Source organism: Gracilibacillus suaedae, assembly GCF_017599345.1.
Lineage (GTDB): Bacteria > Bacillota > Bacilli > Bacillales > Amphibacillaceae > Gracilibacillus > Gracilibacillus suaedae.
Genome location: NZ_JAGFVL010000021.1, coordinates 57,672 through 104,643 on the forward strand (window position 1 = coordinate 57,672; position 46,972 = coordinate 104,643).

A 46,972-nucleotide genomic window follows, 5' to 3' on the forward strand; every position below is an offset into this window, starting at 1 on the left:
GGCGAACCGTTCGTTAGCATGACTAATTGGTAATCGCTCGCCAGTTTTTCTAAGACAGAAAACGTTTCTTCATAGACGAATGGATTTTTCTTACGGTTTTCAGGAAATTGTTCTGCTAAGTAAGCACCGAACTCTTCATCATCTATTCCTAGTTGCTTTAAACCATTTGTCCAGGCATCTTTACGATAATTCGGAACAATCTCTGCCATTTTTTTAAAATATGTATGATCATCTAAGAAATTTCCCCATAGGCCTTCAAAAGGATTAATCCCGATCATTTGGGTAAACTCATAGGTTTCATATCCTTGATACAATTTACGAGCTTGAGCGCGTACAGCTTCTTCTAATTGTTCAGGATCGATTCCATATTTTTGCTTCGCTAATTGACAAGTTTCTTCGAATGCGGTTTTGACACTTTTTTTGTCCCACAAGAGTGTATCATCAAGGTCAAAAATAATCGTCTTTATCATCTGGTGCTCCTCCTCTAATCATTCTATATACATTATAAGGGATTAAGGCAACTAAATCATTAGAAAGACGATTTAATTTGTCGAAGATATATTGTTCGTATATAATTAATATAGTAAAAGTGTACGATGAAAAAGCACAGCGCTTTCTTGCTGTGCTTTTTCAATCAATTAGAGTAGTAAAGGTGGTTTCTCATGGATCAGCAACCAGTAAGGAAAGACTTTTTTATATATGTAGGTAGCTTTTTACTTCTTTTGTTAATCACAATACTTATCCCATTTATACAAATGGTTACACTCGTTTTGCTGCCCATTCCAGTTATATTGCTAATGAAAAATTATCCTATTAAGTGGACGATAATTGGCATGCTTCTGTTGCTATCTTTTTCTTTCTTCGTTGTGCCGGTGTTCTCATTTCCACTAACAATGCTAGCTTTAATAAGTGGGGCTATGATTGGATGGTCAATAAAGCAAGAACAGCATCCATATGAAACATGGGCGAAAGGAACGGCCGGTTTTGTTCTAGGACTGACGCTTATTTACGCTTATATTGAAGTAGTGCTTCAGTTTTCGATTATGAATGCTTTTGAAAATACGGTGGATGATTCCATCCAGATGACAGAGGACATGTTTCAGGCAATAGGTATGGCGCATCAGGATTTTGGCGTCATACGACAAGAAATGATGAATATGCTGCAGTTACTGCCGGTGATATTAGTAGTTGTTTCCATGGGTTTTGCCATATTAACACAATGGATATGCTATAAAGTAATCAATAAAGTACAAGAAGAGCGTTATCATTTTCCGCCTTTTCGTAGTTTTAATCTGCCAAAGGTAATGTTATGGATATATTTCGTGATGTTACTTATTTCCTTTTTTGTTGAAGCGGACTTTTCTACGATGCCATCTGTTATAATATGGAATGTGTATCATTTAGCAGGAATATTAATGGCTTTACAAGGATTGTCATTTATCTTCTTTTTTACTCATACGAAGAAGCAGTCTGTTGCATTACCAGTTATTAGTATCCTTCTCATTATATTTTTTCCGTTTATGGGTCTTTATTTGATGAGAATCTTAGGTATAATTGATTTAGGGTTTGAGTTAAGAAAAAGAATGGCAAAGTAAAGGGACTTTAGTTAGGAGCTGACAACAATGCCAAAAATTAAAGATAAACCAGTTGCAATGGGGAGGCATATCATAGGCATATATGTACTGTCCTTTGTGCTATTAATATTTCTCTTTTATTTTCATTGGATTATTGGTACTGTGATGACCGTTCTGTTTTCCATATCATTGTACCATAGTATAAAGCGGGAAAAGCAACTGGTGGACCAAACAGAGGCATATATATCAACACTTTCTTATCGTGTCAAAAAAGTCGGTGAAGAAGCCCTGTTAGAGATGCCGATAGGGATTATATTATACGGAGACGACCATCAGGTAGAGTGGGCAAATCCTTATATGAATCAGTTTACCGAAACGGACTCATTAATCGGTGATCATCTTGACACCTTATCGGAAGATATTTCTTCTTATTTAAAAGATGATAAGGAAACATTTTGGCTAACGATTGATCAATATGATTTACAAGTATATAACAAAAAAGAAGAAAAATTATTATATCTGTTTGACCGAACGAAACAAACAGAACTTCACAAGCTATACCAGAATGAAAAAACGGTTTTAGGTACTATCTTTTTGGATAACTATGAAGAAATTACGCAAAATATGGATGATACTGCCAAAAGTCAAATTAATTCACAGGTTACATCTATTTTAAACAATTGGTCGAATGAGCATGGGATCTATTTAAAACGAACATCACAAGAGCGATTTATGGCGGTCATGAATCAGAAGATTTTGGCTGATTTAGAGAAATCAAAATTTGAAATTTTGGATGAAGTTCGTGAATTAATTACCGATAAAAATGTACCATTAACCTTAAGTATTGGGATCGGATTAGGAAGTGAAGAATTACCAGGTTTGGGTGAGCTAACACAATCCAGCCTTGACTTGGCGCTTGGTCGAGGTGGAGATCAAGTTGTTATTAAAGATGATACTACTGGAAAAGTACGTTTTTATGGTGGTAAAACAAACCCGATGGAAAAGCGAACGAGGGTAAGAGCGAGGGTTATTTCTCATGCTTTAAAAGAATTAGTCAAAGAAAGCGACCAAATTATAGTAATGGGGCATAAAGCTCCTGACATGGACTCCGTTGGTGCTTCCATCGGTGTGTTAAAAATAGCACAGGCGAATGATGTAGAAGGTTTTATTGTCTTAGATGAGAATGATATTAATACAGGGGTACAGCGATTAGTAGATGAAATGAAAGACAGTGAGGAATTGTGGTCCCATTTTATTGACCCTGATTCGGCATTAGATATCGTAACGAAGGACACCCTTTTAGTGGTGGTCGATACCCATAAACCTTCCTTGGTGCAAGAGGAAAAGTTAGTCCATAAGACGGAACATGTGGTAGTGATTGACCACCATCGTCGAGGTGAAGAGTTTGTTGATCACCCTACACTCGTTTATATGGAACCATATGCCTCCTCGACATCAGAGCTAGTAACAGAATTGTTGGAATATCAGCCTAGTAAGCTTTCTTTAAATATGTTAGAATCAACAGCATTATTAGCAGGTATTATTGTAGATACGAACAGCTTTACCTTACGAACAGGATCAAGAACATTTGATGCTGCTTCCTATTTACGATCCAAAGGTGCAGATACCGTTTTAGTCCAGAAGTTTTTAAAAGAAGATTTGGATATTTATGTAAAACGAAGCAGATTAATTGAGAATACGAATATTTACCGTGGTAATATTGCAATATCTGTAGGGAATTCAAGAGAGAGATATGGCCCTGTCATTATTGCTCAAGCTGCAGATACCTTGTTAATGATGACTGGCATTGAAGCGTCCTTTGTGATTTCAGAACGAGAAGATGGGCGTATCGGTATCAGTGCTAGGTCACTGGGAGATGTCAATGTCCAGGTTATTATGGAAAAAATGAATGGTGGCGGTCATTTGACGAATGCTGCTACACAATTAGATGATATGGCAGTAATCGATGCCTATGAATGGTTGAAAGAAATAATAGATGAATATTATGAGGGAGGAGAAACAGAATGAAAGTAATTTTTACCCAGGACGTAAAAGGCAAAGGAAAAAAAGGGGAAGTAAAAAATGTTTCCGATGGATATGCTCGCAATTACTTGCTGAAAAATAATTTAGCAATTGAAGCAAACCAAGCAAATATGAAGGCACTAAAGGCAAAGAAGAATAAAGAGAAGCAATTAGAACAGCAAGAAGTAGAAGAAGCACAGCAATTAAAAGAAAGATTAGCTAATTTAGAAGTGAAAGTGACAGCAAAATCTGGTGAAGGCGGACGTTTATTTGGTTCCATTACAAGTAAACAAATTGCTGAAACACTAAAGAAAGATCATCAAATTAAAATGGACAAGCGTAAAATTGAATTAGATCAACCAATTCGTTCATTAGGTTATACAAACGTACCGGTCAAAATCCACCCAGAAGTAACAGGTACGATAAGAGTTCATGTTGTAGAAGCTTAACACAATGGGAAGTTTACGTTACTTCCCATTTTCTTAAGTAGAGAACTCGGATCAAATGTGATATATGGCGGACATTTAGTACGTTATTTCCTAGATTAATGTTCCATTTTAGGTGTTGGCGGACAAAAAATCCCTTATTAAACGAAATCAGCTGGAAATCAGCTTTATTTTGAATGAATAACGGAATAAATGTCCTCAAACATCCTAAAAACGTTCATTTTGTCACAAATAGCGGAATGGATGTCCACTTTTTGTTTGAAAGGGGGCAATGAGATGGCGGAAATGATCCAAGGGCGAACACCGCCTCACAATATAGAAGCAGAACAAGCGGTACTTGGTGCCATTTTTCTAGAGCCGGATGCTATTTCCAGTGCTTCGGAAATATTAATCCCGGAAGATTTTTACCGAGCAAGTCATCAGCTTATTTATCGAGTGATGTTAGAACTGTCAGATAAAGGAGAACCGATAGATATTGTCACAGCTACAACAGTTTTGGCGAATAATCAACAGTTAGATGACGTTGGCGGTGTCTCTTATTTAAGTGATTTAGCTAATGCTGTACCTACAGCAGCGAATATTACTTATTATTGCAAAATTGTCGAAGAGAAATCGATCCTCAGAAGACTGATTCGAACAGCTACTGATATTGTAACAGACAGCTATTCTAAAGAAGACGAAGTAGAAGAAGTGCTGAATGAGTCTGAGAAACGAATATTAGAAGTATCGAATCGAAAGAATGCTTCTTCTTTTAAAAATATCAAAGATGTATTAATGGAAGTCTATGATAATATCGATCTATTACACAAAAACCAAGGTGAAGTTACCGGAATTGCCACTGGCTTTCGTGACTTAGATCGTATTACCTCGGGTTTCCAGCGTAATGATCTTATCATTGTTGCTGCAAGACCGTCTGTTGGTAAAACAGCTTTTGCCTTAAATATTGCCCAAAATGTTGCGATTAAAACAGACGAAAATGTCGCGATTTTCAGTCTGGAGATGGGGGCAGATCAGCTGGTGTCACGTATGCTTTGTGCAGAAGGTAATATTGATGCGCAGCGTTTAAGAACGGGTACTTTAGAAGAGGAGGACTGGGGAAGATTATCGATGGCAATGGGGAGTTTATCCAATGCCGGTATTTTCATCGATGATACACCTGGTATTAGAGTAAGTGAGATTCGTTCCAAATGCCGTCGTTTAAAACAAGAACATGGCCTCGGAATGATTTTAATCGATTATTTGCAATTAATTCAAGGTAGTGCCGGTTCACAAGAAAACCGTCAACAAGAAGTATCGGAAATTTCCAGATCATTAAAGGGATTAGCAAGGGAATTAAATGTGCCATTAATTGCATTATCACAGTTATCTCGTGGAGTTGAATCCCGTCAGGATAAGCGACCGATGATGTCCGATTTACGTGAATCAGGAAGTATTGAGCAGGATGCCGATATCGTTGGGTTCTTATACCGTGATGATTACTATGATAAGGAATCTGAAAAACAAAATATTATCGAAATCATTATAGCTAAACAACGTAACGGTCCAGTTGGAAACGTCGAACTAGCCTTTGTAAAAGAATATAATAAATTCGTAGATTTAGATCATCGCTATCAGGATAGCGATATACCACCAGGATAAGGATATAGTACCCTTATCCTTTTTTACTGCAAGCAAAAATATGCAGACAGATTGGTATAGTCTAAATATTAGATGTTCATAATAGACTATGGAATCTCAACAGGTGTTTTTTTACGAACAATTATAATAAAATCATTAGAAATGTTCGTAATTAAATTGACATTGCCCGCTAAGATTGGTAGAATTAGTTCGAAATCAATAAATTGATAAGGCGGAGGTGCCGTTTATGTCTTCAGTAGTCGTTGTAGGTACACAATGGGGAGACGAAGGAAAAGGCAAAATAACAGACTTTCTTTCACAAAACGCAGAAGTAGTAGCACGTTATCAAGGCGGAAATAACGCAGGTCATACCATAAAATTTGATGGTATTACATATAAACTACACTTAATACCTTCAGGAATATTTTTTAAAGACAAAACTTGTGTATTAGGTAATGGTATGGTTATCGATCCAAAAGCAATGGTTGAGGAATTAAAATATTTACATGACAAAGATGTCAGCACAGATAATTTACGTATTAGCAATCGTGCCCATGTCATCTTACCATATCATTTAAAACTAGATATTTTGCAGGAAGAAGATAAAGGCGTCAACAAGATCGGTACAACACGCAAAGGAATTGGACCAGCTTATATGGATAAAGCGGCCCGTGTTGGCATTCGCATCGCCGACTTATTAGATAAAGATGCTTTCCGTGAAAAATTAGAAAGCAACTTGAAAGAGAAAAATCGTCTTTTTGAAAAAGTATATGAAACAGACTTGATAGAAGTAGAAGATATATTAGATGAGTATTATGAATATGGTCAGCAATTGAAAAAGTATGTGGCAGATACATCTGTTGTATTAAATGATGCATTAGATGAAGGACGTCGTGTGCTTTTTGAAGGGGCTCAAGGGGTTATGCTTGATATTGACCAAGGTACGTATCCTTTTGTTACTTCTTCCAACCCAATCGCTGGCGGTGTTACGATCGGTTCTGGTGTTGGTCCTTCTAAAATTGATCATGTAGTAGGTGTGTCAAAAGCCTATACAACTCGTGTTGGAGATGGACCATTCCCAACAGAATTACATGATGAGATTGGTGATCAAATCCGTGAAGTTGGTAATGAATATGGTACAACAACTGGACGTCCCCGCCGTGTCGGCTGGTTTGATAGTGTTGTTGTACGCCATGCTCGCCGTGTAAGTGGTATTACAGACTTATCTTTGAACTCAATTGATGTTTTAACAGGTATTGAAACATTAAAAATTTGTACAGCTTACAAGTACAAAGGCGAAATCATGGAAGAGTTTCCAGCTAGTTTAAAAGTGCTAGCAGAATGTGAGCCTGTTTATGAGGAGTTACCAGGATGGACAGAAGATATCACTGGTGTCAAAAGCTTACATGAATTACCAGAAAATGCGCGTCATTATTTAGAGCGGGTTTCCCAGTTAACAGGTATTCCATTATCCGTTTTCTCTGTAGGACCAGACCGTTCACAAACAAATGTTGTTAGAAGCGTTTATAGTAATTAATCCAGAAAAGCAATGATATATAAGCTAGAAGGTATAAACTCCTTTCACTGATGTGAAGAGGGGTTTATACCTTTTTTATAGGAAGCATAGGGCCACTGGTATCATAACTTTTATAACCAACAAATCAAAAAAGGAGGATACAAGATTTGTTGAATAAATGAAGATAACCAACAAATCAAACAAGGGAGCTACAGGATTTGTTGAATAAATGAAGATAATCAACAAATCAAACAAGGGAGCCACAGGATTTGTTGAATAAATAAAGATAATCAACAAATCAAACGAAGGAGCCACAAGATTTGTTGAATAAGTGAAGATAACTAACAAAAATCAAGTAAGAAAGCCACGAGATCTTCAGTTGCTTGGTCTCCACTATTAGAAGATGGGATATTATTTGTAAGAAGTAGTATAATGCCTTTTTTACTATAAATCCGTGTTATTTCTTGCTAGCGTTAAAGGGCATGATAATAGTATGGGCAGCCGAAGTGGTGGTCCTTACTGTCCATATATTTCATAAGTACATCCAAAGCAACTATCGATTTTTCTTATAGAAAAGAAGAAAGCATTCCTAGGCAAATATTCCTATTGTTACAAGTCGTGTAATATTTTGGTTTTTATTATACAGTTTTGTTACATTCTCTTTAAAATTGTTCAATGCTGTTTCATTTTATGGTAGATTGGGTAAGGAAGATTTGAATTAGAGATAAATAGACTTAATAGAGTAGTTGGGGTTATAGGAGGAAGTTAGAATGCGATTAAATATGAAAGAGTTCGTGAAGCATCTGACGGTTGCTGGTGTTGTGGCATTAGGTCTTACGTCACAAGTTGTTTTAGCGGATGACGAAGGACTAAGCAAAGTCTATCATGTCTATGTAGAAGGTAAGCATGTGGGAATTGTAGAAAATAAAGACATCGTAGAGGATTACATTGCGGAAACAATCTCTGATCATCAAGATGAGAATGACTTTACATATACCGTAAGCGAAGAGATTAACTATGTTACAGAGACAGTTTTTTCGTCGGAAGCGGATAATCAGGAAGTGTTGGATCATTTAGATGAAGAATTAACGGTAGCTGTAGAAGCACAAGCCTTAACGATTGGTGATGAGGTAGTTGGATATTTTGCAGAAAAAGATCTAGCAGAACAAGTCATCCAAGAATATAAAGAAGAATTTGTTAGTGAAGACGTATTAGAAAAAATAGATAATGATTCAGAACGAGAATCTGAACCACTATCTGTAGGGGAGTCTCATATAATAGACGTTTCACTAACCGAAGAGGTTTCAATAGAAGACAAAAAAATTTCAGAAGATGAAATATTAACTGTCGAGGAAGGCGTTACGCTGTTAGAAAAAGGTACATTGGAAAATAAAAAACATGTAGTGGATGATGGAGATGTTCTAGGAAGTATTGCAAGTGAGTATGATCTTTCACTAGATGAATTACTAGAACTCAATCCAGACCTAACAGAAGATTCTTTAATCAAAATCGGAGATGAATTAAATGTAACAGCATATGAACCTTTTGTAGAAGTTGTTGTTACGGAAGAAAAACTCGATGAAGAAGAAATCGCCTATGAAACAGAAGTAGAAGAATCAGAAGATATGTATAAAGGCGAAGAAGAAGTGAAACAAGAAGGCGAAAACGGGACCGTGGAAAAACATTATCAAATTGAAAAAGTTAATGGTAAAACAGTAGACACGGAAGTTTTAGAGGAAAATGTAACGAAAGAGCCGACAAATAAAGTGATTGTCAAAGGTACGAAGGTAGTTTCATCACGTGGTAGTGGAGATTTCCACTGGCCGGCTGTCGGAGGTTATATATCTAGCCATGTTGGAGAACGTTGGGGTTCTTACCATAAAGGGATCGACATTGCTGGTGTAAGTGACCGCTCGATTTTAGCTGCTGATAACGGAACAGTTACTTCTGCTGGATGGAACGATGGCGGTTATGGTAACAAAGTTGTAATTGACCATAACAATGGTTATCGTACGATTTACGCTCACTTATCATCGGTCGACGTTTCTTCAGGTCAAACAGTAGAAAGAGGCCAAAAGATTGGTGTGATGGGGGATACAGGCTTTTCAACAGGTATCCATTTACACTTTGAAATATATAAAGACGGTTCATTAGAAAACCCAGCAGACTATTATTAAACACTTATATAAAGTGAGTGTGAGGGTCTTACAGCCGTATAGCACTGTGATAATATATATCCAAAATTAGATAGTATCAAACCCTTGTTACCGTATCGTAACAAGGGTTTTTTGCGAATAGAGCAGACTCGTTTTAATTAGATATAGTAGCGATAAGACATTTTTGTTAATTTCGGTTAGAATAGAACATAAGGAAAAATTTAATGGAAAAAGGACGTGCTTTTTATGAGTCAAAAAATATTAGTAGTAGATGACGAAAAGCCAATTGCAGATATATTAAAGTTCAACTTAGAAAAAGAAGGCTACGAAGTATTGTGTACCTATGATGGAGAAGAAGCGATTGAACTCGCGATCAATGAGGATCCTGATTTAATTCTACTAGACATTATGTTACCGAAAAAAGATGGTAATGAAGTTTGTCGAGAAGTAAGAAAAACCCATAGTATGCCGATTATTATGCTTACTGCAAAGGATGCAGAGATTGATAAAGTACTTGGCCTTGAACTTGGAGCAGATGATTATGTAACGAAACCTTTCAGTAACAGAGAGTTAATTGCCAGAGTGAAAGCTAATTTAAGACGCCTGGAAGTAGAACCTGCCAACCCAAAAAACGAAACAAAAGATATTGCGATCGGTTCCTTGGTAATTCATCCAGATGCATATACCGTTACAAGGGATGGTGAATATATTGAGCTTACACATCGTGAATTTGAATTACTTCATTATCTTGCTCGTCATATTGGTCAAGTGATGACGAGAGAACATTTGTTAGAGACGGTCTGGGGTTATGACTATTATGGCGATGTTCGAACGGTTGATGTAACGGTCAGAAGGCTGAGAGAGAAAATTGAGGATAATCCGAGTAATCCATTGTGGATCGTAACAAGAAGAGGTGTCGGATATTATTTGCGAAATCCTGAACAGGGGTAATGTTACATGAATAAAGTGAGTTTTTTTCAATCGATTCGATTAAAAATTATTGTCATACTTAGTTTGTTTATCCTATTGGCAATTCAGGTGATCGGTACGTATTTTGGTCAGAAATTAGAGGAAAATTTGGTAAAGACTCACCAAAGTAATGTGGAAGACCGACTCCAAGTATTAGTAAATAATTTAGACGATGCTTTTAAAAAAGAACGATCTGAAGATGAAGAGGAACAAACATTACAAGAAGAGGTTCGAGATATTACAGAGACATACTCCAGTGATATCTTTTCTGAATTGCAAGTGATTGATTCGCAATTTCGAGTCTTAGGTTCGAATAGTTTTGATATGGTTGGAAAGAAAATCTCTGGAAACAGTAGTATTCGTCTTGCATTGGTACATGGGCAAGAAGACGATGATGTCAGAAGAAATGGACGAGATCGTGTCTATGTGCGGACCTTACCAATTACCGATGAGGGTGTGGCTGTCGGTGCGATTTACTCTGAAGCTTCTTTAGAGGGAGTATATGACCAATTACAAGACATTAATGAAATTTTCGTAAATGGAACGATTCTCGCGGTTGTCATATCGATTATTATAGGTATTCTGGTAGCGCGTACGATAACGAAGCCTATTACCGAAATGCGGAAACAAGCGATGGGAATGGCTCGAGGGGATTTCTCCAAGAAAGTAAATGTATATGGTCAAGATGAAATCGGCCAGTTAGCAACGACTTTTAATGATATGAATGATCGCTTAAAGCTAGCGAATCAAACAACAGAAGAAGAACGCAGAAAGTTAAGCTCCGTACTTTCCAATATGTCGGATGGGGTTATCGCTACTGACGAAAAAGGAAATATAACCTTAATGAATGACCCAGCAGCACACTTAATTGGTGTGACTTTATATGAAGTGAAAGGTCAACCTATCAAAGATATATTACAAATTGAAAATAAAGTCGTAGATGTAAAAGAGTTAGAAGAAGTAGGTACGTTAACGATAGACTTTAGTGATGATGAACAACTCTTTTTAATTAAAGCGAACTTTTCAATTGTTCAGGACGAAGAAGGGAACTTCATGGGATTAATCACGGTGATTAGTGATGTAACCGAACAAGAGAAGGTAGACAGAGAGCGTAAGGAATTTGTCTCCAATGTATCACATGAATTACGTACACCGTTAACAACGATGAGAAGCTATCTAGAAGCATTAACAGATGGTGGTGCATGGGAAGACAAAGAACTAGCGCCACAATTTTTACAAGTTACCCAAAATGAAACCGAGCGAATGATCCGTTTAGTTAATGATTTATTACAATTGTCTAAGATGGATCATAAAGAAAGTGCTATGTACAAGAAGAGAATCGATATTATTCCGGTTTTTAACCATATATTGGACAGGTTTGAAATGAACAAAACGGAATTAATACATGTAGAACGTAAAATACCGGATGAGCGTATATTTGTTTGGGTAGACCAAGATAAAATAACGCAAGTAATAGATAATATTATGTCTAATGCTATCAAATATTCTCCAGAAGGCGGAAAAATTACATTCCAGGTTGTGAAAGAGCCTCATCGTCTGCGAATAAGCATTAGTGATCAAGGATTAGGTATTGCTAGAGAGAAAGTGGATAAAATTTTTGAACGATTTTACCGAGTGGATAAAGCACGTTCAAGAGAATTAGGAGGAACCGGACTAGGTTTGGCTATTTCCAGGGAAATAATCGAAGCACACCATGGGCACATTTGGGCTTCCAGTAAAGAAGGTAAAGGAACTACTATTTATTTCACGCTACCGCTCAGGAAAAGAAAGCGAGGTAGTAGAAAATGAGGATAGATTTTGAGCTCGTTAAAACGGTATTACTTGTTTTCTTAGTGTTACTAAGCTTTTTACTAACATTTGGAATTTGGAGTTATCAAGGGAATTATGAACCATCTACCGGTAATTCCGTAACAGATGCCGAGCTGAATGGATCAGAGGAGACAAAGAAAAATCTAGTGCAGCCATCGCAAATTGTTATGCATGATGAGGGTTCGTTACTAGGATTCGATGATAGTGAGGATGAATTAGAAGTATTTCAAGAAATTTCACAGTGGGCGTTGTATGATTTTAAAATCTATTCTGAAAGTGAAGATTTTGAAATAAATGGATCTTCTAATGTGATAGAGCTTGTTTTCCCCACTTCGATTCCTTCTTCAATTATCGGTGAAATGTTTACAACAGATGATAGTATGACGATTGATAGTACATTTGAGCGTGTTTATATATTTGCTGATGAAGACCAATCCGATCCACGGATCATATTTAAAAATCATGATCAAGATGGCATCAATATTGAGGCAAGTGTGCAAAACGTGACAGAAGTTGTGGAATATTTCAATCAACTAATACTCGATTATGACGTTATTAATTATGAGAAAATGGAACTTGCGAATGAACGCACCGTCTATTTTCCAAGTGAGGTCAATATTACAGGGAAACAATATCGCTTTGAAACCATTAGTACTGAAAATACTAATTTCCGGTCGATCTTTTTCCGTAAGCCGTCAACTGTTGTCAATACAGAAGATGTAGAGGGAAATGAAGTATTAAAAGATAATCAACGGGAAGTTGTGATTAAAGGCTATGCGATGGAGTATACTAACTTTTCTCCATCAGAAAATAATCAAGAACAAAATGGTTCTTTTGAAGAAACAACAAATATTGGTGATTTCTTGCTCTCTAGCTCAATAGATTTTATCAATTCTCATAAAGGCTGGCTTACTGGTCAAGGACTACAATATCGATTGTATGACTTGAGCGAAATTTCCAATAGGGTTGAATATCGAATGGTTCTTGAAAATTATCCGGTTTTTTCAAAGGATAATGAAGGTTTATCATTGATGTCTGTTACCTATAAGAACATGAATGAATATAACTATGTTCGTCCATTAATGCAATTAACAACACCGTATGATCGTGGTTCGACTGATCTAATGTCTGGTGATGAATTACGTGATTATCTCTACCGGACAGATCGTATTGCCTTTAACCAGATTACAGATATTCGATTAGGCTATCGAATGGAGCAACAAGGTCAAATATTCGATTTTATACCAACGTGGTGTATTAAGACTTATGCGGGTTGGGAATATGTAACAGATGATGCTAATGCTGTTACACAAGGAGGAGAGCTAAATGCAATGGGGGCAAATTAAGACACTGTTCATTCTTTGTTTTCTTATCCTTGATATTTTCCTGTTACATCACTTTATTACTTATTCCACTACTAATTATGAACCTACTGACAATGTGCCTATGGAAGATAATGTTCGGAATAATGTGAATGGATTAAGTAATGTACCTGAAGAATCTCCATCTGAAGAAGCCATGTTATCTGCAGAACGTAAGGAATTTACTGAAACAGAGGAATCGGAAATTGCCAACCTTCCGAATCAAGGGAGTATCATTATTGACCATCACTTAATCATATCTGAATTTGATCAGCCTTTAGCGATTAATGTGGAGGAAGATACGGAAGCATTAGCAGAAAACATCTGGAATTTTGACCAATATCAATATTTCGGAAAGAATGAAGCTGCTAATACTTATATATTCTTTCAGGTGATTGACCGTCCCATTTATTTTAATTCTAGTGGAACTCTCTTGATACAAGTGAATGAAGAGGGAGAAGTAACACACTATGTTCAAACCATACTAGAAAAGACAGATGATCAGACAGAACCAGAAGAAATTAATTCACCTATGAATGCTTTAACGGGTTTATATCTTAGTGATGGTTTCATCCATTCTGGAGATGAAATAACAGCTGAAGTGCAATTGGGCTACCATAACTTATTACCTTTAGCAAATGGTGCTCAATTACTAGCACCAACATGGCAATTCGAGGTGAATGAGGAGTCCCATTATTATGTCAATGCAATTGAGGGTCATTCAACATCTAGTGACAGTGAAACCTTTATCCGAGAAATGAAAACACAAATCATGGACTATTTTGCAGAAGACAGTACAGCGGATATAGAGATAACAGATGAAGAATGGGAAGAAGAAGATATAGAATTATTATTAGCACAACTTTTAGAAATTAAAGTAGAAACAAATGGAGTGGAGTAAGATGACGTTACATTTTAGTGTATTAGCATCTGGCAGTACGGGGAATGCTTTTTATATCGGAACAGAAAAAGAGAAAATATTAGTGGATGCAGGCTTAAGTGGAAAAGAAATGACTCGCTTATTCTCAGAGATCAATGTGGATCCCAACAGTCTTTCCAAAATATTAGTGACACACGAACATAGTGATCATATTAAAGGGTTAGGAATCTTTGCCAGAAAGTATGATTTACCGATTTACGCCAATGAAAAGACATGGAAAGCGATGGACAGTGCGATTGGCAAAATAGAGCTCGATCAGAAATTTATATTCAAAATGGAAGAGACCAAAACCTTTGGTGACATAGATGTAGAATCTTTCGCTGTGTCCCACGATGCAGCAGAACCGATGTTTTACACCTTCCATCATAATGGCAAAAAAGTAGCACTTGTAACGGATCTTGGCTATGTTTCAGAACGAATAAAGAAAACTGTGCAGGGAGCGGATGCGCTGATTTTTGAAGCGAATCATGATGTCGAAATGCTAAGAATGGGTCGTTATCCATGGAGTGTCAAAAGACGGATATTAGGAGACAGTGGTCATGTTTCCAATGATGATTGTGCCGTTGCTTTAAAAGATATTATAGATAATGAAACAAAACGTATTTATTTAGCACATTTAAGCAAAGATAATAATATGAAGGATTTAGCTAGAATGTCAGTGGAGAATGGTTTAAATGAATATGGTTTTACGGTGGGGGATCACGTTACTCTTCATGATACAGATCCGAAGTCACCGACACCTATATATGAAGTAGTTTAAATCAGGAAAGAAGGTGAAGTAATGGGCTATTACGATGACCATTACCTATCAAAGAAACCACCAAAGAAAAGAAATTGGTTAACACCTTTTGTCGTTGGCTTGGTTTTAGGTGCCTTTCTGTTTGCTGTGTTACTGCCATCGTTAGTCCAAAATAACCTTTTACCATATCAAATCATGATCAGCGATAATATGGCAACCAATCAACATCAAACAGACAATAATGCAGGAGACAATATCGAGCCTTCAGACATTCGCAATGTGCAGGTTGACATCTCCACCAAAATCTCAGAAATAGTAGGAGAGGTATCACCAGCTGTTGTAGGTGTTGTGAATGTGCAAGATCAGACAGATTTTTGGCAACAGGAAGAGGAGTCTGGTGAAGCAGGAACAGGCTCCGGAGTGATTTATAAAATTGAAAATGACTCCGCATTTATTGTAACCAATCATCATGTTATTCAAGGGTCCAATCAAGTAGAAATTGTCTTGTCAGATGAAACACAGGTAGAAGCTAGCCTTGTTGGAAGTGATTTGTATACGGATTTAGCTGTGATTGAAGTGGACGCTAACTATGCAGAAAAAGCTATTGAAATAGGGCGATCAGAAGATGTCCATGTAGGAGAACCAGCGATTGCCATTGGTAATCCATTAGGCCTGCATTTGTCTGGTTCTGTCACACAAGGGATCATTAGTGGGAAACAACGTGCGATTCCACAGGATTTTGATATGGATGGAAGGGCAGATTGGCAAGCGGAAGTTATTCAAACAGATGCTGCCATTAACCCTGGTAATAGCGGTGGAGCCTTATTAAATATGGAAGGGCAGTTAATTGGTATTAACTCAATGAAAATTGCAGAATCCGCGGTCGAAGGGATCGGCTTTGCGATTCCGGTAGATGATGTAATTCCAGTCATTGAAGAGTTAGAACAAAATGGAGAAATTATGAGAGCTTACTTAGGCGTGGAAGCATACTCGTTAAATGATATCGCAAGAGTAGAATGGGAACGCAGCTTGAACCTGCCTGATGATGTCGAAGGCGGTATCTATATTCGTAGTGTGGAACCAATGTCTCCAGCTGACCATGGTGGCTTAGAGTCTTACGATGTGATTACCGAGCTTGATGGCGAGCCGATTCAGGATATTGTAGATTTACGCAAACATCTCTATTCGGAAAAAACAGTCGGAGATCAATTAACGATTACCTACTATCGTGATGGTGAAGAACAGCAAACAACGGTAGAATTAACCTCATTATCGTATTAATTCGATGTGGATAAGAACTTTCAACAGTTTTTATCCACATTTTTTGTTAGTTATTCACACACTGTGGATATAATTCTGGATAAATGTCCATATATGGTGTAGAACATAAATTCTTATACGATATATATAAGAAAAATGTGAGTATGTTAATAATTTTGTGGATAAGATGTTTGTATGGCTGTTTAGATGTGAATAAGTGACAAATTTCGTGCATTGTGAACAAAATTGTGGATAAATAGCAGGCTATAGATTGATTTTACATGGATAAGATAGTATCTTTTAGGAAGTACAAACTTATAGCAATGATAAGGGGAGAGTCTATTTATGTATCAAGAACCAATTTTCCTTCAACCGATTTTTCAGGAACGGATATGGGGCGGTCAAAAGCTACATACAGAGTTTCATTACACGATTCCTTACGAACGAACAGGTGAGGCATGGGCAATATCTGCTCATGAGAATGGACCAAGTAAAATTAGCAATGGCCCATTAAAAGGTCAAACCCTGTTAGATGCATGGAATCAGCATGGTGAATTATTTAACAAGCCTGTGGATAACCAGGAAGCTTATCCACTGTTAATCAAAATTTTGGATGCGAACGACAATCTTTCTGTTCAAGTTCACCCTGATGATCAATATGCAAGAGAAGTAGCGAATGAAGCATATGGTAAAACAGAATGCTGGTACGTATTAAGTGCAGAAGAAGATGCCGAATTAATTATCGGCCACCATGCCCAAACAAGAGAAGAATTAGAAAAGATGATCGATGAGGGCAAGTGGGACGATCTTTTACGCCGTGTTAAAGTAAAAGCAGGCGATTTCGTCTATGTACCAAGTGGAACAATCCATGCAATCGGTAAAGGAATCGTTATTTTAGAAACACAGCAAAGCTCTGATATTACCTATCGCGTTTATGACTATGATCGGACAGATGCAGCCGGTAATACAAGAGAATTACATTTAAAAGAAGCGAAAGAAGTAACGAGTGTTCCACATGAAACACCGCAATTAACCCAAGAAGTTGTGGATAAACAAGGATTAACGGAGAAAAAGCTAGTAGAAGAAAAGTATTTTACGGTTTACCATTGGGATTTAAATGGACAAGCAGAGCTGGAAAGAACGGCAGACTTTGTGCAAGTCAGTATTGTAGAGGGAGAAGCTACTATTACGACAGGTAGCCAAACATACGATATTAAAAAAGGTGACCACTTTATTATTCCGGCTACGATTCAGCATTACAAATTAGATGGTAATGCAACCTTTATTGTTTCGCATACGTCTTGATCATTATCTTCTATAGAGCAAAATAAATCGACAAGCCCTCATCGGAGAATAACTCTGATGAGGGCTGTTATGTTTATATGCTAATTTGCTGCTCGTTCTACTTGATCCTGTAATCGATTAATATTTACACTAATATGTCTGCCATATATTAATAACTCTAGAATCGTTTTGGCATGATGGTCTGCTAATTGGCTGTTAATATCTTGGAAAACTAAGTCCAGTTCTCTTATAAGTGCGATTGCTGAATTATTATATAAGTGAACATCAAAAAAACGTTCATTATTAAACAAAGCATTTTCTAAATAGGGACGAAACCTGTTTATAATAGTAGGAATATTGCTATTCAATCTTCTAACGCCATCCCGTATTCCATTAATCCTTGATGCAAGGGTATCGATAGGCTCTAGAGTATGCTTGACGGTATTTCTCACTTTATCATCGAAGTCGGTAAACGTACTTACTATCATTCCTGGCAAACTTTGGCGAAGAAATATATTGGTTCCTTGTTTAATGGCAAAAGATAAGCTTTCGATTGTAACTTCTAAACTTAAGAGAATGACGTTTATACCTTCGAGTACAGGAGTGAGAAGATTGTTCATTTTCGTTGAGAAATAGGTAAAGGATAAGTCCAATTGTATTTCTTTAATATCCAGTTTAGATTCTAAGTACGGGGATGGTTCTAAGTTGTCAGTGTTAGCTTTTACGGAGATGAATACCTCTTTAATGTAGGCAATTTTATTTTGGATAGCATTTGCTAATTGTAAATCAGTTTTTTCAAAAGTATCTGCGGTGTCTTCGATTTGTTGTTGAAAAGCTTGTATTTGCGTAAGCAATATATCGTTATTATTCATCAAAATGTTAAAATGTTCCTGTAATTCGTTCACTACAGCGTCATGCCATTTTTCCATTCCCACATGAAAAAGCTTAGGAACTACGCTTGTTAAAATGAGGTGAGAGTTATCCATTAATTCATCAACATTACTACTTAATTGGTTCAAAAAATTTCTCGCTTCTTCCACCAATGAAGATACATCAACTTGACGGTTCATGATAAATTCCATCAATTCAGCTGGTGGGGAATTTAATAAGTAGTTAAGTGATTGTCCTTTGTCTTCAATTAGATCCAATAGTCGATGCATATACTCCATATTCTCTTGAATAGAATCTCCCATCATTTCTATATCTTCACCAATTTGGGATTCAATAATCTGTTGGAGGCTGCGTCGGAGAATGTTAATCCTTGTGTGCCTTCTTTCTGCTTCATGATCAATAATTTCTTTTGAATTGCCAAGATATTCGGTAGCTCTTTCTAACCTAGTAAAAACAGAATCATGTAGCCCATTGGCTAATGTATGTAATGCTTCTGGTGTAATTTGAATTTTAGTTGATCCTTCCCCATAAATTGGTTGCCCTGTCCATGCGCTAGTTACAATGTGCTCATCAGCTTTTACATGAATTTGACCAGATCCTGGACCACCATCTGGACGGATTTCATAATACTGCGTTCCATCGTCATTTCTTAAATAACCTGTATGGTTACTTCCAATCGTTCCAAATTTGCTCTCAGCAGTACTTGGTATACCATTATAAATTTCATGCTTTTTCCCTGGTACACGATCACCGAGCCCTAAGCTATCTAATGTCATATTTAATACATCATACTGACCGATATAGTTCGTAATGTTGTCATAATCCTTATCCGCGTCTACTAAATGACCAGGTAACAAGGCCGGATTGTACGTTACAGATCTAACATTTGGATACTCAACCGCTATGGAATTGGCTAATGCCCCACCTAAGGAATTGCCTGTAACGGAATCAATGCCATACTGTCCATCCATATCTGTATAATATTCTTCAGCTGCTGTTAATTGTGGTACATCCGTGCTGCTAAGTAAATAAGCATCGGTGAGCAAGTCTTCGAGTTGGTCTTTGTCGGTGCCGACGTAGACGATGGTGTGTTCTTGAGTGGATAGGTTTTTTACAGTTATGGCGTCGAGGCCTGTAGAATGATTGTAATTAGTATCAATTACTATATATGCTGTGTCATTTATTTCAATTCTATTTCTTCTTTCCTGTTCAATATATGCATGATAACCTGCTAACTGTACTAAATCACTGTCGTTAGTATATTTATCAACCATTTTTATCACCTTATTCTTTTATAATATCTTCTGGAACAGGTAATTCTAGACTGTTATCTTTACTTCCAGATGCAACTTTCATATCAATATAATTATCATGAAGGCTTATTCCATATCGACCCTTGGGTATATTATCAGCTTCTTCAATTTTTTCGATTAAATGATCAAAAGCTTCCTGGCTAGGTTCAACATTTTTCTTTGCCATATAAAGATTTATCGCGACACTAATTTCATCTGGTTTTATTTTATTTACTGGAATCATTTCTTCCCATTCCTTACTTGAGCGATTGGATTTTTTTAAGTACTCCTGATATACCATTTCGAAGTTTTTCTCATCCCAAATTGTTACAAAATAATACTCGTTACTAAATTGATTTGCACCAATAGGCACAGCTTCTTTAGTTAGTCCTGTTAAGTCATACTCCTGGTTAACTTCTTCGATCAAGTCTGTTAAATGTTGAAACTCATCTTCCATCACCATGCCATATATTCCAGCCATAATGGCATTTTCTATTTGTCCTTCTTGTGACCACACTTGATCAACTAGAATTTCTTTTTCTTGTTTATTAATTGGAATAATGGCATAGGTATAAAAGTGTGGTTCTCCTACTGATTCCACAAATACGGTAGCACCATCCACATTGCCAACTATGTTATGTACGATGACTTCTGTGTTATATTCTTCATCAAAAAAACTTTTTGCTGCTTTTTTAATGATTTCACGGTTTTCATTTGCTATTTTATCTGTTTCTTTTCCGTTTCTTAACGTGTACTCTTCACCTGTGTATTCTTGCACAGGCATTAATACTTCTGGATTTTTTCCGTTTACTCCATTATCTATATCTGTTGTTTCGTTTTCTGATGCATCATTAAATTTATCTAGCACTTCACCACATCCTCCTAAAATAAATAAACTGACAATCATGATGACTACTAAACTACTTTTTCTCACTTTTAACATTTTCCGCCTCCTTATCGAAGCTTACGCATTTTCATTATAAGAATAATGATATGTAAAACCAACTATTTATAATGAAATTTTTGGAAATGATCCGTTTTATCTATGCTAACAGATGGATTATATGGTAATTTATAACTATATATAGCATTTCGGGGGAGACTTTTTGATAACTACAACATCCGTTAATGCTTCGCCTAAAAAATTTCCAATAGTGAATCAATTCCATACTGCAGATTTATAAAAAATAATCCAATTCTGTATGAAAACGTGGGGATATGTTTACTGAAGATCCTTTATATTCCTATATGGTTACTTCCGATCGTTCCAAATTTGCTCTCAGCAGTACCTGGTATACCATTATAAATTTCATGTTTTTTCCCCGGTACACGGTCACCGAGCCCTAAGCTATCTAATGTCATATTTAATACATCATACTGACCGATATAGTTCATAATGTTGTCATAATCCTTATCCGCGTCTACTAAATGACCAGGTAACAAGGCCGGATTGTACGTTACAGATCTAACATTTGGATACTCAACCGCTATTGAATTGGCTAATGCCCCACCTAAGGAATTGCCTGTAACGGAATCAATGCCATACTGTCCATCCATATCTGTATAATAATCATCAGCTGCTGTTAATTGTGGTACAGCCGTGCTGCTAAGTAAATAAGCATCGGTGAGCAAGTCTTCGAGTTGGTCTTTGTCGGTACCGACGTAGACGATTATTGTATAATTTGTTTTAATATTCTGAACAGTTAATGCATCTAAGCCTGTATGTTGATCATAATATACATTTTTAACTTCATATCTATTTCCATCGATTCTAATTATTTCATCTACATCATAACCTAAATAAGCATGATAACCAGCTAGTTCTACTAAATCCGTATCACTGTTATTGGTAACCGACATATTGTTTCTCCTTAATTTTAATTTTTTATTAAATTATCAATTCTTACTGAATTCTTTTTACTACCTACTGCTTTCCTTTTATTTATGTTATTATCATGAATGGATAATCCATACATTCCTTTTGGCAGGTTATCAGTTTCTTCTATAGAAGTTTTAAGCATTTCTATTGTTTTTTCATTTGGTTTAGCATTTGCAACTTCCATGTAAAGATTAACTGATATTCTAATAGATTCTGGATTAACATCATTAATATTAATCATTTCACTCCACTCTTCTTCAGATCTATTGGGATCTTCTAAATAACTTTCAATAATTGGTATAAAGGGGCTCTCATCTCGTATAGAGACGAAATAAAACTCATTACTAAATCGATTTGCACCTATTGGGATTGCTTCAGAATTTATTCCAACTAAATTATGTTTTTCAGTGACTTCCGAAATAAGGTTAGTTAAATTATTAAATTTTTCTTCAAGTATAAGACCATAGATTCCAGCAATAATCGCATCTTCTATTTGCCATTCTTGAGACCAAACGTTGTCTTCTAGAATTTCTTCGTTTTTAACATCAATCGGAATAATTGCGTAGGTATAAAAATGTGGTTTCCCTATTGATTCTACAAACACCGTTGCACCATCTACATTCCCAACGATGTGATGTACTGTAACCTCTGTTTTATATTCTTCTTTAAAGAATCTTTTTACTGCTTTTTCTACTACTTCTCTATTTTCATTAGCAATACGTCCTGTCTCTTCGCCATTGTCTAACTTATATCCTTCTCCAGTATATTCTTGGACTGGTACATAAACATCTTCCACATTATTCTCTTCTGACTGGCCCGCAGTTTCTTTAGAATCGTCCATATCGCTAGAACACCCTCCTAAAATAAATACAAACAAAATAGATGTAACTAAAATAATTTTTTTAATCATTTTCAACAGATACTGCCTCCTTATCGAAGCTTACGCATATTTATTATAAAAATAATGATACGTAAAACCAATTGTTTATAATGAAATTTTTGGAAATGATTCAATTTATCTATGCTTGCAGAAAAATGGAATGGTAATTTATAACTATATATAGAATTTGGGGTGTAGACTTTAGATAACTACAACATTCGTTAATGCTTTGCCTAAGGAATTTCTAATACTGAATCAATTCCATGCTGCAGATTTATAAAAAAAATAATCCAATTCTGTATGAAAACGTGGAGTATGTTTATTGAAGATCCTTCATATTCCTATTCTCAGTATTGGATATTTGTGTTAATAATTAATTAAAAGGTTGCAAAGAGGCTAGTTAGACCCAAAAGGGATTTAACGAGATATAAGCTTGTTGGGATGGGGGTGGTTGGGCAAGAGAAAGATCACTGGAAGGATGTTGCAATCAATTTGAGTACGATGGAATCTGGAAGGCAATTAAAACTGAAGGATATCAACCATCTTTCGAAAACATTCTTTTTAGAAGATGATAAAGAAATGGGGAGTGGTTTTAATGAAACGAGTAGATGTAGTCTATGCACTTATTTATGATGGCATACAGGAAAAAGTTCTAATGGTTCACAACACTAAATATGATGATTGGTCTTTACCAGGTGGATCTGTTGAACCAGGAGAAACGCTATCCCAAGCAGCTATACGTGAAGCAAAAGAAGAAACGGGTTTAACTATTGAGGTTGATCACATTATCTCCGTCAATGAAGCGTTTATGAAACCTGCTGACCATCACGCCCTTTTCATAACGTTCAAAGCAAGGATAATAGATGGTGAGCTTTCTATTCAGGATACAGAGACCATCTCAGACGTAAGGTGGGTCGATGTGAAAACCGCTGATGAAAGAATGCCATATCATGAAAATGGTGTTAAATATTTGCTAAATCAATCCGTTCCTTATGTGTTTCAAGGATAGGGTCGAATCAGTAACAACGTAAAATAAGGAGTGATCGTAATGTTGTTTGAATCATCAAAGGTAAGATTAAGAAAAATGACGAAGGAAGATACAGAACTTTATCACAAATGGAGAAATGATATAGCAGTAATGCAATTCACAAATCCCTCTTTGGATGTATATCCGATAGAGGCAACGAAAGAATTTGTAGATACTGTTATTTTAAATTCTCCTCATTCTAAAAGCTACATCATAATGGAAAAAGACAATGAAATCCCAATTGGCATTGTATCCTTGATCCACATGGATTATAAGAATCGAAACGCTGAATGTATTATAGACATTGGTGAAAAAGAATATTGGGGTCAAGGGTATGGTTCAGAGGGATTAAAATTACTACTTGATTTTGCCTTTTACGAAATGAATCTTCATCGTGTTTCACTCAAAGTATTTTCATTTAATGATAGAGCTATTCGATTATACAATCGGATTGGCTTTCAAGAAGAGAGAAAAAGTAGACAAAGCCTATTTAGAAATGGTGATTGGCATGACATCATTCATATGGGTCTTCTGCAAAAGGAATACTTTGAGACACAAATAACTAGTACATAAAGTATGGAGTGCATACTTAACTAGAAAAACTCGAGTGCTAGCACTCGAGTTTACTCTTAATTTAAAATAGCATTAATTGCATCCAGTTCTTCTTGTGTAAAAGAAGTATTATTTAATGCTTTTACGTTTTCTTCAATTTGACTAACACGGCTTGCACCAATTAATGCAGAAACAACGGATTTTTCCTGTAGGACCCAGACGAGCGCCATTTGTGCTAGTGTCTGCCCACGGTCTCGTGCAATCGTATTTAATGCTGTTATCTTCTGTAGTTTGTCAGAAGAAACATCACGTTCATTTAAAAATGGAATAAATTCTTTTGCTGCACGGGAATCTTTTGGAATACCACTTAAGTATTTGTCTGTTAGTAGCCCTTGAGCTAATGGTACATATGCAATACAGCCAATCCCGTGCTCATCTAGCACATCTGTTAAGCCATTTTCTATCGTACGATCAAGCATAGAATAAGCGGCTTGATGAATGATAAAAGGTGTACCTTGTGCCTCTAAGATGTCAATTGCTTGTTTTGTTTGTTCTGCGTTATAGTTGGAGATGCCGACATATAGTGCTTTTCCTTGTCGGACGATTTGATCGAGAGCGGCCATTGTTTCTTCAAGAGGTGTCTCTGGATCTGGACGGTGGTGATAAAAGATATCCACATAGTCGAGGTTCATGCGCTGTAAGCTTTGATCAAGGCTCGAGATTAAATACTTTCGAGAGCCCCAGTCGCCATATGGACCATCCCACATCCTGAATCCGGCTTTTGTTGAAATAATCATCTCATCCCGATAGCTGGAGAAGTCTTCTTTTAAAATACGCCCAAAGTTTTTCTCCGCTGCTCCGGGTGGTGGTCCATAGTTATTGGCAAGGTCAAAGTGAGTAATCCCTAAATCAAAAGCTTTCATTAGCATTCGGCGCTGATTCTCTAACGTATCCTCGCCTCCAAAGTTGTTCCAAAGGCCAAAAGAAATGGCCGGGAGCTTGATACCTGAGTTGCCACAACGGTTATACGGTGTTTCATGGTAACGTTTGGGACTCGCAATAAACGTCATACACATTCCTCCCTATTATTTTTAATAGCCTACTTCTACAGCTGCATTGACAATATACATCAGATCGTTCTTGTCTTCTTTTTCTTCGAGAACAATACCAGATGTCGTTGCCATGCCACCATCCATTACTTCAACTGTCACAGTTCCATATGGTATTTCTTGTTTGACTAGCTCAATATCTACTTTTTCTTTGTCGATGGGAACGGCTAACCTTACATTGACTTTCATGTTGTGAAGGTTGTTTTCTGGTAGGTATTCGGCAATACCTGGCATGGAATTGTAGTGAATGGCATTTTCCACAGCACGAAGACAGGCTTTGGTCACATTCTGTCCATGTACATCTATTCCAGTTCCTGTTTCAATAAATATGATTTTTTCCACGAAATCGCCTCCAATTAATAATGATAGAGACAAAATATGTAATCATCCCTACATTTAATGGTAAGGTAAAACGGTGCGTAAATCAATTATGAACAACTCGTATCCGTTTCATGGATTTGGTAAAATAGTAATAATGATAGTTTTCGGAAGGATGACACATATGAAGATTTCGATTGTAGCGGTAGGAAAGTTAAAAGAGAAATATTTAAAACAGGGTATACAAGAGTATATGAAAAGATTGGGCGCTTATGCCAATATGGAAATAATTGAAGTGCCAGATGAGAAAGCACCGGAAAATATGAGTGAAGCAGAACAAGAGGAAGTAAAACGAAAAGAGGGCGAACGAATCCTGTCGAAAATTTCCCAAGATGCATACGTTATTTCCCTGGAAATAATGGGACAAATGCCAACCTCTGAGAAATTTGCCGAAAAAATAGAGCAATTAATGATTCATGGCAAGAGTAAGATTGTTTTTGTTATTGGTGGTTCGTTAGGATTGAGTAAGGAAGTTAGCGATCGGAGTGATTATGCGCTGTCGTTTTCTAAGATGACGTTTCCTCATCAGTTAATGCGGTTGGTTTTGTTGGAGCAGGTTTATCGGGGGTTTAGGATTATGAAGGGGGAGGCGTACATCTTTTAAGGGTAAAATGTTAAGCGAATCCATCATTTCGCTCAACATTTTATCATCCTTTTTTTCGAGCATCCAACTCTCCACGGGCTCAATATAATCCATACCAACTGCATCCAATAACTCCAACGACTGTTTCTCTAATCCTTCCAATGTAAAATCAAAGTGTAGATTTATCTTCTCAATGTGTCTTCCAACTCGACGTGGTGCCTCTTTATTAATCTCTATATCTTTAATGATTAAGCGGAGTAATGCCTTTTGTCTTGCAGGCTCTGCCTCTTTCATGACTTTTTCAAAATTTGTTAAGAGATGACGTAATGCTTGCGCATCTATAGGTGCTGTATCACATTCACCTAATTCAGTATTTAATGCTTCAAGTCTGTTTTGAAGGTCTTCCTGTTCTTCAGTAAGACTTGTTAATTTTGGTTTGAAGATAGCTACTAATGAAGGATCATCCATTAACTGATCCGTTATGTTGTTGATTCGGATATCTATCTTGTTAAGCTTTGATTTTAGCACCTTAATCTCATCATTAATTGGAGTCTTTGCTTTTCTACGGTTCTCATTCACATTTTCAATAATTTGATTTAGTACATATGGTTCAGAGACAATTCGTTTTAATTCTTCCATCACTTCCTGTTCCGCACGATCTGAGCGAATGGAATGGGCACTACAAACTTTACTGCCTTTGTTGTGGAATAGTCCACATACATAGTAGCGATACTTTTTACCTTTTGAACCTTTTGATGATGCCGAGACCATACCATATCCACATTTAGGGCATCTAAGAAGACTGTTTAATATGTATGGTTTGTTGGATTGTGCTGGCTTAATAGATCGCTTTGTACGGATTTGTTGTACTCTTTCCCATTGCTCCTTAGAAATAATGGCTTCGTGTTTGCCATCCGATAAGATATAATCTTTGTTGATCCCCTTTCGATGCTTTTCCGCCCAATCCTGATATTTATTGTATCTTATTAGGCCAATGTAAATGGGGTTGTCTAAGATTGTTTTGATGGTGTTTATAGAAAAATCACATCCACGTTTTGTTTTATAGCCCATATCATTCATTCGACTTACAATCGCCTTATAACCTAGGTCTCGTTCAGCATAATCAAAAATTAAGCGGATTATATGTGCTTCTTCTTCATTGATTACCAATTCTTTATTGACGCTATCATACCCTAACACTCTACCCCCATTATGATAGCCTTCTTTAGCACGTTGAATCATTCCCATCTTAGAGCGTTCAACTGTAATTGAACGTTCCATTTCTGCCATAGAACTCAAAAGAGTATAATACATTTTCCCCTCAGGAGAAATAGTATCGATGCTTTCAGAGTAACTGATAAGCTGAACATTGTGAAACCCTAGTTTTTCCACGATATCAAGTGAGTCTCTAGTTTTCCGTGCTAGACGATCCAGTCTATATATAATAACAGCATTAAAATTTTCATCCTTAGCGTCCATTAGCAGACGTTTCATTTCAGGTCTGCCTTCAATGTTTTTTCCACTTTTACCCTCATCAATATACTCATTAATGATTTCTATATTATTCTTATGAGCGTAGTCATATAAAAGCTCTATTTGAGCACTTATACTATATCCTTCTGAAGCTTGTTCTTCTGTACTAACACGGGCATATAATGCAGCTTTAATCGTATTTTTCATGTTCTTTTTCTCCTTTCTTATTTTCAGCAAGAGTGTCATGAATCAATTCTGAAATTGCTCTTATGAATTGGTGTTTATCGTTTGTAGTTTCTCGAATCCATTTAGATATATTTTCATTTGAATTAGACATAGATTATTTGCCATCCTCTTGTGTAAGCATTTCGTTAATGAAGGTTTGAATGACATCTTTAGATACATATGGATTTGATCCTTCAGAGATTCGATATAAGCTTGTTGCATACTCGAATGGGCTTTTCTTTTTAAACAGCTCTTCTAATTGAAGAGAGGTTTTTGTCTGATGTAGATCAATCTCATAAATGAACCTTGATAGTAATTGAATGATGTCCACATCATTTCTAATATTACTCATTTCTTCGTTGAGTAATAATCGAACATTGCTTTCCCCCTTTCTTTCATATAGAACTATACCGAGTGCCTTCTCAGGATCATTATTTATTTCTATATCCTCCATCCCATCTAAATCAACTGTTTTTTCAACCTTTGTAGGATGACCAATGTTAAATAACTCTTCTTCAGAGTCATAAAATTCATCAGTAACAGCTTCTAATTGTACGCCATATTCTTTAGTTAATTGATTAATAAGATAAAAGGATGGCTTTTTTGATTCCCCTCTTTCGACAGCAGTTATACTTTGTGGGGAAACCCCAATGCGTTTAGCAATTGCGGGTGTGGAATAATCTACTTTTGGTTGGAGTGCCTTTAATTCATTACGGAAATATTTAAGTCGCTCACCAATTGATTTACGTTTCAGGAGTTGGAACTCAATAGAATCAATATTGCGATTAGACATAGCATCTACACCTCTTTTTATTTTTCTTTACTTCATTATACTACTTTGATAACATAAAAACAAATAAAACAAAAGAACTATTATATTTGTTTTTTGTTGATGTACTCTATGGCTATTCGAACTGATGGACATGTAATTTAGTTTGAGTACAGTCATATGGCTATTCGAACTGATGGACATGTAATTTAGTTTGAGTACAGTCATATCAATGAATTTAGCAATAAAAATACAATGAGGTGAAACCATGCAAACGAGGTTTAATCAAACGATACTAAATAAGCAACTAATGTCACATCCTACATTGAGTAAAATCATCCTTAAATCTAATATTGGAGCACGTTCTCCTTATGATGGAATTACACTATACTCGAATGATATAGTTTCAAGAGAGTTTTGGGATTTAGTTAGTCCAGCAAAATATATAAATTACTCGTTGAATGCGAACAATAATGGATATTATAGATACTTATTGCATCATCAACTCTTTGTCATTAAATGGGGAAGTAGGTATAGACAACAATCCAACACGGTTATCAAAATAAATCCTCACAAAAATCTTATGACGCCAATTGAATTGTTGGATATAGTGTCACTTATTCTGGGCGATTATAAAAATGCTATGGTAGGTACTTGGGATGAACAAATTGATATAACAGAGTATAATTCACATGAGGTGGCAAATAGACTATGGGTTTCATATCTAAGAGAAGATCCTTATAATCCACCGCAGTCAAATAGCACATATTATTACAATCAGCGTTCTGGAAGTCAGACGAAGGTATATAATAAAGCAAAAGAACTGGGTATACATCAACAATTAACAAGAATTGAAAAGAAGCATAAAGTCCCGAAAAAATACAGGACAACATTAGTAGATTTTTTACTTGATGAACGTGTGGATGTACTTAAGAACGTAAGAATGGTTGATATTGATCTGTTGGATGGACGTAAGAAAGTAAAAAGGTTAATCAACTCAGAGAAAACATTGATGCATGCATACAGAAATTTATCGAGTGCGGAAAAGAAACAATTGATAAGACATCCAGCATATATTAATCAATGTATAGATATACACAGCATCTTGAAATCGAACATTGAACAGTGGATGTTAACATCAAGGTTGTTACGCTTGAAAATCATTGTTGATCAAGTGTCGGATACCTGGAAGCATTCAGAAAGAGAGGCGTTAATACCACAAATGGTAAATCCAATTTCAGTAAAGAAAAATGTTCAGTTAATAGGTTGGACTATTAATAAAAGAGAGGCATTATACCAGAGCACTATGTCTGTACCATATGAGTTCACTTAAGAGAAGAAAGGAAGGAATTATATGCAAATACAAATTGTAAGTGTAGGTAAAGTAAAAGAAAAGTATATAAAGCTTGGGATTGCTGAGTTTGAAAAAAGATTACGCCCATATTGTAAGCTAACATTGGATGAAGTAAGTGATGAGCAAGCTCCTGAGCAATTGAGCGATAAAGAATTGTATCAAGTAAAGCAAAAGGAAGGAGATCGTATTTTAAACAAGATAAAGCCTACTCAGTATGTGATTGCACTAGATTTGAAGGGAGATAACTGGTCTTCAGAACAGTTGGCTAGTGAAATGGACAAGCTGAGTATCCATGGAAAGAGTCAAATATCGTTTGTTATAGGTGGATCAAATGGATTAAGTGATGATGTCCTAAAACGTTCTGATAAAAAATTGTCATTCTCAAAAATGACATTTCCTCACCAGCTTATGAAGCTTATATTAATGGAACAAATCTATCGAGCGTTCAAGATACAGAAAAATGAGCCATATCATAAATGATTATTAGGAGTAGGTAGGGTATCTTTTTTGATAAAATGTAAAAAACTTTGAATTCAATGTTACAATTAGCACTTTTTATGGATATATACATAGTGGTTGAGGGAATCAGATATTAGTAAAACTTGCATGTCAATTAAGGTAATAATAAGAATGGTGTTGTATCAGGGGTTACAGGGCATTTATACAGGTGTTCAACAAAAAAGAGTTGAATTTATTAAACTTTAGCCCGTAAAATTATTTTAATGAAAAGTCAGTGATTGTGTCATTTTCCACACAGTCACTGACCATTATCCTATTTTATAAATAACCTTTTTCTTTCAAACTAATATATTTTTCATGACCGACAATGAGATGATCAAGGATTTCAATGCCCGTGACTTTACCAACTTCAGATAATCTTTTGGTAACATGGATATCTTCCTGACTTGGTGATGTATCGCCGCTTGGATGGTTATGAGCTACTATCGCACTTGCACAGCTACGGCGGATCAAGGATTTAAAAACCTCCCGTGGATGCACGATAGATGAGTTGAGTGAACCAATAAATATAGTCTCACGAAATACAATTTGATTCTTTGTATTCAATCCAAGTACAACAAAATGCTCTTGATTGAGATATTGCATATCACGTAAATACTCATATGCATCCTCAGGTGAACGGATGGTAAAACGATCTTCAACTGGAGATGGATTCATTCGAGCAAGTTGCAATGCTGCAATGATCTGTGATGCTTTCACTTTACCGATACCTTTTATCTGCAAGAGTTCTTCTTCTGTAACGTCCAATAATTCCTGAATAGATGGATAGCGTGTAAATAGCTCATTTACCACATAGCTGTCTTCTTTCTCTCGAGTAGTTGTTGCTAGTAAGTTTTTGAACGTCACTTTATCAATTGAGTTTTGCATTATTAATTCCTCCAATAATTATAATTTTGAAATAAAAAGAGAGAGACGACGGTCGCCATCGCCTCTCTGATTTGAGTCATCCATCTGGATGGGATATACTGTTGTTAAAATGAAGTTGATGATGAGTTCATGTTGTTGAGCTCATCTTTTTTTGTGCAATAAAAAAACATCGTATTGTTTGGATTTACGATGTTTGCATTAATCTAGCTTATTTGTTGTTTGATTGTCTTTTTCAGCATCAAAAACATCTTGTAAACTAATTAGGTCTTTAATAAAGTTCGATGCTTGCTGTTTGTTTAATTTAGTGCTGTGATCTACGTTATATCTCATCTGTAGCATTTCCTTAGCAACATCACTGCGTATCTTCATCTCTTTAGCAAGCTGATGAATCTTTTGTAGTTGACTTTTGGTGATCGGTGGCTTATCTGGTTTCTGTTGTTGTGGGAAATCTTCAATGTCTTGTGTGAAGATACCACTGGATCTTGTTGCAGATAACACAGCATCAATCAATGCACGCTTTTTCGCCATCTTCAAAACAGTGTTGACGATTGTATATGGATCCTGCTGATGGAATGTTGCTTCCTTACAATTACAAGAGCCAAGGCCTTCTGCTTCGACGATGTTATTATCCTTGCGTGTGAGTGTTACTTTGACTTCATAAGCAAAGATACCAGCATCCCATTTCTCGATACGACTAATGATGTCTGCTTTTTTCGAGAAGCCAAAGACATCACATAATTTTTCAGCACCTGGTTTCAGTAAAGTTGGCTTGGAAAATCCGTCGACTAAACCATAATCGACACCTTTTATCATCACGTCGTCAACAAACTTTTGTAGTTCATCAATCCGTCGTTGTGACTCCGTTGACGATACGACGACGTTAGGTAGTGAAGATACTCCTTCCTGTCTGCTATTTGCAGATAAGCGAACGATATTGTTGTTCGTTGTCATGTTTTTCACCTCCTTTCAAGTGTTAGCATTTTTGATGAATGAGATCGGCAAGTTTAGTTAATCCATTCGCCGTTTTATGCATCAATGTCTTGGTTGTCTTCAGACTAAACTGATTTCCTTTTGTTATCGTCTTAGATGTTTTGTCAACGGAGCTTATCAGAAGTCGGCGTAAGAATTGGTTAGCTGCTTCTACATTATTTGTCATCTTTTCGATGATCTTGTCTGCATCAATTTCAGCTTCGTTGCATGACGAATCAGCATGGGCAAGGCTTTTAATTTCATTCATTGCATTTTCAAGATGCTGACGTTCTTCGATTAAATGCAGTAATTGAACATAATCATTGCGTTGCACTGCATCGTTGGTTCTAGAAACAACATCTTCATATTGTTGTTGCAGATAATGATAAATGATCTGCATATCGTCCATTGTTAGATTGGTTGTTTGATCGCTGTTCATGTGAATTCCTCCTTGAATTTTGATAGATTGCTTACAAGTTTTTAAAGCGGTGATAACCTTTCAATGTTAACTTCAGTAGGATGCCAGCATCTTCATGGTGAGTTGTCAAAATCAATCCTTCATCTTCCAACTGCAATAAGTTGATCCGTTCGATATCGTGTTTCTTCAAATACCGAACTGGCACCCATTTATCAAGCTTTTTCGCTTTGACAAGAACTCTTGCTAAAGCTAAATCCATCACTTTCACCTCCTTTCATAGTTGCGTTCCTCTCACCACGCTTGTCGTCTCTGTAAATAGAAAAAGACCATCATTAATCCGTGATGGATCAACAATGGTCTACTTGTATAAAGGGGTGGGGCATGAAACGGCAGGGTACCCCTTTTGTATATATAGGCTGTGGTGCCGACAGAAAATGTGTATAATTTTGTCGAATCTATTGTGATTCTCTAGCACTATCTCTAAAATAAGAATAGAGTATGAAAAATGTAGAAAATTAGGAGTTGCTGCATAATGAAAGTAAAATTATTTCAAAAGACACAAAGAGATTTGGCAGCGTCTATTAATGAGGTTATTGATAAATACTGGGAAGATGAGATCGATGAAGATCAGATGATTAAAACGATTCAACAGTTGTATGCTATAAACCAAGCGAAGATGGTAAAAGGTGATAAATATACGACGGTTATTCGACAGCAGTGTGGGAAACGAAGGTTAGATATTGTAAGCAAAGTATTAGAAAATGGACTAATAAAATAGTTTGAATACTTAGCAATGGGGGGCAGGATTTGCAGAAAGTCTTGGTTAATAAAAAGATGGGGTCAATCGGTGAGACTATCAAATGAAAAAATAAGAGCAAATGCAAAATTATAGATTATGTCAGCATATTTCACTATACATACATTTAATTCATTAAAAAAAGAACTATCAAAGGTTGATCATATTAAATTCCTGTTTACTGAACCAATTGGGAGTTTTTGATACATAATGGAAAATACGATCTTGCAATAAATAATTTAATGAAATTTTGGAAGGAAATAAGGAGGGAGTCGGCTGATGTCTCAAGTTTCAAATGGCTTATATCATTTTCATGGTGATCAAAATGTTGTAGAAGGAATACCCCTAAAAGAACAAAGGAAAGAAATAGGTTTCTTTATTAGGAGACAATTATTAACTAATAACTTAAATTTTCTTATGGGATCTGGATGTTCTTTTTCGGCAATACCATCAATGGGAGATACATTTAAAGAGGTCAAGCCAAAATTGAATACAACTGCTATGGGCAGGTATATAGACGAAGATAATGATGATATAGAAGACTATTTAAATTGGTTGAATACGGCTTTGAAATTTCTAGAGGAAGCAAGTGAATCAAAGGAAAAAATTGAAGATTTTAAAATGAATTTTATGATGACTAAGGAAGCTCTTATTGATAGTATTAAAGTTGACTATGAAGCAAATATGCCAGTCATGGATTTATACAGAGACTTTTATAATGAAGTATTCTCTGCTAGGGGAAACAAAGATTATTCACCAGTAAATATATTTACCACCAACTATGACTTATTCAATGAAATGGCATTAGAAAAATCAAATATTAGATATAGCAATGGATTTAGAGGAACTATAAATAGAGTATTTGATCCTTCTGAATTTCAATTTAGGTTGGTAGATGATTTAAATCGTTATAAGGACAAGTGGAGCATTGTTAGGAAATTTGTAAAATTATATAAAATTCACGGATCTATAGATTGGTATTATGATCTGAAATCTCAAAATGTAATGCAAAAATCTCTCACTGATAATGATACAGAAAATGTTTTAATATACCCCACGATCAATAAACATCTTGAGACACAACAAACTCCCTATTCTGAATTGTTTAGGGAATTTACTACGAATCTTCAAAAATCAAATAGTACTTTAATAGTTCTAGGTTATGGTTTTCCAGATCAACATATCAACCAACTTATGTCACAGGCACTAAGCAATGAAGATTTTACTTTGATTATTTTTGGTGATCTTTCAGAGGAGAAAATAAAGTTTTTTTTCGATAAACATAAAAATATAAAGAATATTCACCTTATTGGTGGTTGTTTTTCCGAGGACGTTCCTTTCAATGATGGACATCATTTTGATAACATAGTTAGGTATATGAGAGGTGATGATATCAATGACTAAACATGCATTCGGGATCATTACTAAGGTGTTTTTTAATAAAATTGTAATAGAAGTTCCAGACACCCAATTAATTCAGCATAATTATCTTGGAGATTTGTACACATTAAATGGATTAAATGACTTTATAACAATACATAAAAGTGGAACTAATAAGTATATTTATCAAATTATAGGATTATATGAACAAGAAAAGCCTCTAAATGAGGAAGAACAGTCAAAATTCAGGCAAAAAGCTTTTTTTGAAGCAGCACCAGTAGGGGAAATATCGCATGATAGGTTTGAATATGGGTTGTCTACATTTCCTGTTATTGGTGATGAAGCGTTTTTAACAAATGTTAATGATATCAATACCATGCTACTTTTATCAAATAATAGTATGTCGATAATGCTTGGAAAACTATCTACCCAAGATATAATTCCTAAGATTAGTGTAGATAGTATCTTGACTAATCATATGAGCATATTAGGAAACACTGGTTCTGGTAAATCTACTACAGTCAGAAAATTTTTAAATGAGGTAACGAAATTTAAAGAGGATCCAATCATTGATATATCAAAAGCGAATTTTATTATCTTCGATGTTCATAATGAATATTCAGAATTGACACCAGAATTAACAACATCAAAGAGACTTAATGATATGTCAATAAATCTAGAGGAATTAACGATTGAAGATTGGACGAATTTACTTCAACCTTCACATGCTGCACAAAAACCCATTTTACTTAATGCTTTAAAATTAGCTAATCATCTCGATTCAAATAATAATGATGTTTTGTGGATAAAAGCCTTTTGTGCGTTAGAATTGTTTAATAACCAGTCAACAGATGCCGTTCCTAAAAGAGCTAAAATAAAAGGCTTATTAGAGGGGATAGATTCCGAAATAATTCATGAATGTCTAAATTATTATAATGCCCAGTTTGGGAGCTTTAATCCACCAGGTTTTGATGAAACATTTAGAGGTGAAATTAAAGCATATGTAAAAGATAAAACAGGTTACGAATATGAGGATGCTCACTCATATTTGATTAGTTGTTTAGAAGTCACCGAATGTAAAACTAAAACTATTAAAGATCTAAAATTAGCGGTTGATTTAGTATTACTTTTGGAGGAGGCAAAAGGCAATAGTCAGATTAGAACTTTTTGTTCTACTTTAATGACACGAATAGACAACTTAGATGCAACATATTCTGATAACCTTTTCTCTGAGGATTTTACCAGACAAGCAGAATTGGAAGACATGTTATCAACTAATCAGACTTTTACCGTATTCGATTGTTCTTTTATTGATGATGAAGTTCTATTATTTTTTACAAGTTATGTTTTAAGAAAAATTTTTAATAAGCAACTTGAAAATAAAAGAGAGACTGGAAGTATAAGTAAAAGCTATAATTTAATATTTGATGAGGCTCATAAATATATCTCAGAAAGATATGAAGAAAATATAATAGATTACTCTAAAATGTTTCGTACGGTTGCAAAAGAGGGACGGAAATTTGGTGTTTTTTTAACCTTGTCTAGTCAAAGACCGGGAGAGCTTTCTAAAACAGTGTTATCACAATGTAATAACTTCATTTTACATCGAATTCGAAATAATATAGATTTAGACCAAATGAGAAAAAGTATTCCATATTTGAATGATGGACAGTTAAATAGGTTGTCTTTCTTAAGGACAGGTGTTGCGTTAATTGTCGGTGACTCTTTTGCTATTCCGATGGAAATTAAAATTGATGGAGAAGAATTTGGTGAACCATCCAAAACAGTATTACCGTCCGAATTATGGCGTAAAGACGAACAAAATGAAGCTTTAGATACTATAGAAGCCGAAGAATTGGTATCAGGTGATAAGTTGTTTTAGGTAGTATATTTACTCTTAATTTTGAGACCTTGAGATACAGGATTACTCTCTTCCAATTGTAACTGGATAGGTTCACTTTGTACAAGCCAACTCGGAGAAATGCGTATGAGTTAGGAAAGTATTATATGATATGGTGGAAATCAACATAACTAATAATATCTCTAACCAAAGATACTTATCCAAAAATTCAACGATATTAAACGTACTAATTGTAAATCTAAATAAATTTATACTGGAGGCGTACTATGTATCAACCGGAGCCACAATCAATAACATTCTCAACACTAATCCATGATATTGACAAAGGTATCATTAAAATCCCACAGTTTCAACGTGATTTTGTATGGTCAAAGGAGCAGTCCGCAAAGCTTTTAGATAGTATCATTAAAGGATATCCTATTGGAACTTTTATATTATGGGAGACAGATGAGAGGCTGCGTTCGATTAGAAATATTGGTGGGGCACTATTGCCAGAAACACCAGATGGTGCTAAAGTTCAATATGTTCTAGATGGTCAGCAGAGAATGACTAGTCTATTTGCAAGTTTAAAAGGACTTACTGTTACACGTGATAATAAAAAATGTGACGATTTTGAAGAGATGTACGTAGATCTAGTAGCAGATGAAGATGATTCTATTATTATTACAGACATAGCTGGTCGGGTTCAGCATGAAATAATTAAATTAAAGGACTTATTGTTTGGTGGGATTTCAGTACTGGCAGATTATCCGAAAAGCAGTTATTCTTTGTTGGAAGATTATCAAAAGCGATTAAATACTTATCGTTTTTCTACCATTCTATTACGTGATGCATCGATTGATGTAGCAACTGAAGTCTTTACGAGGTTAAATGTAGGTGGTAAGGATCTTTCAGTTTTTGAAATTATGGTGGCGAAAACTTTTGATGCTAAAAGTAATTTTGATTTATCTGAAAGGTACGATGATGTAAAGGATAAGTTAGAGGATGTAGGGTATGATACGATTCCTGCAATTGTGTTTCTACAAACCATTGCTTTATTGCAAAAAGGTGAGTGCGCAAAAAAACATATCTTAAAGTTGGATCGACAAAAATTTATTGATTTGTGGAGTGAAGTGGTTGACGCTATTGAGCGAACAGTTGACTATTTTCGGAATTATTATCGTATCCCTGTTTCTAGGATTCTTCCATACAACTCGTTAGTTGTACCTTTTGCTTATTTTTTCTATCATCATCCCGATAAGCCAGAAAGTGAAATGAAGAATCGTTTGGAAAGTTTTTTCTGGCGAACAGCTTTATCAGAGCGATATTCATCTGCGGTTGAGACTAAACTGGCACAGGATAAGCGCCGTATAGATAGAATCTTAAGTGATGAGCAACCGAAGTATGACTATCATGTAGATGTGACACCTGACTCTATTATTGAAAATGGCTGGTTTAGTGCAAATCGAAGTTATATCAAGTCGATCCTATGCCTTTATGCTTATCATGAGCCTAAATCATTCAATGATCATTCCATTGTAAGAATTAATAATAGCTGGTTAAAGCAGGCAAATAGTAAAAATTATCATCACTTTTTCCCTCGTGCATTTCTAAAGAAGAGAGGCGAAGATGAGTTTTACATTAATCATATTCTTAACATCACGATTGTCGATGATTTTTTAAACAAGCGTAAAATTAAGGCGAAGGCTCCATCCGTTTATATGAAGTCATTTAAAGAGCAAAATAATTGTTTAGAAGACACTATGCGAACTCATTTAATTAATGATGTTGAATTGTTTGGTATCTGGGATGATAATTATGATATCTTCTTTGAAAAGAGAGCGGAAATTATTAGTAAGGAATTGGAAAAAGGTTGTTGGTATAATAATAAGGTTTTTCACGCTCTTACTTATTAAGGTATTTCTAATGCATATGTCACCGATTATTATGATATACAAAAAGCACACTTGACTTAAATTTTCTATCTTAACCAATTAAAGTATTATCTATAGGTACTGGGAGTAGTTTAGACTATTATGGGCTTGTATTTGCAATGTTGGAGTTATAGGGGAGTATAAAAGTTAAACTGTTTTATACAGGTATTGTTACAGTTAACTGGCACTATAGAAAAGATTTGGGGAATTCTAATTATCGTTTCATTAAAGCAGATATAGCAAATATATTTAGTTAAAAAGGAGGATAAAGGTGGCTAAAGAAAAGGTTGAACCTAGAGTGATAGATAGAATACATAAGATCATTGAAGAATTCGGAGATAAGTACCTTGCTAATGGGGGATTAAAACGCACTGCTTTAGTAAATGATTTACGAAACTATGATGAAGCACTTATAACTGCTTTGGTAACTGATGATTACATAAATAAATATTATTTTAAAAAGATTTCAGGTAAGGATATTTTCCTAATAGACCAGTTTGAAGAAATGCTTCAATTTCGTGACTATTGGGAAGGTAGCTATACCAAGTATGAAAATCAAATTGGTTTAACTGCTGCAGGAAAGTATTTATTTGAACAACAAGATGTTGTATTAGATTTTCCATTCAAGGATGGTGTACTTAATGCAGCAATGAGTAAGGAAGATAAAGGGTACGATGAATCGCTTTTCAATGAAGTAATTGAAAGAGATGAAATCGACGTAATGTTAGATGAGAAAGTATTAATAAATTCTACAAAATATGATGAACAAGGTGAGCAAGCAATTTCTGATTTTAATGATGAAAACTTAGTGATTAAGGGTAATAATTTACTAGCATTACATTCTTTGAAAGAAAAATATCGAGGTAGAGTAAAGCTCATATACATTGACCCACCATATTATTTTGAATCAAATAAGAAAGAAGATACCTTTAAATACAATAGTAATTTTAAACTCTCAACATGGTTAGTATTTATAAAAAATCGCTTAGAAGTTGCAAAAGAATTATTGAGTGAAGATGGCGCAATTTTTGCACAAATTAGTGATGATGGCGTCGCTGAGTTGCATCGGTTAATGAAAGATATTTTTAATGAACCAGGACAGAATAACTTTATAAATAAGATAACAGTAAAAACAAAGTCTCCTTCTGGATTTGCTAGTGTAAATGCAGGGGTATTTGAAACTGCGGAATACATTATTGGATTTGCAAAAGATAAGGCAAAATGGAAATACAATCCTCAATATGTTGAGGCGCCTTATGATACCAATTATAAATTCTATATAAAAAATAAAGACGATGATATTTCTAAATGGGAAATTGTAAGTCTTTCCGATCATCTTCCAGAAATGTATGGATACGAAAGTAAAAGGGCTTTTGTAAAAGAATTAGGGAAAGAAGTTTTTGAGAAAAAAATGGGCGATTTTGCTTTAGAAAATGCGGATTCGGTCTTTAGGTATACTGCTATTGGTAATGACGCTGGTCAAGAAGTTGTTAGAACTCGAGATATTTCAAAAATAAATAAGGATCAAATTTATAAAGTCAATAGAGAAAATCACTATGATGTATTAATTCGAAATGGTCAAGAAATTGCCTTCTATTCTAAAAAGGTAAGAGAAATTGATGGAGAAAGAGTTCCCAGCATTCAAGTTAGTAACATTTGGATGGATACTCCTTATGAAGGCATTGCCAAAGAAGGTGGAGTGACTCTTAAAGGTGGTAAGAAACCTGAAAAACTCATTAGAAGAATTATCGAAATGTCTACAAACAAAGGTGATATAGTGTTGGATTTCTTTGGAGGATCTGGTACAACAGCTGCTGTGGCACATAAACTAGAACGTAAGTATATAACAATTGAACAACTTGACTATGGCGAAAATAGTCCTTGGAATAGATTGAAAAGGGTGATTAGTGGTGAAGATCAATCAGGTATTTCAAAATTAATTAAATGGAAGGGCGGAGGAAGTTTTGTCTATACTGAGTTATTCCCTAAGAACTTAGGTTATTTAATAGACATCATTAATGCTGATTCAGTTAAAGGTTTGAGGTCAGTTTATGATCGTATGCTAAGTGGGATGGATACAATGGAGAAAGCTGATATTGATTTCCGTGCTGACCTGAACAAAATTGATTGGTCTCGAGGTATTGAGGATAATCGTCAATTACTTATTAAAATAATTGAAAAGAACCAATTGTACTTTAATTTAAGTGAAATTGACGACCCTAATGTAAAGGATTTAATTAGTGAGTCGGACTATAAATTTAATAAGAGCTTTTATGGGGAGGATGCGTAATTATGTCCTCAAAACCTATCAAAAAGGAAAATATTTCTTTGCCTCTCAGAGATGAGCTTGACCAACATGATGTATCGTTATTCAATGAAAATGTAGGGTTTAGGGTGCCTGAATATGTAAATAATAATCTGGTTCATAATCTTCGTGATTATCAAGAAAAAGCAATCAGGTACTTTCACTATACTCAAACATTTAATGATTCACGCAACATTAAGCATGTACTTTTTAACATGGCAACTGGTTCTGGTAAAACAGATTTGATGGCAGCTTTAATTCTTTTTATGTATAAAGAATACGGTTATCAGAATTTTCTGTTTACAGTAAATACTAAAAGTGTACTGAATAAGACGAAGGACAACCTTACCAACAAGTTATCTAACAAATATTTGTTTCAGCAAATAATTGAGGTAGATGGAGAGAGAATAAACATTTTACCTGTTTCGAAGTTTCCAGTTATTCAAGCTAAAAACACAATATACTTGAAGATGTCATCTGTTCAGTTATTATCGAATGATCTATTTATTCCATCTGAAAATGGAATGAGTGAAAGAGACTATGGTAGAAACAAAGTTGTCATTCTTGGTGACGAAGCGCACCACTACTCGGCTTCAACAAAAAAAGAAAAAGAGTTTGAACAAACTTGGGAAGCCGCTATTAATAAGATCCTTAGTGTAAGAGACGATAATAGACTTTTGGAGTTTACTGCTACAATTGATTTGGAAAATAAGAATATCTATGGGAAGTATAAAGATAAAGTTATTTATCGTTATGCATTAGATCAATTTATGTCGGATAGATTCTCAAAAAATGTTAAGCGAATTGAAGGATCAACAGATGATAGAGAGAAAATGCTGAACGTAGTGTTACTAAGTGAATATAGGAGGCAAATAGCCTTATCAAAGGGGATTCCAGATTTTAAACCCGTTGTTATGTTTAAGTCCCAAAATATCAAAGCATCAAACTACTCTAATCAAGTCTTTAACGATATGATTGAAGGTTTGACAGTTGAAGAAATAAAACAGTTTATAACACGTCAACAAAAAATAGATGATAATGAAAGTTCTACTCTACAGCTGGCTTACAATTATTATTTAGAGCATAGTGACGAACTCCCAAGAATTTTACGAACCATAAAACGAGAGTTTGAACCTAAACGTGTGTTAAATGCAAACGACTCTGATCGTGGTGCAGGCATGTTAGAAAAAGGGCAGTATAACGCACTAAATACCTTGGAAGACCCTGACAACTTATATCGAGTGATATTTGCAGTTGCAAAGCTAACTGAAGGTTGGGATGTGTTAAACCTATATGATATAGTCCGTATAAGTGAAAATGCCAAAGGTGATAAAAAGTCTACCATGTCTGAAGCGCAATTAATTGGACGTGGTGCTAGATACAATCCTTTCGTCCTAAAAGGGCAGTCTTCTTATAAAAGAAGATTTGAGGACGATTCTAACGATAGTTTATTACTTGAAACTCTACACTATCATACCATTAATGAGCCGCAATATTTAAAAAACCTGGTGAGTTCACTTGAATCAATGGATTTACCTACAGGAACGGATGAGAAAAATCCTCCGCTAGAAGTAAAGGTTAAATCTAACTTTAAGAAAACTAACGTTTGGAAATATGGAAAGATCTACTATAATCAGACAGTTACTGTTCCTGATTCTTATTACTCTAGCTTGTCACAATATGGGATTTCTAATACAAACGATCTGACACTTCCTTGGTCATATTCATCAAGAGAAGTAGACTATAAAGACGAAGCTACTAACATAAAGACACATTCAATAATAGTAAAACTGAATGATAGATATTTTAAAAAAGCTATGCAGAAATTATCATTTTATAGGTTTGATAAAATGAAGAAGTATTTGCCTGAGTTAAAATCAAAGAAGGACTTCCTTTATGGTGAAAATTGGTTGAATATCAATGAACTGACGTTGCGTATTGAAGTTCCACTTGATTTTGAGGAAAGCAATTTGACTAGCAATGATAAGCTAAACATTGTTTTATCTTATTTAAGTCATATTGAAGCTAAAATTAAAAAAGGATATTCAAATAAACGCGGGAGTAACAATTTCATTGGGTATCCAATTAAAGAATATCTTTCTGATTATAAAAAACGTGTTCCAAATTATGATACTGCGAATCGTAGTCAGATTGTTGAGCCTCGTAAAATGTCTGGTGAAAAAAATGACTGGTTTGTTTACAATATCGCAATTGTAAACGAGCTTGAATTTGATTTAATAAAAAAAATTGGGGAGCGTGTGGAAGAATTACGCGAAGATTATCCTGAAACCTACTTGTTTCGTATGGACGAACAGATGAACAGAGAAACAAGTAAGGGTGATGATCTTAAGTTACATCAATTTCAAAAAACTGAAGAAATTAAGTTCGAAGGTTTTCAACCAGACTTTATTTTGTACCTGAGAAATGCTGATTATTATATTCAAGTATTTATTGAACCTAAAGGTGGGGACTCTAAACGTATGGAAAGGGAACAATGGAAAGAAGACCTGTTGACATACATTAATGAACACGAAGCTGAAATTGCGTTTGAAGATGAAGTTTCAAATGTGAAAATAAAAGGTCTAAAGTTCTATACTGGTAACGATGGGCGTAATATGTTTAATCAACTAGCTCAGGTCGTATTAGAGAAAGAACAATTTAAAGGTCTATCTATTGAAGAAAATGATGATAGTATTTCTGAAATTAGCTTATTTGATGATGTATAAAACATTAAAAAGAAAACATCTCTAACATTGAGGAAGAAATCAATAAATCGAATGATAGTCATTTAAATATAAGTATTTTATAAATGCAGCTAGAAGATAGTTACAGTTGGAACTCCAGTGGCAAGTGGGGTGAACTTTTAAGGATAATGAAAAAATGTATAAACAAAACAATCATTGCTTATTATTTCTTAAATAGAACAGTATATAATATAATTGGCATAAGAAGAGGTTTCATATTTCACTTTAAGGAGTGATAAGATGAGCGGTAAAATAACAGGTGCAGATTATTTATTGCTTTTGTTTTATCTAAAAGGTAAAAGTAATGAAAAGGCTGAGCCGATTGAAGGAAGAACTAGGATTACAAAAATGATGTTTATTTTTAATAAAGAAATATTTAAAAAGCTAAAATTAAATGAGTTTTCCCTTGTGGAAGATTTGCCGTCATTTGAGGCGTATCATTATGGCCCTTTTTCATCTGATGTACACGAACAATTAGATCTATTTACTAATATTGAACTTCTTAAAGAAGAAACTAGAAATTTGGGAAAAACGAATGAATGGGATTATGATAACGATTTGAAGTCCTTAGAGGACATAGATGACTATGTACAAGAGGATAATAATGACTTACTTGAAGATAATGGTATGACGGTGTCGGTATATAGTTTAACTACAATGGGTATTGATTATGTTGAAAACGAGATACTCCCTAATATACCTAATAAAGAAAGTGTCATACCATTTCTTGAGCAGTTTAAAAAGCAGATTAACACAACGGACTTAAGCAACTTATTAAGTTATGTCTATAATAAGTATCCAGAATATGCATCAAAGTCAAAAATAAAAGGTAAGGTGAAGTAAAGTGAATTCCGCATTAAATACCTTATCCAATCTAACGGAATTACAACAGGTTGAACTTAGTATAAAAATATTAGCAGAAAGGAATCTTAAAGTATTTAAAGAGGTTCCTTTATTTTCTTCTTCAATTGATATGATAGCGATTAATAATAATAATGAATTATCAGCTATTGAATTTAAGTTAAGAAACTGGAAAAAAGCAATAGACCAAGTAAAGAAACACAGTATTGCCGTAGATTATATGTCCATTTGTATATTAAAACCTAAAAATAAAGTAACCAGAGAAAAAATTGAAGATGTGTGTAAACAAGAGAAGACCGGACTGTTATATTTTTATTTGGATGAAAAAGGTAATCCAGAAATATTTGAAGCTGTCAAACCTATAAAATCAGATTTTTATTGGGATGTACAAAAGGAAAGTTTACTAAACATGCTATTAGAATATTAAAGGTATAAGAGGGGAGAGAACTATGGAGCAAAAGTCTGCTTTAAAAATAATTCGATATGGTACATCGGCAGAACAGAAGTTTATTGATGAATTTAAAAATGAATTTGACCTATTGGTTATCAACGGAAATATGATATCACATGCTTCCAAGGCAATTTCTAAATTCGTTGCAACTCGCAGGTTTAGCTATATTATTGATCCACTAACCCACTCTCTTCAACATGATATCCAGTACATTAAAGGAAAGAATGGAAAAATAAAAAGTTCAATACAAAAGATGGTAGATAACTATTCTGATTTTGTAAAGGAGAAAATTGTTGATCAGGAAAGAGTTTTAGTACCTTCTGATTTCGAAGATGAATCAATTCTGCAGAACTTTACTTCTAAGGTTCTAGATTTTCAAAAAAACCACGTTATAGAGACCTCTAAGAAAAGGGACTACTACAAATATTTACAATATGCAAAAGTTACATTTGAACCTAAATGGTTAATCGTTCCTTATTTTATGATGAATACTAAGAATTATAATAAGTGGATAGAGATAAATGTTAGAATGATAGATTTTTCTCTTGAAGAATATGAGTTGGATAGAATAGCAGCGCAAATTGTTATCGAAAAAGATATTTTGGAAGATTCTTATTATATTGAAGATATTATAGACAAGTATTCATCATATGGTATTAGGAATTTGCTTTTATGGGTAGATGATTTTTCGGCATTTGAATCATCAAGATTACTACTAAACAATTTTTGCAAATTAATAAAAGGTTTTTCTGATAATGGAATTAATGTATATAACCTATACGGAGATTATTTTTCTGTGTTACTTTGTCATGAGAATTCCAAAGCCAAATTGCAAGGAGTATGCCATGGTATTGAGTATGGCGAAAAAAGAGCGATTGTCCCTGTGGGCGGTGGTATTCCAGTTAATAAATATTATTTGTATCCAATTCATCAAAGAATAGAATATGGTCGTGTAGCTACGTTATTAAGATTTTTGGAGATATTACCAGATAATTATGAAAGGTACTATCGTGATATATGTAATTGTGAACAATGTAAAGAAATTATAGATGATAACTTGGATAACTTTGCATTCTATGGTGATTCTAAACCGATTGAAATCAAACGAAAAACAGGGGCGACTATTTCAAGGCAATATCCAACCACGGAAGCAAAAGCATTATGCATTAATCACTTTTTATTTAATAAGTTAAAAGAGTGGGAGTCCATACAATCAAATGATTTATTAGATCTAGTAGATGAATCTATTAAATCAGCAGAAGAGTATTCTCCAATATTAGGCTATGATTTAGTGGGTACTTACGAGTTGTGGAAAGAAGTGTTATATACCCATGAGTAAAACAGTTTTTGTTCTTGGTGCTGGAGCTTCAATGATAGAAAACCTCCCTTCACAAGCAGACATATTAAAAAGTATATTCAAGAAAGAGGAATCAGATTTTGCAACTTTTAATCCAATCTTACTTAAAACTGGAGAAAGGTATCGTAAAGCACGTATAAACATAGCAGAGTTTATAATCAGGCTCTTTTCTAATAAAAATTATTTTGATTTTATTTCTGACGAATCAGCATTAGAAGAGATAAAAACACTTCCTAAGGAAGAAAAATATAAATTACTAGATGAGTTAAAAAAGGATAATAGTTTTTTAGAATCTATATATGAATATATTGCTGAAAGAAAAAGCCATATTACCTTAGAAGATATTTTTACAATACTGGATAAGGCAATTGCTTCAAATGAGCATATACAGGGGTATGATACTTC

41 protein-coding genes and 1 pseudogene (1 of these 42 running past the window's edge) are annotated in these 46,972 nt (G+C 35.0%); 28 read left to right on the top strand and 14 right to left on the bottom strand.

All coding sequences use genetic code 11. The features are described 5' to 3' along the window. Positions 1 to 470 carry the 5' portion of an HAD family hydrolase gene (locus tag J5J03_RS05765; RefSeq protein ID WP_208587198.1) on the bottom strand. It extends 310 nt beyond the left edge of the window, so 470 of the gene's 780 nt are visible here — the first part of the coding sequence; the start codon lies at positions 468 to 470; the stop codon falls past the left edge of the window. A gap of 192 nt (positions 471 to 662) precedes the next feature. Between J5J03_RS05765 and J5J03_RS05770 the strand changes: the two genes are divergently transcribed. From J5J03_RS05770 to manA, 13 genes are all read left to right on the top strand, one after another. Beyond that, on the top strand, positions 663 to 1,595 hold the full coding sequence (locus tag J5J03_RS05770; RefSeq protein WP_208587200.1) for a YybS family protein: 933 nt from the start codon (positions 663 to 665) through the stop codon (positions 1,593 to 1,595). A gap of 27 nt (positions 1,596 to 1,622) precedes the next feature. Continuing rightward, on the top strand, positions 1,623 to 3,602 hold the full coding sequence (locus J5J03_RS05775) for a DHH family phosphoesterase (protein ID WP_269435789.1): 1,980 nt from the start codon (positions 1,623 to 1,625) through the stop codon (positions 3,600 to 3,602). Further along, entirely contained in the window at positions 3,599 to 4,045 is a 447-nt protein-coding gene (gene rplI, locus J5J03_RS05780; protein ID WP_208587202.1) for a 50S ribosomal protein L9, read from the top strand. Before J5J03_RS05775 ends, rplI begins: the two co-directional genes overlap by 4 nt. Positions 4,046 to 4,318: 273 nt before the next feature. Next, positions 4,319 to 5,680, top strand: a complete 1,362-nt coding sequence (gene dnaB, locus J5J03_RS05785; RefSeq protein ID WP_208587204.1) for a replicative DNA helicase — start codon at positions 4,319 to 4,321, stop codon at positions 5,678 to 5,680. Positions 5,681 to 5,906: 226 nt separating this feature from the next. Beyond that, on the top strand, positions 5,907 to 7,196 hold the full coding sequence (locus J5J03_RS05790; RefSeq protein ID WP_208587206.1) for an adenylosuccinate synthase: 1,290 nt from the start codon (positions 5,907 to 5,909) through the stop codon (positions 7,194 to 7,196). A gap of 749 nt (positions 7,197 to 7,945) precedes the next feature. Next, positions 7,946 to 9,352 carry a peptidoglycan DD-metalloendopeptidase family protein gene (locus J5J03_RS05795; protein ID WP_208587208.1) on the top strand — a complete coding sequence of 469 codons (1,407 nt, stop codon included), beginning with the start codon at positions 7,946 to 7,948 and terminating at the stop codon, positions 9,350 to 9,352. A 225-nt stretch (positions 9,353 to 9,577) separates the two neighbouring features. Then, positions 9,578 to 10,282: a response regulator YycF gene (gene yycF, locus J5J03_RS05800; RefSeq protein WP_208587210.1), complete on the top strand. Its 705-nt coding sequence runs from the start codon at positions 9,578 to 9,580 to the stop codon at positions 10,280 to 10,282. A gap of 6 nt (positions 10,283 to 10,288) precedes the next feature. After that, positions 10,289 to 12,109 (top strand): cell wall metabolism sensor histidine kinase WalK, encoded by a 1,821-nt coding sequence (gene walK, locus J5J03_RS05805; protein WP_208587211.1) that lies wholly within the window; start codon positions 10,289 to 10,291, stop codon positions 12,107 to 12,109. Next, positions 12,106 to 13,476, top strand: a complete 1,371-nt coding sequence (locus tag J5J03_RS05810; RefSeq protein WP_208587213.1) for a YycH family regulatory protein — start codon at positions 12,106 to 12,108, stop codon at positions 13,474 to 13,476. The genes walK and J5J03_RS05810 overlap by 4 nt, the downstream gene beginning before the upstream one ends. Beyond that, positions 13,457 to 14,392, top strand: coding sequence for a two-component system regulatory protein YycI (locus J5J03_RS05815; RefSeq protein ID WP_208587215.1), 936 nt, complete (start codon positions 13,457 to 13,459; stop codon positions 14,390 to 14,392). The genes J5J03_RS05810 and J5J03_RS05815 overlap by 20 nt, the downstream gene beginning before the upstream one ends. 1 nt (position 14,393) lies before the next feature. Next, positions 14,394 to 15,191, top strand: coding sequence for an MBL fold metallo-hydrolase (locus tag J5J03_RS05820; RefSeq protein WP_208587217.1), 798 nt, complete (start codon positions 14,394 to 14,396; stop codon positions 15,189 to 15,191). Positions 15,192 to 15,212: 21 nt separating this feature from the next. Continuing rightward, entirely contained in the window at positions 15,213 to 16,451 is a 1,239-nt protein-coding gene (locus J5J03_RS05825) for a S1C family serine protease (protein WP_208587220.1), read from the top strand. Between the two features lie 324 nt (positions 16,452 to 16,775). After that, positions 16,776 to 17,735, top strand: a complete 960-nt coding sequence (manA, locus tag J5J03_RS05830) for a mannose-6-phosphate isomerase, class I (protein ID WP_208587222.1) — start codon at positions 16,776 to 16,778, stop codon at positions 17,733 to 17,735. A gap of 80 nt (positions 17,736 to 17,815) precedes the next feature. Here manA and J5J03_RS05835 read toward each other — a convergent pair whose 3' ends face one another. The 4 genes and pseudogenes from J5J03_RS05835 to J5J03_RS05850 form a co-directional block, all read right to left on the bottom strand. Continuing rightward, positions 17,816 to 19,879, bottom strand: coding sequence for an SA1320 family protein (locus J5J03_RS05835; protein WP_208587224.1), 2,064 nt, complete (start codon positions 19,877 to 19,879; stop codon positions 17,816 to 17,818). A 10-nt stretch (positions 19,880 to 19,889) separates the two neighbouring features. Then, the gene (locus J5J03_RS05840; protein ID WP_208587226.1) at positions 19,890 to 20,840 is read right to left on the bottom strand and encodes a DUF1672 family protein; all 951 of its coding nucleotides are present in this window, start codon (positions 20,838 to 20,840) and stop codon (positions 19,890 to 19,892) included. Between the two features lie 299 nt (positions 20,841 to 21,139). Further along, positions 21,140 to 21,757: pseudogene (locus J5J03_RS05845) on the bottom strand (SA1320 family protein); the annotation flags it as partial. Positions 21,758 to 21,774: 17 nt separating this feature from the next. After that, complete coding sequence (locus J5J03_RS05850; RefSeq protein ID WP_231710622.1) at positions 21,775 to 22,686, bottom strand: DUF1672 family protein; 912 nt, start codon at positions 22,684 to 22,686, stop codon at positions 21,775 to 21,777. A 565-nt stretch (positions 22,687 to 23,251) separates the two neighbouring features. Here J5J03_RS05850 and J5J03_RS05855 point away from each other — a divergent pair. Both J5J03_RS05855 and J5J03_RS05860 read left to right on the top strand, forming a co-directional pair. Beyond that, positions 23,252 to 23,665 carry an NUDIX hydrolase gene (locus J5J03_RS05855; RefSeq protein WP_208587233.1) on the top strand — a complete coding sequence of 138 codons (414 nt, stop codon included), beginning with the start codon at positions 23,252 to 23,254 and terminating at the stop codon, positions 23,663 to 23,665. A 39-nt stretch (positions 23,666 to 23,704) separates the two neighbouring features. After that, positions 23,705 to 24,256, top strand: a complete 552-nt coding sequence (locus J5J03_RS05860; protein ID WP_208587235.1) for a GNAT family N-acetyltransferase — start codon at positions 23,705 to 23,707, stop codon at positions 24,254 to 24,256. Positions 24,257 to 24,312: 56 nt separating this feature from the next. On the opposite strand, the gene mgrA is transcribed toward J5J03_RS05860, so the two are convergent. Continuing rightward, positions 24,313 to 25,305, bottom strand: coding sequence for an L-glyceraldehyde 3-phosphate reductase (gene mgrA / locus J5J03_RS05865; RefSeq protein WP_208587237.1), 993 nt, complete (start codon positions 25,303 to 25,305; stop codon positions 24,313 to 24,315). A 21-nt stretch (positions 25,306 to 25,326) separates the two neighbouring features. Continuing rightward, complete coding sequence (locus J5J03_RS05870; RefSeq protein ID WP_208587239.1) at positions 25,327 to 25,686, bottom strand: Lin0512 family protein; 360 nt, start codon at positions 25,684 to 25,686, stop codon at positions 25,327 to 25,329. Between the two features lie 160 nt (positions 25,687 to 25,846). Between J5J03_RS05870 and rlmH (J5J03_RS05875) the strand changes: the two genes are divergently transcribed. Further along, on the top strand, positions 25,847 to 26,326 hold the full coding sequence (rlmH, locus tag J5J03_RS05875; protein WP_208587241.1) for a 23S rRNA (pseudouridine(1915)-N(3))-methyltransferase RlmH: 480 nt from the start codon (positions 25,847 to 25,849) through the stop codon (positions 26,324 to 26,326). Here rlmH (J5J03_RS05875) and J5J03_RS05880 read toward each other — a convergent pair. Genes J5J03_RS05880 through J5J03_RS05890 form a run of 3 tightly spaced genes read right to left on the bottom strand, consistent with a single transcriptional unit; the run spans position 26,252 to position 28,796 of the window. After that, complete coding sequence (locus J5J03_RS05880; protein ID WP_208587243.1) at positions 26,252 to 27,985, bottom strand: recombinase family protein; 1,734 nt, start codon at positions 27,983 to 27,985, stop codon at positions 26,252 to 26,254. The two genes, rlmH (J5J03_RS05875) and J5J03_RS05880, sit on opposite strands and share 75 nt — an antisense overlap. Then, positions 27,969 to 28,115 (bottom strand): hypothetical protein, encoded by a 147-nt coding sequence (locus tag J5J03_RS05885; protein ID WP_208587245.1) that lies wholly within the window; start codon positions 28,113 to 28,115, stop codon positions 27,969 to 27,971. Before J5J03_RS05885 ends, J5J03_RS05880 begins: the two co-directional genes overlap by 17 nt. Before the next feature lie 3 nt (positions 28,116 to 28,118). Further along, complete coding sequence (locus J5J03_RS05890) at positions 28,119 to 28,796, bottom strand: helix-turn-helix transcriptional regulator (RefSeq protein ID WP_208587247.1); 678 nt, start codon at positions 28,794 to 28,796, stop codon at positions 28,119 to 28,121. Between the two features lie 244 nt (positions 28,797 to 29,040). On the opposite strand from J5J03_RS05890, the gene J5J03_RS05895 reads away from it, so the two are divergent. Then, a complete protein-coding gene (locus tag J5J03_RS05895; RefSeq protein WP_208587249.1) occupies positions 29,041 to 30,105 on the top strand; it encodes a hypothetical protein in 1,065 nt (354 codons plus the stop codon). 21 nt (positions 30,106 to 30,126) lie between these two features. Further along, positions 30,127 to 30,606: a 23S rRNA (pseudouridine(1915)-N(3))-methyltransferase RlmH gene (gene rlmH, locus J5J03_RS05900; protein WP_208587251.1), complete on the top strand. Its 480-nt coding sequence runs from the start codon at positions 30,127 to 30,129 to the stop codon at positions 30,604 to 30,606. Between the two features lie 297 nt (positions 30,607 to 30,903). Here the strand turns inward: rlmH (J5J03_RS05900) and radC are convergent, their stop codons facing one another. The 4 genes from radC to J5J03_RS05920 form a co-directional block, all read right to left on the bottom strand. After that, positions 30,904 to 31,512, bottom strand: coding sequence for a RadC family protein (radC, locus tag J5J03_RS05905; RefSeq protein WP_208587253.1), 609 nt, complete (start codon positions 31,510 to 31,512; stop codon positions 30,904 to 30,906). Positions 31,513 to 31,710: 198 nt separating this feature from the next. Next, positions 31,711 to 32,463 (bottom strand): hypothetical protein, encoded by a 753-nt coding sequence (locus J5J03_RS05910; RefSeq protein ID WP_208587255.1) that lies wholly within the window; start codon positions 32,461 to 32,463, stop codon positions 31,711 to 31,713. 22 nt (positions 32,464 to 32,485) lie between these two features. After that, on the bottom strand, positions 32,486 to 32,920 hold the full coding sequence (locus J5J03_RS05915) for a hypothetical protein (RefSeq protein WP_208587257.1): 435 nt from the start codon (positions 32,918 to 32,920) through the stop codon (positions 32,486 to 32,488). A 31-nt stretch (positions 32,921 to 32,951) separates the two neighbouring features. Then, a complete protein-coding gene (locus J5J03_RS05920; RefSeq protein WP_208587260.1) occupies positions 32,952 to 33,158 on the bottom strand; it encodes a hypothetical protein in 207 nt (68 codons plus the stop codon). Positions 33,159 to 33,431: 273 nt separating this feature from the next. Between J5J03_RS05920 and J5J03_RS05925 the strand changes: the two genes are divergently transcribed. The 10 genes from J5J03_RS05925 to J5J03_RS05970 form a co-directional block, all read left to right on the top strand. Further along, the gene (locus tag J5J03_RS05925; protein ID WP_208587262.1) at positions 33,432 to 33,677 is read left to right on the top strand and encodes a TIGR04540 family protein; all 246 of its coding nucleotides are present in this window, start codon (positions 33,432 to 33,434) and stop codon (positions 33,675 to 33,677) included. Between the two features lie 297 nt (positions 33,678 to 33,974). Then, a complete protein-coding gene (locus J5J03_RS05930) occupies positions 33,975 to 35,099 on the top strand; it encodes an SIR2 family protein (RefSeq protein WP_208587264.1) in 1,125 nt (374 codons plus the stop codon). Beyond that, positions 35,092 to 36,957, top strand: coding sequence for an ATP-binding protein (locus J5J03_RS05935; protein ID WP_208587266.1), 1,866 nt, complete (start codon positions 35,092 to 35,094; stop codon positions 36,955 to 36,957). Before J5J03_RS05930 ends, J5J03_RS05935 begins: the two co-directional genes overlap by 8 nt. Positions 36,958 to 37,202: 245 nt before the next feature. Then, entirely contained in the window at positions 37,203 to 38,831 is a 1,629-nt protein-coding gene (locus J5J03_RS05940; protein ID WP_208587269.1) for a GmrSD restriction endonuclease domain-containing protein, read from the top strand. Between the two features lie 289 nt (positions 38,832 to 39,120). Next, positions 39,121 to 41,139: a DNA methyltransferase gene (locus J5J03_RS05945; RefSeq protein WP_208587271.1), complete on the top strand. Its 2,019-nt coding sequence runs from the start codon at positions 39,121 to 39,123 to the stop codon at positions 41,137 to 41,139. A gap of 2 nt (positions 41,140 to 41,141) precedes the next feature. After that, the gene (locus J5J03_RS05950; RefSeq protein ID WP_208587273.1) at positions 41,142 to 43,880 is read left to right on the top strand and encodes a DEAD/DEAH box helicase family protein; all 2,739 of its coding nucleotides are present in this window, start codon (positions 41,142 to 41,144) and stop codon (positions 43,878 to 43,880) included. Positions 43,881 to 44,138: 258 nt separating this feature from the next. Continuing rightward, a complete protein-coding gene (locus J5J03_RS05955; RefSeq protein WP_208587275.1) occupies positions 44,139 to 44,741 on the top strand; it encodes a hypothetical protein in 603 nt (200 codons plus the stop codon). A 1-nt stretch (position 44,742) separates the two neighbouring features. Next, positions 44,743 to 45,186 (top strand): hypothetical protein, encoded by a 444-nt coding sequence (locus J5J03_RS05960; RefSeq protein WP_208587277.1) that lies wholly within the window; start codon positions 44,743 to 44,745, stop codon positions 45,184 to 45,186. A 22-nt stretch (positions 45,187 to 45,208) separates the two neighbouring features. After that, the gene (locus J5J03_RS05965; RefSeq protein WP_208587279.1) at positions 45,209 to 46,549 is read left to right on the top strand and encodes a hypothetical protein; all 1,341 of its coding nucleotides are present in this window, start codon (positions 45,209 to 45,211) and stop codon (positions 46,547 to 46,549) included. Further along, positions 46,542 to 46,972: hypothetical protein (locus tag J5J03_RS05970; protein WP_208587281.1), on the top strand; the 431-nt coding region annotated here is incomplete at its 3' end. The genes J5J03_RS05965 and J5J03_RS05970, both read left to right, overlap by 8 nt.

What these genes read in the sequence shown, in the direction of transcription:
- J5J03_RS05815 (WP_208587215.1), top strand. Translation starts at nt 13,457, where the DNA reads ATGCAATGGGGGCAAATTAAGACACTGTTCATTCTTTGTTTTCTTATC.
- J5J03_RS05850 (WP_231710622.1), bottom strand. Translation starts at nt 22,686, where the DNA reads ATGATTAAAAAAATTATTTTAGTTACATCTATTTTGTTTGTATTTATT.
- J5J03_RS05940 (WP_208587269.1), top strand. Translation starts at nt 37,203, where the DNA reads ATGTATCAACCGGAGCCACAATCAATAACATTCTCAACACTAATCCAT.
- J5J03_RS05880 (WP_208587243.1), bottom strand. Translation starts at nt 27,985, where the DNA reads ATGAAAAATACGATTAAAGCTGCATTATATGCCCGTGTTAGTACAGAA.
- J5J03_RS05775 (WP_269435789.1), top strand. Translation starts at nt 1,623, where the DNA reads ATGCCAAAAATTAAAGATAAACCAGTTGCAATGGGGAGGCATATCATA.
- walK (WP_208587211.1), top strand. Translation starts at nt 10,289, where the DNA reads ATGAATAAAGTGAGTTTTTTTCAATCGATTCGATTAAAAATTATTGTC.
- J5J03_RS05820 (WP_208587217.1), top strand. Translation starts at nt 14,394, where the DNA reads ATGACGTTACATTTTAGTGTATTAGCATCTGGCAGTACGGGGAATGCT.
- J5J03_RS05860 (WP_208587235.1), top strand. Translation starts at nt 23,705, where the DNA reads ATGTTGTTTGAATCATCAAAGGTAAGATTAAGAAAAATGACGAAGGAA.
- J5J03_RS05915 (WP_208587257.1), bottom strand. Translation starts at nt 32,920, where the DNA reads ATGAACAGCGATCAAACAACCAATCTAACAATGGACGATATGCAGATC.
- J5J03_RS05910 (WP_208587255.1), bottom strand. Translation starts at nt 32,463, where the DNA reads ATGACAACGAACAACAATATCGTTCGCTTATCTGCAAATAGCAGACAG.
- J5J03_RS05890 (WP_208587247.1), bottom strand. Translation starts at nt 28,796, where the DNA reads ATGTCTAATCGCAATATTGATTCTATTGAGTTCCAACTCCTGAAACGT.
- J5J03_RS05790 (WP_208587206.1), top strand. Translation starts at nt 5,907, where the DNA reads ATGTCTTCAGTAGTCGTTGTAGGTACACAATGGGGAGACGAAGGAAAA.
- J5J03_RS05895 (WP_208587249.1), top strand. Translation starts at nt 29,041, where the DNA reads ATGCAAACGAGGTTTAATCAAACGATACTAAATAAGCAACTAATGTCA.
- J5J03_RS05835 (WP_208587224.1), bottom strand. Translation starts at nt 19,879, where the DNA reads ATGGTTGATAAATATACTAACGACAGTGATTTAGTACAGTTAGCAGGT.
- J5J03_RS05840 (WP_208587226.1), bottom strand. Translation starts at nt 20,840, where the DNA reads ATGTTAAAAGTGAGAAAAAGTAGTTTAGTAGTCATCATGATTGTCAGT.
- J5J03_RS05965 (WP_208587279.1), top strand. Translation starts at nt 45,209, where the DNA reads ATGGAGCAAAAGTCTGCTTTAAAAATAATTCGATATGGTACATCGGCA.
- J5J03_RS05925 (WP_208587262.1), top strand. Translation starts at nt 33,432, where the DNA reads ATGAAAGTAAAATTATTTCAAAAGACACAAAGAGATTTGGCAGCGTCT.
- radC (WP_208587253.1), bottom strand. Translation starts at nt 31,512, where the DNA reads ATGCAAAACTCAATTGATAAAGTGACGTTCAAAAACTTACTAGCAACA.
- manA (WP_208587222.1), top strand. Translation starts at nt 16,776, where the DNA reads ATGTATCAAGAACCAATTTTCCTTCAACCGATTTTTCAGGAACGGATA.
- dnaB (WP_208587204.1), top strand. Translation starts at nt 4,319, where the DNA reads ATGGCGGAAATGATCCAAGGGCGAACACCGCCTCACAATATAGAAGCA.
- mgrA (WP_208587237.1), bottom strand. Translation starts at nt 25,305, where the DNA reads ATGACGTTTATTGCGAGTCCCAAACGTTACCATGAAACACCGTATAAC.
- J5J03_RS05885 (WP_208587245.1), bottom strand. Translation starts at nt 28,115, where the DNA reads ATGTCTAATTCAAATGAAAATATATCTAAATGGATTCGAGAAACTACA.
- J5J03_RS05955 (WP_208587275.1), top strand. Translation starts at nt 44,139, where the DNA reads ATGAGCGGTAAAATAACAGGTGCAGATTATTTATTGCTTTTGTTTTAT.
- rplI (WP_208587202.1), top strand. Translation starts at nt 3,599, where the DNA reads ATGAAAGTAATTTTTACCCAGGACGTAAAAGGCAAAGGAAAAAAAGGG.
- J5J03_RS05825 (WP_208587220.1), top strand. Translation starts at nt 15,213, where the DNA reads ATGGGCTATTACGATGACCATTACCTATCAAAGAAACCACCAAAGAAA.
- J5J03_RS05930 (WP_208587264.1), top strand. Translation starts at nt 33,975, where the DNA reads ATGTCTCAAGTTTCAAATGGCTTATATCATTTTCATGGTGATCAAAAT.
- rlmH (WP_208587251.1), top strand. Translation starts at nt 30,127, where the DNA reads ATGCAAATACAAATTGTAAGTGTAGGTAAAGTAAAAGAAAAGTATATA.
- J5J03_RS05950 (WP_208587273.1), top strand. Translation starts at nt 41,142, where the DNA reads ATGTCCTCAAAACCTATCAAAAAGGAAAATATTTCTTTGCCTCTCAGA.
- J5J03_RS05920 (WP_208587260.1), bottom strand. Translation starts at nt 33,158, where the DNA reads ATGGATTTAGCTTTAGCAAGAGTTCTTGTCAAAGCGAAAAAGCTTGAT.
- rlmH (WP_208587241.1), top strand. Translation starts at nt 25,847, where the DNA reads ATGAAGATTTCGATTGTAGCGGTAGGAAAGTTAAAAGAGAAATATTTA.
- J5J03_RS05795 (WP_208587208.1), top strand. Translation starts at nt 7,946, where the DNA reads ATGCGATTAAATATGAAAGAGTTCGTGAAGCATCTGACGGTTGCTGGT.
- yycF (WP_208587210.1), top strand. Translation starts at nt 9,578, where the DNA reads ATGAGTCAAAAAATATTAGTAGTAGATGACGAAAAGCCAATTGCAGAT.
- J5J03_RS05935 (WP_208587266.1), top strand. Translation starts at nt 35,092, where the DNA reads ATGACTAAACATGCATTCGGGATCATTACTAAGGTGTTTTTTAATAAA.
- J5J03_RS05770 (WP_208587200.1), top strand. Translation starts at nt 663, where the DNA reads ATGGATCAGCAACCAGTAAGGAAAGACTTTTTTATATATGTAGGTAGC.
- J5J03_RS05810 (WP_208587213.1), top strand. Translation starts at nt 12,106, where the DNA reads ATGAGGATAGATTTTGAGCTCGTTAAAACGGTATTACTTGTTTTCTTA.
- J5J03_RS05855 (WP_208587233.1), top strand. Translation starts at nt 23,252, where the DNA reads ATGAAACGAGTAGATGTAGTCTATGCACTTATTTATGATGGCATACAG.